The sequence below is a fragment of the Arenicella chitinivorans genome (assembly GCF_014651515.1).
GTDB classification, from domain to species: Bacteria; Pseudomonadota; Gammaproteobacteria; order Arenicellales; family Arenicellaceae; genus Arenicella; species Arenicella chitinivorans.
On record NZ_BMXA01000004.1, the window covers coordinates 171,405 to 229,075 of the forward strand.

General features: G+C 47.6%; 57 protein-coding genes (1 of these 57 only partly in view). 16 read left to right on the forward strand and 41 right to left on the reverse strand.

Annotation, left to right across the window (positions count from 1 at the left end):
- From IE055_RS12515 to IE055_RS12525, 3 genes are all read right to left on the reverse strand, one after another.
- On the reverse strand, positions 1 to 852 hold the 5' portion of the coding sequence (locus tag IE055_RS12515; protein ID WP_189401674.1) for a DUF262 domain-containing protein. Its footprint begins 750 nt before the window's first position; only the first 852 of its 1,602 coding nucleotides appear in the window; the start codon lies at positions 850 to 852; its stop codon lies beyond the left edge, outside the window.
- 434 nt (positions 853 to 1,286) lie between these two features.
- Positions 1,287 to 1,859: a hypothetical protein gene (locus tag IE055_RS12520; RefSeq protein ID WP_189401677.1), complete on the reverse strand. Its 573-nt coding sequence runs from the start codon at positions 1,857 to 1,859 to the stop codon at positions 1,287 to 1,289.
- A gap of 72 nt (positions 1,860 to 1,931) precedes the next feature.
- The gene (locus IE055_RS12525) at positions 1,932 to 2,756 is read right to left on the reverse strand and encodes an abortive infection family protein (RefSeq protein WP_189401680.1); all 825 of its coding nucleotides are present in this window, start codon (positions 2,754 to 2,756) and stop codon (positions 1,932 to 1,934) included.
- A 457-nt stretch (positions 2,757 to 3,213) separates the two neighbouring features.
- On the opposite strand from IE055_RS12525, the gene IE055_RS12530 reads away from it, so the two are divergent.
- The gene (locus IE055_RS12530) at positions 3,214 to 3,558 is read left to right on the forward strand and encodes a phage tail sheath C-terminal domain-containing protein (protein WP_189401683.1); all 345 of its coding nucleotides are present in this window, start codon (positions 3,214 to 3,216) and stop codon (positions 3,556 to 3,558) included.
- A 178-nt stretch (positions 3,559 to 3,736) separates the two neighbouring features.
- Positions 3,737 to 4,606 (forward strand): hypothetical protein, encoded by an 870-nt coding sequence (locus IE055_RS12535; RefSeq protein ID WP_189401686.1) that lies wholly within the window; start codon positions 3,737 to 3,739, stop codon positions 4,604 to 4,606.
- Between the two features lie 98 nt (positions 4,607 to 4,704).
- Here IE055_RS12535 and ppa read toward each other — a convergent pair whose 3' ends face one another.
- Positions 4,705 to 5,241, reverse strand: coding sequence for an inorganic diphosphatase (gene ppa, locus IE055_RS12540; RefSeq protein WP_189401689.1), 537 nt, complete (start codon positions 5,239 to 5,241; stop codon positions 4,705 to 4,707).
- Positions 5,242 to 5,641: 400 nt separating this feature from the next.
- On the opposite strand from ppa, the gene IE055_RS12545 reads away from it, so the two are divergent.
- Positions 5,642 to 7,654: a sodium-translocating pyrophosphatase gene (locus IE055_RS12545; protein ID WP_189401692.1), complete on the forward strand. Its 2,013-nt coding sequence runs from the start codon at positions 5,642 to 5,644 to the stop codon at positions 7,652 to 7,654.
- Positions 7,655 to 7,711: 57 nt separating this feature from the next.
- Here the strand turns inward: IE055_RS12545 and IE055_RS12550 are convergent, their stop codons facing one another.
- From IE055_RS12550 to IE055_RS12605, 12 genes are all read right to left on the reverse strand, one after another.
- The gene (locus IE055_RS12550) at positions 7,712 to 8,239 is read right to left on the reverse strand and encodes a chorismate--pyruvate lyase family protein (protein WP_189401695.1); all 528 of its coding nucleotides are present in this window, start codon (positions 8,237 to 8,239) and stop codon (positions 7,712 to 7,714) included.
- 42 nt (positions 8,240 to 8,281) lie between these two features.
- Positions 8,282 to 10,261 carry a M48 family metallopeptidase gene (locus tag IE055_RS12555; protein WP_189401698.1) on the reverse strand — a complete coding sequence of 660 codons (1,980 nt, stop codon included), beginning with the start codon at positions 10,259 to 10,261 and terminating at the stop codon, positions 8,282 to 8,284.
- 79 nt (positions 10,262 to 10,340) lie between these two features.
- Positions 10,341 to 10,928: a LemA family protein gene (locus IE055_RS12560; protein ID WP_189401701.1), complete on the reverse strand. Its 588-nt coding sequence runs from the start codon at positions 10,926 to 10,928 to the stop codon at positions 10,341 to 10,343.
- 169 nt (positions 10,929 to 11,097) lie between these two features.
- Positions 11,098 to 11,517 carry a F0F1 ATP synthase subunit epsilon gene (locus IE055_RS12565; RefSeq protein WP_189401704.1) on the reverse strand — a complete coding sequence of 140 codons (420 nt, stop codon included), beginning with the start codon at positions 11,515 to 11,517 and terminating at the stop codon, positions 11,098 to 11,100.
- 141 nt (positions 11,518 to 11,658) lie between these two features.
- A complete protein-coding gene (gene atpD / locus IE055_RS12570; protein ID WP_189401706.1) occupies positions 11,659 to 13,038 on the reverse strand; it encodes a F0F1 ATP synthase subunit beta in 1,380 nt (459 codons plus the stop codon).
- 47 nt (positions 13,039 to 13,085) lie between these two features.
- Entirely contained in the window at positions 13,086 to 13,952 is an 867-nt protein-coding gene (gene atpG, locus IE055_RS12575) for a F0F1 ATP synthase subunit gamma (RefSeq protein WP_189401708.1), read from the reverse strand.
- A gap of 114 nt (positions 13,953 to 14,066) precedes the next feature.
- Positions 14,067 to 15,608, reverse strand: a complete 1,542-nt coding sequence (gene atpA, locus IE055_RS12580; protein ID WP_189401710.1) for a F0F1 ATP synthase subunit alpha — start codon at positions 15,606 to 15,608, stop codon at positions 14,067 to 14,069.
- 92 nt (positions 15,609 to 15,700) lie between these two features.
- Positions 15,701 to 16,237 carry a F0F1 ATP synthase subunit delta gene (locus IE055_RS12585; protein WP_189401712.1) on the reverse strand — a complete coding sequence of 179 codons (537 nt, stop codon included), beginning with the start codon at positions 16,235 to 16,237 and terminating at the stop codon, positions 15,701 to 15,703.
- 45 nt (positions 16,238 to 16,282) lie between these two features.
- Positions 16,283 to 16,762, reverse strand: a complete 480-nt coding sequence (locus IE055_RS12590; protein WP_189401713.1) for a F0F1 ATP synthase subunit B — start codon at positions 16,760 to 16,762, stop codon at positions 16,283 to 16,285.
- A gap of 44 nt (positions 16,763 to 16,806) precedes the next feature.
- Positions 16,807 to 17,082 carry a F0F1 ATP synthase subunit C gene (gene atpE / locus IE055_RS12595; RefSeq protein ID WP_189401715.1) on the reverse strand — a complete coding sequence of 92 codons (276 nt, stop codon included), beginning with the start codon at positions 17,080 to 17,082 and terminating at the stop codon, positions 16,807 to 16,809.
- A gap of 66 nt (positions 17,083 to 17,148) precedes the next feature.
- Positions 17,149 to 18,036, reverse strand: a complete 888-nt coding sequence (atpB, locus tag IE055_RS12600; protein WP_189401717.1) for a F0F1 ATP synthase subunit A — start codon at positions 18,034 to 18,036, stop codon at positions 17,149 to 17,151.
- Between the two features lie 21 nt (positions 18,037 to 18,057).
- On the reverse strand, positions 18,058 to 18,441 hold the full coding sequence (locus IE055_RS12605) for an ATP synthase subunit I (protein WP_189401718.1): 384 nt from the start codon (positions 18,439 to 18,441) through the stop codon (positions 18,058 to 18,060).
- Between the two features lie 246 nt (positions 18,442 to 18,687).
- Between IE055_RS12605 and IE055_RS12610 the strand changes: the two genes are divergently transcribed.
- A complete protein-coding gene (locus IE055_RS12610) occupies positions 18,688 to 20,415 on the forward strand; it encodes an ATP-binding response regulator (protein ID WP_189401720.1) in 1,728 nt (575 codons plus the stop codon).
- Here IE055_RS12610 and IE055_RS12615 read toward each other — a convergent pair.
- Positions 20,412 to 21,056, reverse strand: coding sequence for a response regulator transcription factor (locus tag IE055_RS12615; protein ID WP_189401722.1), 645 nt, complete (start codon positions 21,054 to 21,056; stop codon positions 20,412 to 20,414). The genes IE055_RS12610 and IE055_RS12615 overlap by 4 nt on opposite strands.
- A gap of 190 nt (positions 21,057 to 21,246) precedes the next feature.
- Here IE055_RS12615 and IE055_RS12620 point away from each other — a divergent pair, with 190 nt between their 5' ends.
- The gene (locus tag IE055_RS12620; RefSeq protein ID WP_189401724.1) at positions 21,247 to 22,269 is read left to right on the forward strand and encodes a right-handed parallel beta-helix repeat-containing protein; all 1,023 of its coding nucleotides are present in this window, start codon (positions 21,247 to 21,249) and stop codon (positions 22,267 to 22,269) included.
- Between the two features lie 67 nt (positions 22,270 to 22,336).
- Here IE055_RS12620 and IE055_RS12625 read toward each other — a convergent pair whose 3' ends face one another.
- The gene (locus tag IE055_RS12625) at positions 22,337 to 22,750 is read right to left on the reverse strand and encodes a helix-turn-helix domain-containing protein (protein WP_189401726.1); all 414 of its coding nucleotides are present in this window, start codon (positions 22,748 to 22,750) and stop codon (positions 22,337 to 22,339) included.
- A gap of 76 nt (positions 22,751 to 22,826) precedes the next feature.
- Here IE055_RS12625 and IE055_RS12630 point away from each other — a divergent pair, with 76 nt between their 5' ends.
- Positions 22,827 to 23,336 carry a DUF2938 domain-containing protein gene (locus tag IE055_RS12630; protein ID WP_229794279.1) on the forward strand — a complete coding sequence of 170 codons (510 nt, stop codon included), beginning with the start codon at positions 22,827 to 22,829 and terminating at the stop codon, positions 23,334 to 23,336.
- Positions 23,337 to 23,542: 206 nt separating this feature from the next.
- Positions 23,543 to 24,250 carry a M50 family metallopeptidase gene (locus IE055_RS12635; protein ID WP_189401728.1) on the forward strand — a complete coding sequence of 236 codons (708 nt, stop codon included), beginning with the start codon at positions 23,543 to 23,545 and terminating at the stop codon, positions 24,248 to 24,250.
- Here IE055_RS12635 and IE055_RS12640 read toward each other — a convergent pair.
- The 5 genes from IE055_RS12640 to mnmG form a co-directional block, all read right to left on the reverse strand.
- Positions 24,222 to 24,665, reverse strand: coding sequence for a hypothetical protein (locus IE055_RS12640; protein ID WP_189401730.1), 444 nt, complete (start codon positions 24,663 to 24,665; stop codon positions 24,222 to 24,224). The genes IE055_RS12635 and IE055_RS12640 overlap by 29 nt on opposite strands.
- Before the next feature lie 13 nt (positions 24,666 to 24,678).
- A complete protein-coding gene (locus tag IE055_RS12645) occupies positions 24,679 to 25,545 on the reverse strand; it encodes a ParB/RepB/Spo0J family partition protein (protein WP_189401732.1) in 867 nt (288 codons plus the stop codon).
- A gap of 2 nt (positions 25,546 to 25,547) precedes the next feature.
- Positions 25,548 to 26,336 carry a ParA family protein gene (locus tag IE055_RS12650; RefSeq protein WP_189401734.1) on the reverse strand — a complete coding sequence of 263 codons (789 nt, stop codon included), beginning with the start codon at positions 26,334 to 26,336 and terminating at the stop codon, positions 25,548 to 25,550.
- A 6-nt stretch (positions 26,337 to 26,342) separates the two neighbouring features.
- A complete protein-coding gene (rsmG, locus tag IE055_RS12655) occupies positions 26,343 to 27,002 on the reverse strand; it encodes a 16S rRNA (guanine(527)-N(7))-methyltransferase RsmG (RefSeq protein WP_189401736.1) in 660 nt (219 codons plus the stop codon).
- Positions 27,003 to 27,155: 153 nt separating this feature from the next.
- On the reverse strand, positions 27,156 to 29,036 hold the full coding sequence (gene mnmG / locus IE055_RS12660; RefSeq protein WP_189401738.1) for a tRNA uridine-5-carboxymethylaminomethyl(34) synthesis enzyme MnmG: 1,881 nt from the start codon (positions 29,034 to 29,036) through the stop codon (positions 27,156 to 27,158).
- Between the two features lie 125 nt (positions 29,037 to 29,161).
- On the opposite strand from mnmG, the gene IE055_RS12665 reads away from it, so the two are divergent.
- Positions 29,162 to 29,986 (forward strand): polysaccharide deacetylase family protein, encoded by an 825-nt coding sequence (locus tag IE055_RS12665; protein WP_189401740.1) that lies wholly within the window; start codon positions 29,162 to 29,164, stop codon positions 29,984 to 29,986.
- On the opposite strand, the gene IE055_RS12670 is transcribed toward IE055_RS12665, so the two are convergent.
- The 11 genes from IE055_RS12670 to rpmH form a co-directional block, all read right to left on the reverse strand.
- Positions 29,983 to 30,942, reverse strand: a complete 960-nt coding sequence (locus IE055_RS12670; protein WP_189401742.1) for a lipase secretion chaperone — start codon at positions 30,940 to 30,942, stop codon at positions 29,983 to 29,985. The genes IE055_RS12665 and IE055_RS12670 overlap by 4 nt on opposite strands.
- Before the next feature lie 149 nt (positions 30,943 to 31,091).
- Positions 31,092 to 32,006: an esterase/lipase family protein gene (locus IE055_RS12675; RefSeq protein WP_189401744.1), complete on the reverse strand. Its 915-nt coding sequence runs from the start codon at positions 32,004 to 32,006 to the stop codon at positions 31,092 to 31,094.
- A gap of 29 nt (positions 32,007 to 32,035) precedes the next feature.
- Positions 32,036 to 32,380 (reverse strand): cupin domain-containing protein, encoded by a 345-nt coding sequence (locus tag IE055_RS12680; protein WP_189401746.1) that lies wholly within the window; start codon positions 32,378 to 32,380, stop codon positions 32,036 to 32,038.
- Positions 32,381 to 32,429: 49 nt separating this feature from the next.
- Positions 32,430 to 33,464 carry a hypothetical protein gene (locus IE055_RS12685; protein WP_189401749.1) on the reverse strand — a complete coding sequence of 345 codons (1,035 nt, stop codon included), beginning with the start codon at positions 33,462 to 33,464 and terminating at the stop codon, positions 32,430 to 32,432.
- Between the two features lie 138 nt (positions 33,465 to 33,602).
- A complete protein-coding gene (locus IE055_RS12690) occupies positions 33,603 to 34,748 on the reverse strand; it encodes a hypothetical protein (protein ID WP_189401752.1) in 1,146 nt (381 codons plus the stop codon).
- Between the two features lie 215 nt (positions 34,749 to 34,963).
- Positions 34,964 to 35,632, reverse strand: a complete 669-nt coding sequence (locus tag IE055_RS12695; protein ID WP_189401754.1) for a hypothetical protein — start codon at positions 35,630 to 35,632, stop codon at positions 34,964 to 34,966.
- 84 nt (positions 35,633 to 35,716) lie between these two features.
- Positions 35,717 to 37,042, reverse strand: coding sequence for a tRNA uridine-5-carboxymethylaminomethyl(34) synthesis GTPase MnmE (gene mnmE, locus IE055_RS12700; protein ID WP_189401757.1), 1,326 nt, complete (start codon positions 37,040 to 37,042; stop codon positions 35,717 to 35,719).
- A gap of 16 nt (positions 37,043 to 37,058) precedes the next feature.
- Positions 37,059 to 38,765, reverse strand: coding sequence for a membrane protein insertase YidC (yidC, locus tag IE055_RS12705; protein WP_189401760.1), 1,707 nt, complete (start codon positions 38,763 to 38,765; stop codon positions 37,059 to 37,061).
- A gap of 99 nt (positions 38,766 to 38,864) precedes the next feature.
- The gene (gene yidD, locus IE055_RS12710; RefSeq protein WP_189401763.1) at positions 38,865 to 39,113 is read right to left on the reverse strand and encodes a membrane protein insertion efficiency factor YidD; all 249 of its coding nucleotides are present in this window, start codon (positions 39,111 to 39,113) and stop codon (positions 38,865 to 38,867) included.
- Positions 39,114 to 39,120: 7 nt separating this feature from the next.
- Positions 39,121 to 39,510, reverse strand: coding sequence for a ribonuclease P protein component (rnpA, locus tag IE055_RS12715; protein WP_373299214.1), 390 nt, complete (start codon positions 39,508 to 39,510; stop codon positions 39,121 to 39,123).
- 211 nt (positions 39,511 to 39,721) lie between these two features.
- A complete protein-coding gene (rpmH, locus tag IE055_RS12720) occupies positions 39,722 to 39,856 on the reverse strand; it encodes a 50S ribosomal protein L34 (protein WP_189401769.1) in 135 nt (44 codons plus the stop codon).
- Positions 39,857 to 40,243: 387 nt separating this feature from the next.
- On the opposite strand from rpmH, the gene dnaA reads away from it, so the two are divergent.
- From dnaA to gyrB, 3 genes are all read left to right on the forward strand, one after another.
- Positions 40,244 to 41,581: a chromosomal replication initiator protein DnaA gene (gene dnaA, locus IE055_RS12725; RefSeq protein ID WP_189401772.1), complete on the forward strand. Its 1,338-nt coding sequence runs from the start codon at positions 40,244 to 40,246 to the stop codon at positions 41,579 to 41,581.
- Positions 41,582 to 41,813: 232 nt separating this feature from the next.
- Positions 41,814 to 42,920 (forward strand): DNA polymerase III subunit beta, encoded by a 1,107-nt coding sequence (gene dnaN / locus IE055_RS12730; RefSeq protein WP_189401775.1) that lies wholly within the window; start codon positions 41,814 to 41,816, stop codon positions 42,918 to 42,920.
- Between the two features lie 396 nt (positions 42,921 to 43,316).
- Complete coding sequence (gyrB, locus tag IE055_RS12735; RefSeq protein ID WP_189401778.1) at positions 43,317 to 45,695, forward strand: DNA topoisomerase (ATP-hydrolyzing) subunit B; 2,379 nt, start codon at positions 43,317 to 43,319, stop codon at positions 45,693 to 45,695.
- Positions 45,696 to 45,869: 174 nt separating this feature from the next.
- Here the strand turns inward: gyrB and apaG are convergent, their stop codons facing one another.
- From apaG to IE055_RS12760, 5 genes are all read right to left on the reverse strand, one after another.
- A complete protein-coding gene (gene apaG, locus IE055_RS12740) occupies positions 45,870 to 46,313 on the reverse strand; it encodes a Co2+/Mg2+ efflux facilitator ApaG/CorD (RefSeq protein WP_189401782.1) in 444 nt (147 codons plus the stop codon).
- A gap of 6 nt (positions 46,314 to 46,319) precedes the next feature.
- Positions 46,320 to 47,147: a symmetrical bis(5'-nucleosyl)-tetraphosphatase gene (locus IE055_RS12745; RefSeq protein ID WP_189401785.1), complete on the reverse strand. Its 828-nt coding sequence runs from the start codon at positions 47,145 to 47,147 to the stop codon at positions 46,320 to 46,322.
- A gap of 18 nt (positions 47,148 to 47,165) precedes the next feature.
- The gene (locus tag IE055_RS12750; RefSeq protein ID WP_189401788.1) at positions 47,166 to 47,924 is read right to left on the reverse strand and encodes an MlaA family lipoprotein; all 759 of its coding nucleotides are present in this window, start codon (positions 47,922 to 47,924) and stop codon (positions 47,166 to 47,168) included.
- Between the two features lie 97 nt (positions 47,925 to 48,021).
- A complete protein-coding gene (secB, locus tag IE055_RS12755; RefSeq protein WP_189401791.1) occupies positions 48,022 to 48,525 on the reverse strand; it encodes a protein-export chaperone SecB in 504 nt (167 codons plus the stop codon).
- Positions 48,526 to 48,560: 35 nt separating this feature from the next.
- Positions 48,561 to 48,986: a rhodanese-like domain-containing protein gene (locus IE055_RS12760; protein WP_189401794.1), complete on the reverse strand. Its 426-nt coding sequence runs from the start codon at positions 48,984 to 48,986 to the stop codon at positions 48,561 to 48,563.
- Positions 48,987 to 49,111: 125 nt separating this feature from the next.
- Between IE055_RS12760 and IE055_RS12765 the strand changes: the two genes are divergently transcribed.
- Positions 49,112 to 50,329, forward strand: a complete 1,218-nt coding sequence (locus IE055_RS12765) for a murein hydrolase activator EnvC family protein (protein WP_189401797.1) — start codon at positions 49,112 to 49,114, stop codon at positions 50,327 to 50,329.
- A 41-nt stretch (positions 50,330 to 50,370) separates the two neighbouring features.
- Entirely contained in the window at positions 50,371 to 51,702 is a 1,332-nt protein-coding gene (locus IE055_RS12770) for a S41 family peptidase (RefSeq protein ID WP_189401799.1), read from the forward strand.
- A gap of 53 nt (positions 51,703 to 51,755) precedes the next feature.
- Here IE055_RS12770 and IE055_RS12775 read toward each other — a convergent pair whose 3' ends face one another.
- Both IE055_RS12775 and IE055_RS12780 read right to left on the reverse strand, forming a co-directional pair.
- Positions 51,756 to 53,090, reverse strand: coding sequence for an amidohydrolase (locus IE055_RS12775; protein WP_189401802.1), 1,335 nt, complete (start codon positions 53,088 to 53,090; stop codon positions 51,756 to 51,758).
- A gap of 36 nt (positions 53,091 to 53,126) precedes the next feature.
- Positions 53,127 to 53,339, reverse strand: coding sequence for a YdcH family protein (locus IE055_RS12780; RefSeq protein ID WP_189401804.1), 213 nt, complete (start codon positions 53,337 to 53,339; stop codon positions 53,127 to 53,129).
- A 135-nt stretch (positions 53,340 to 53,474) separates the two neighbouring features.
- Between IE055_RS12780 and thpR the strand changes: the two genes are divergently transcribed.
- From thpR to pepN, 3 genes are read left to right on the forward strand one after another with little or no spacing between them, the layout of a single operon-like run.
- Complete coding sequence (gene thpR / locus IE055_RS12785) at positions 53,475 to 54,053, forward strand: RNA 2',3'-cyclic phosphodiesterase (protein WP_189401807.1); 579 nt, start codon at positions 53,475 to 53,477, stop codon at positions 54,051 to 54,053.
- 17 nt (positions 54,054 to 54,070) lie between these two features.
- Positions 54,071 to 54,898 carry a PHP domain-containing protein gene (locus tag IE055_RS12790; RefSeq protein WP_189401810.1) on the forward strand — a complete coding sequence of 276 codons (828 nt, stop codon included), beginning with the start codon at positions 54,071 to 54,073 and terminating at the stop codon, positions 54,896 to 54,898.
- A gap of 19 nt (positions 54,899 to 54,917) precedes the next feature.
- The gene (gene pepN, locus IE055_RS12795) at positions 54,918 to 57,524 is read left to right on the forward strand and encodes an aminopeptidase N (protein ID WP_189401813.1); all 2,607 of its coding nucleotides are present in this window, start codon (positions 54,918 to 54,920) and stop codon (positions 57,522 to 57,524) included.
- Positions 57,525 to 57,671: the final 147 nt, after the last annotated feature.

Here is a 57,671-nt window from a genome sequence, read left to right on the forward strand (position 1 = left end):
GGCAATTTCAACCAGGGCATCCATTTCTTCTTTCGACAGATTTCGAAGAGACAATACCTGTTCTTTCTTTATTCCTTTGTGCTTTATTGCAGATAGACACTTCAGAACTGTATTACCATCAATATCATCGAAACCTTTTGGCTTCAAAGAAATCGCTATCTTTTGTGCTTCATCATTTAGGTCAAAATTTTCAGTCCAAGTTGCAGCAACCATTAAGTCATATGTTGAAAGCCTAGTTCCTGAACTGTTGATCCTCTCGAATATTGGACACACTTCTTCAACAGTTAAGTCTTTAAGTGTAACAACTGGTATTCGGTAGTTTGTAATTACGTCTATTAGACCATCTAATTTCCGTTGGAGCTCATCAGCATTCGGATAACTCACCAGACCTGATCTAAAGTTAAGCAATTTAGTGGTGTTGTAAATTATTCTTAGTGGAAACTGTGTCTGGCTAAATTCTTCAGGGGCTTCCGTAAAGCATTCATCAACAAGATCATAAACTGCATCAAATCCATCCTGCCCCTCTAACGCACCTAAAGCTGAGTAAATTACCGTTAGTCGTTGCTGGCCATCCAGCACATAGTCCGTGGGAGACATATCATCAGTTTCTGGAAGCTTAAATGCTCCTATATTTCTTTCAACTGCCAATGAGTTTTTTGTTCGCCAAAGCAACAAACTTCCAACAGGATAATTGCTCGCTATGGAATCAAGAAGTTTCAGAGCTTGTTCTTCTTTCCAGACGAACTGCCGCTGAAATTGAGGAACCTTAATCTGACCAGAATTAATATCTGCAATCAGATCCTTTAGAAATGGTGTCCCAGTTTCAAGTCTACTTGCTATATTTGCTGACATATAATTCCTAAATTAAATATTCCACTGAAGCCCGGTTGGCATATAACGCCAGTAACACGGGCGCGGGCGTAGCGCGCGTCCGAGCGCTGTAAGCGCTGTGTGTTTGTTCTTGTTATGTTTCATATGCCATTACACCAACCGAATAGCAAGAACTACAATTGCCAACAATATTAAAAAGCCGATAAGCCTTAAAAGAAAGATTTCACCTTTGTGTGGCGGAACTTGTACCTTCTGTTTTAGGACATCGACATACAGGTACTTGCCAATGCTGTGCGACAAAAAGCCAGTCAATAAATCTAGCCCGCCAAACAGTATTAGGATTAAAAGTAAAATTTCCATACTAGCTCAGGTAAACATAACGCCATTGCAAGGGGCGGCGCGGAGCGACGACCCGCGCAGTGAGTGAAACGAACGAAGTGAACTTGGCGAACTTGTTATAAGGGTTTTTCAATACTACCAACCAGCGTTGCAGCTGAACGAGTAAAATAATACATTGGATCACCGCTTGAATTATAATCTTTAAGGAGAAGTCCTAGCTCTAGTAAGAGTGCTAGATCATCTTTAAAAAATCGAGTTTCTTTACACGTATAATTTGGACCCGGACATAATATTAAGTTTTGATCATTTGTACCGACTTCGTTAGAAAGAAGGAAATATTCGGTTTCATTTTGATCCATAAGCACCAGCAATTCTATAGCCTGTTGGGACATCGAATCTCTGGAATAACTTAAAGCTAAATCATCTAACCCTGAAGAATGTATAGATAGAATTGCGAGTTGATCCGAAATTTTGTCTAGTTTTTCGTTAACGCTTTCAAGCCCTTTATTGAGTATGATTTTTATACTCAATGTTGTTTCTTGATTTCGTCTGATTTTTTCACACAACTCGATATGATTATGTTCCGTTAGCCAGTTCAAAAATTCACCAACATCTGCAATTTCATTCGCCTTTCGACCAGAGGCGAATGCCGACAGTAACCCGACAACTTGAGCGAACTCGGCGATCATTACTCCTCCTTATAACGCCGCAATAATTTGGCGCAAGGAGCGCAGCGTATTGGGGTCAAATTGATTGTTTTGTTAGCTGCTATCATTTAACCGGTTAAGTAAAAAATTCGCGACAATGCCAACGGACTCAATAATGCTATGAGACTCTTCAGTACTCAAGGCTGAAATGCATAACTTTCCGTGACCTGTACCTTCTCTATTACGGACTCTATTTATACTAGTGGCCATTTGAAAAAGCGCTCTTTCGTAGTTTTTTATTGCTGGTTCATTAGGGGCAATAGGTGTTTCTGGAGTGGCCATATTTAGAGCAGCATAGGCTTGACCAAACAAAGTAGGAAAATTGGCATTCGCGGGATGGTTACCAAACCTTGTTTGAATAATATGCTTTGCTGTTGCCTCCAAAAGATCCTTTCCAGTACCTGACAATAACGCGGCATCCTCTGAGCCTCGCTTGGCTCTTTGTGCGTATGCTTGCAGCGCTTCAGTTAGGTGCTTGCCTCTGAGGGTATCTAAAACCTTTGGGCGAATATCTCCGTTTTCTGATAGGGAAAAGCTCTCCGAATCAAATGCACTAATAGCATTAAGGATTTGCTCTTTACCTACAAAGTTTGGCGATGAATCTCTAAAACCACCCACGGCTCTAACCTGAGAAAGAAGAAGCCCTATAAGTTGGCCGCCTAATGATGGTTCATTTTCAAGCGCCCAATTCAGAGTAGCTCGAACTCTTTTGGCTTTTCCGACAGATTGACCCTGAAATTTTGGATCAGCTTTAGTTAAGCCCGCTTTTTTAATTTGAACTTCAAGATCGTAATGTGTCGGCTCTCTAGATTCAACTTGTGCGTCATCAACGAGCTTAGATACTGCAACAATTATTAAATCTGATATTGGTAATTCCATTTTATCTCAAAATACTCCGATGTGGTTTTGGCAGCTAACAGCTTATTATTGAGCGCGCTCGATTTCGCCCAAATTGATATTTCGAAAAACTTTTGTAACCCTCTGTTTTAACTCTACTTTTCCTCATTCCCTCGTTTATCCTTGGTGTCAAAGTGTGCGTGCGCAATATCAATCCTAGCAGTGCGCAATAACATTCTCAACGATAAGCATAAGTCTGTGATTTTGCTAATTATGTTTAATTTCAAAAGTGACAAAGTGTGCGCGAGCTGGAGCGTAAAGTGACCAGTTCTGGCTAAATCAACCAGATATACTGCTTATAATTACAGTATATTTAGAATATTGATCTGTTTTAAGAATACATAGAATATGCCGCGTTTAACATTGGTGTTTAGTATGTTGGGGGCCTGGTCGAAACATGTGGTTTAATAGGCCCAACGTTGTATTAGGAGGTCACTGTATGGAAGAAACCACAAATTGGAAAGATGTTGAATCGGAACGACTACTGGCCTATATCGAAAAATCGATTAAAATCGTTCTTGAAAGCGATGCTTTAATGCCTAATAACGTGGACACTTGGGCCTCTGTCAAAAGCACGATCGTTAGCTTTTTGACAGAGATATGGTTGAACGGTGGTTTACAGGGCGCAACTGCCGACGTTGCCTTCAATGTTTGGGTTGGCCCTAGCTTGTCCACGGCAAGCGGAGCGGAGCCGAATAACTATTTGGCCGTTGATGTAAAAGTGGCTATAGAACGTCCTGCTGAATACACGGTAATTACCTTCGTTCAAGAGCAGGCTGGCTGAGACTGCTGTAGTTTTCAGATACTAGAAATTCGCAACAGGTTTCACTTTGCTATTTCTCACAGCCAGCTGGTCACTACTCTAGATGTGAAGCTGGATTCTCAAACGTAAACAAGGAGTGAATGCGGCAAAGTAAGCACCTGTTAGATTGTTGGGCCTAATAATCCAACCGACACGCACTATGTTTGCTCCGCTTCGATTTATTAAAACACTGGTTGTTGGTGTATTTGTGCTCGCGTTGTCCGCGTGCGCGACCACGTTCCCTACGCCTCAGAATGCGCCACCTAGCACCGATTCATCACTCTCTGGCGCCATGCTGTTTGGTCAAACGTTTGATGCGCATGGTGGTGAACACCTCAGTGAATTAGATAATGTGAGCGTTGGGATAACTGGCAAATGGAAGCAGTTGATTCGGCGCATACAACCCTTGGTGACTGACTATGCGTATCGAGTTGAGTCGCAGGAGCGCTTGTTCCCTAAGGAGCGTGTGTATGCCGCGCACTATACTGGCCCGGCTGGGAACAAGTCGGTGTATCGTAGCCCGGACACGATTACAGTGCACTATAACGGGGTTGAGTCGACGGACTCGGCAGTATTAAGCAGCACCGCGCTCACGGCAGATGCGTTTCATTTATTTTTGCTTGGCCCGTTGGCTCTTGAACCATGGCAGGCTCAGTTTGAACGACTTGCCGATGCGCCACTGAACGGTGAGTTGCATCATCGGATTCATTTGAATCTCGCACCTGGGTTTGGCTATGGTCAACAAGACCAAGTCGTATTGTGGATTGATTCTAAAACCAAGTTGACGCGTATGATTCAAATCACCTTGACCGGTCACGACTCAACCAAAGCAGCGCATGTTGAGGTGGAGTACCTTGATTACCTAGTTAAAGGGGAATACACCTTTCCAGCAAAATTTTTTGAACGCGTAAACGCACCGATTGCGATTGATGCGCATGCCTGGGAATTGACCGAGCTTCAAATCAATTCAGACTATTCAGTTGATGATGTACGTAAGCCCGGTTTAGGTAATGCAAAATTGGTTAATTAGTCACGCATAAAAAAAGCGGTAACCGACGCTACCGCTTTTTTTCTCAGGCTGCCGATGTGTTCCACTACTTTACAGTGGTTCAATCGGTAGGGGCTGCATTATTTTAGGGTGGCTTGGTAGCGCTCTGCGGCCGCCAAAATCTCTTTGCGCGCTTCTTCTTTACCGACCCAACCTTTAACTTTTACCCATTTGCCTTGCTCGAGGTCTTTGTAGTGCTCGAAGAAGTGTGCGATTTTATCCAGCATCTCTTGCTGAACGTCGCGGTAGGTTGAAACTTTGTTATAGAACTTAGTCAGCTTTTCGATCGGCACAGCCAAGATCTTGGCGTCGCCACCAGCTTCGTCGTCCATCTCGAGCATGCCGATTGGGCGGCAGCGGACCACGGAACCGGTTACCAAAGGGAAGGGCGCTAAAACCAGCACGTCTGCTGGATCACCATCGTCAGACAGTGTTTGTGGAATGTAGCCGTAGTTGCAAGGGTAGTGCATCGCGGTTGACATGAAACGGTCAACAAACATGGCGCCGGTTTCTTTGTCCACTTCGTATTTGATTGGATCACCGTAACGTGGAATTTCCACGATCACATTTACATCATCCGGTAGAGACTTGCCTGGGCCTACATTATTGAGAGACATCTTGATTGCTCCGAAAAGTTGGTCTTGAAAAATTGGCTGTATTATACTGATTTGACGGTTTTAAACAGCCGCACTTGTTCAAAAAGCAGTCAAAATATAAACCAAAACAAGGGAACCAGGGATTTGAGCGATTTTCAACGCATTCGGTTTTACCTACGTTATGCCAAAGGCGGTGTCGTCGTCTCCTTTCAGTCGGTTCCTCACACTAAAAGTCACTCCCAAGAAGTGGATTCGAGGCCAAGCCAAGCAGAAGTTTGTTAGTTTATTGATCAATCTAATTTGCAACACTTGAGGCCTGGCTGCTGGAGTTACGGCAGGGAGTTACTCAGGGTTGCAGACGCCGTACCGATTGTCTTGGTTAGAGTGTTGCCGCTTACGGGAAACAACCGGAGGACACTCTATGTCTGTACAAGCTGTACCTGCCTTATTCGGCATTATTGGTTTACTGTTTGCTTTCATCATCTACATGATGATCTCAAAACAAAAAGTGTTAGAAGGAAAGGTCGCCAGCATTGGCGAACAAATTCATATTGGCGCGATGGCATTTATGCGCCGTGAATATACGATTCTTTTCGCCTTTGTTGCCGTTCTCGCCGTGCTTATCGCTGTTTCTGATCTCGGCTTACACACCATGTATGCATTCCTACTCGGGGCATTTTGTTCTGCTTTTGCTGGGTATATTGGCATGTTCACCGCCACCAAAGCCAACACACGCACGACCACGGCCGCGCATGAAAAAGGCGCCTCGGCTGCGTTGGTGACGGCATTTAATGGTGGCTCGGTTATGGGTTTAACTGTTGCGTCTATGGGCTTATTTGGTCTTGGTATTTTGTATTACGTTTACGGAGCCAATGCCGAGAGTGCGCATACGATTCACGGCTTTGGTATGGGCGCTTCTGTCGTAGCGCTGTTCTCTCGTGTTGGCGGCGGTATTTTTACTAAGAGCGCCGACGTTGGTGCGGACTTGGTTGGTAAAGTAGAAGCGGGCATACCTGAAGATGATCCACGAAACCCAGCTGTCATCGCCGACAATGTTGGGGATAATGTTGGTGACGTTGCAGGCATGGGTTCCGATATCTTTGAGTCCTATTGCGGATCGATGATCGCTACCATTGCTATTGCGTCGACGCTTAGTGCTGGTGTCATTGTCAGCCTCGGTGGTAAGCAAGAAGCGCTGATGGGCCTGCCCTTGGCGTTGTCGTCCGTCGGTTTGATTTGTTCCGTGCTAGGCATTCTATTAGTTGCGTTAATGAGTAACAGCGCGGCAGAGAAAGCCTTGCGTGCAGGCACCATTGGTTCCTCGGTATTGTTTATTGCCGCGTCGTACTTTTTGATCAATAAATTTGGCATTGCTAACAGCGTTTGGTACTCCGTTGTGATTGGTTCAGTCGGTGGCATCATTATTGGTTTGGTCACTGAGTATTACACGGCGGGCAAACCAATTCGCACAATCGCGGCGTCGGGCGAGACCGGCCCAGCGACGGTGATTATTTCTGGTCTAGCGATCGGGATGCAATCTGTGATTGTGCCAATCCTAACCTTATGCGGAATCATCTACTTTTCAAGTCATTTTGCCGGTTTGTACGGCGTGGCCATTGCCGCCGTTGGTATGTTGGCAACTGTTGGCATTACCATGGCCATCGATGCGTATGGCCCGGTTGCGGATAACGCGGGCGGTATTGCCGAAATGGCCGGTTTAGGTGCTGATACACGCAAGATCACCGACTCGCTGGATGAAGTCGGCAATACCACAGCGGCAATCGGTAAAGGCTTTGCAATAGGTGCAGCAGCCTTAGCTGCGCTGGCAATCATCTCTGCGTATATCGAAACGGTGTCGTTGCGGGTTGCCGAATTTAGTCTGCAAATCAACAACCCCGAAGTTCTGGTCGGTATGTTTATTGGCGGTATTTTTCCATTCTGGGTTAGTAGCCTCACAATGACCGCCGTTGGCGATGCCGCCTTCGATATGATTAAAGAGGTACGGCGTCAATTTAAAGAGATCCCTGGCTTGCTCGAGGGCACTAGCCCACCCGATACAGCGACCTGTGTCGATATTGCAACCACCGCTGCGTTGAAACGTATGATCTTACCAGGTGTGTTGGCGGTGGCAGCGCCGGTCGTGGTTGGGTTTGGGATCGGTGCGGAGGCACTCGGCGGCATGTTAGGTGGCGCCTTGCTTGGCTGTGTTCTTTTGGCTATTACGATGGCAAATGCAGGTGGCGCTTGGGATAACGCGAAAAAATACGTAGAACGTGGTAACCACGGAGGTAAGGGCTCCGATACGCATGCCGCCGTAGTTGTCGGCGACACGGTTGGTGACCCCTTTAAAGACACAAGCGGTCCATCCATGAACATTTTGATTAATGTAATGGCGATTGTAAGCTTGGTGATTGCGCCTTTGTTAAGTCATTAACCAAAGCGATCCCACTAGCATCTGATGCAGCAACGGCACCTTCAGGTGCCGTTGTTGCTAAAGGTAACTAAGGATTTTTGGTAGGAAAAACTCACTAACCAAGATCTGAGTTTGCTGATAATCGTAAGGCGTTCGCCGTGCATGATACTGGTGGTTGGCGATATCAATTTCAGCAAACTGACGTTTCGACACTCGAATACGCCCATTTTTAAACAATAAGTGGCCAAGTGGTGTTTGACCAAGCTTGCCTAGACCACCTTGACCATTTTTAGCCACGGCCAAGGGCATGATGCTGCGCGCAAATACCACCGGTTCACCAAATATATGTAACTCGACTTCGCGCACACCAGCAATTAACGCTAACGGTCGCCGCATTTTTATCTGTTCGTGAACGTAAGGCGTCGCCAAAAATTGACGCAATACATGGACCTCAAATGTACCAGAACTGATTGCCACCAACGCTGCGGTCAACGACCCCCTGTCTACCAGCAGTGATTTAAGCGCTGCTGGTGCACTCGGTTGCGTGATCGCTGTATCTTGCCGCCAGCGCGTGTGACGCGCCAACGTTTGGTAGAGAGGGTCCATAAGCCTAGGAATGATCTAGAGATGAGTGGTTACTGACGTTGGCTATCCCTTGGATTCCGCTTCGTTCAAAATGGGCAGCGGAACATGAATTAAGGAGCAGATAACCCGTAACATCTCATGTTCCTCGGTCACGATTTTTCGATCGTCCAGTACAGTTCGAGCCAAGGCTGCAATGACCTTCGATTTTTCACTGGCACTCAGTTCATCAAGCTTGTCTATGGCCTTGTCTAAATCGTGCTGCCAATCGTCAGTAAAACTAAGATTTGTATGGTTAATATCAACCACGCCCATACCCGCCCGAAACGCTTTTTGTGCCGCCTGCAGGCCAGCTGCTGTTTTACTGTTTTGACCGTGCGCTGCCACCACACTTACTACTTTGGTGAGCTCATCGACTGAGTCTTTTAATTTACCTGATCCATGCAATTTGGTGCGGTTGGGCGAGTGAGCTTCAAACATGTACTGTTTAACAAGACGAGAAAGCAGGTATTCGAAAGAGTCAATGCGTTTATCGGCAGCGGCCAACAGATCGATCGTTTCCAAAATATTTTCGATGTCACTCATCGGGCGACGCTTGAGGTTAGGAAAACAAATCTCCAGCAACGGCAGTCGCTGGTCAGCTTGGACTGTACCGTGTGCGGTTAACAGGTGACGCAGTTTTTGTTCCGAAATATCGCCCATCTGTTTCACAACCACCAACAATTGCTGCTCGCGTAGCTCAGGATCATTATCCAGTAAGCAGTAAAAAAGCACTTCAGGTGCCCACTCCAAACTGCGTGCGGCGCTGGATATACCTTCCGACAACGACGCAGTGATCATCGCTGCAGCCGCGATTCGCTCCATATCCGGATTCCCGATATTGCTGATCATATTCTCAAAATCAAACAACCCCCCGGACTTCTTACGCTCAGCTTTGCTAGCCTGTTCTTCTTGCGCGATGATCGCTTCGGCATGCTCTCGGTGCTCTTGCTTGCGAAGCTTGGCGGCTAAATCTTGGATTTCGCCGGGATCAAAGCGCTTTTCGATGCGCTCGATACGTTTTTCCAATGGTGGATGGGTCGCGAACATTAATTGTCGATACCCGCTACCAAACAACATGTGGCTTACTTCTTCAGCATCACCTTTCAGGTATGAAGAGTGGTCGTAGGCAGCAATTTTTTTCAACGCGCCTGCGATGCCTGACGGGTCCCGCGTGAATTGCACCGCCGACGCATCCGCCAAATACTCTCGCTGCCTTGACAACGCAGACTTCATCCAACGAGCAAAAAACAGACCGATGTAACCGATGGCCATCAGACCAATGCCAACCGCCACAATTGCACCAGCATTATTGTCTCGTGAAGAACGTCGGTAACTAGTAGCATGCAGGAATTTTCGGCCCAAAATAGCGATCACCATAATGCCGAAGATCACGCCCATCATGCGGATATTGATGCGCATATCGCCGTTGAAAATATGACTGAATTCGTGTGCCACCACACCTTGCAACTCCGCGCGACTGAGTTTTTCCAAGGTACCTTGAGTTACGGCAATCGCCGCATCGGCTGGTGTGTATCCCGCGGCAAAGGCATTGATACCAGGTTCATTTTCCATGACATAAACTTCTGGCACAGGCGCGCCCGACGCTAATGAAATTTCTTCGACCACATTGTACAAACGACGCCGTAATGGATCACGCGTATCCGGGGTCACAATAGTGGCCCCCATATCTCGTGCGACTTTTCCGCCGCCGCTTCGAAGCGCGGCTATCTTGCCTAGGCTCGACAAACCAATGATTGAAGCGGTGATACCGCTACTGGTTAGTAGTAAGCCGGTGTTATTCGCCCAAAGATCCCGATTTGCAATCCCAGACAACGCACCTTGAGACACGTAGTTCGCGCCATCCATTACTGGGCCGTGTGCGGCGAGAAATACCAGTACGATCAAATCCACTGCCAAAACGATTAGCAGCGTTACGGCAATAAAAGCAAAGATAATCCAACGGGATTGCGAACGTGCCTTCGCCTGGTGTTCAAAGAAGTTCATGTCCTGCTATTGTCTCCGGATAAGCTGTAGGGAAGGGTGCCGCTTACCTCCCGTAAACGGCACGTGAGAGCAATACGGTTTAGAAAGTAACCTTGGGGACCTCGCGCATTTTTTCGTCCTCCAGCTCCAACAATTCCGCTGGTTTGAATGTGAACCAGCCAGCAATAAAATTGCTCGGGAATTGTTCACGCAAATTGTTGTACATCATCACGGAATCGTTGTACGCCTGACGTGCAAATGAAACTTTATTTTCGGTGGTTGTCAGCTCTTCCGACAACTGCATCATGTTCTCATTAGCCTTGAGGTCTGGATAAGACTCTGACAATGCAAATAATCGACCTAGTGCACCCGTTAAACCTTGTTCGGCCTGACCCAGTTGTTTCATTGCATTCGGGTCAGTCGGATCGGCTTTGGCCGCACTTAACCCAGACACCGCCGCGTTACGCGCCTGAATCACAGCCTCTAATGTTTCCTTTTCATGAGACATATACCCCTTTGCAGTTTCCACCAAATTCGGAATCAAGTCGTGCCGACGAGTCAGTTGCACGTCAATTTGCGCAAATGCATTCTTGTACCCGTTACGCGCTGCAACCAAACGGTTGTATAGACTAATACCGTAGAAAATAAAGCCTACGAATATCAGAAGAAGAATAGTGCCGGTTCCCATATCAATTGTCCTCTAAATGTGTGGTTGCTACTTTATATCAGATAAGGGCGCGGTAAGGGAAATTCACTCAAGTTTCATTAAATACCATGAACTTGCCATTTTTGTTTCAAGCACAAAAAAGCCCGTCATTCTGTTGAATAACGGGCCTTTTTTAAAGTGCTTAAAAACCTTATGTACGCCGTTTAAACCGCTTCTTTAGTGCTTGGAGCTGTGCGGCAGCTTGAGCCATTTCAGCCTTTGCGCGTGCGTAATCAATGTCGGCTTTACTGTCTTTCAACGCTTGTTCTGCCTTACGCTGTGCTTCCAGTGCGGCTGCTTCATCCAAATCGTCGGCACGAATAGCCGTATCGGATAAAACCGTGACTTTTCTCGGCGTGACCTCCAAAATTCCACCGGAAACGTAGATCACTTGCTCTTCACCATCCGCGGTTTGAACACGCACATCGCCAGGCTTGAGGTTGGTCAATAGTGGTGTGTGTTGTGGATAAATACCCAACTCACCGGCAGCGGCCGTGGCGATCAACATGGTGGCTTCGCCCGAGAATATCTCGTTTTCGGCGCTGACCACTTCAACTTGCATAGTACTCATATCTTAGCTCTCGATTGGGTTTTCCAACTAGGCTGACAACGTCATCGTCATCAGAAGGAGGCTGAAGCGGCTCGTTCTCGATACACAGTATGCTGTGGTTTGCGAACGGTTGCTTCAAACCTCACTTCAACGACTTAAACCTTAGCTCATGCCCTTGGCTTTCTCGATGACTTCTTCAATACCGCCAACCATGTAGAAAGCTTGCTCTGGGTATTGATCCATCTCGCCACTCAGAATCGCCTTAAAGCCAGCGATTGTTTCTTTCAGCGACACGTATTTACCAGGTGAACCAGTAAATACTTCTGCTACGAAGAATGGTTGTGACAAGTAACGTTGAATCTTACGAGCACGGGCAACGATTTGCTTGTCTTCTTCAGACAACTCGTCCATGCCCAGAATCGCAATAATGTCACGCAGTTCTTTGTAGCGTTGCAGCGTGTTTTGTACGCCACGTGCTACTTGGTAATGATCATCACCGATAACCAGCGGATCAAGCTGACGAGATGAAGAATCCAGTGGATCTACCGCTGGGTAGATACCCAGTTCCGCGATTTGACGTGACAGTACCAGTGTTGCGTCCAAGTGCGCAAACGTGGTTGCTGGCGATGGATCCGTCAAGTCATCCGCCGGCACGTATACCGCTTGGAACGAGGTGATCGAACCAGACTTAGTAGAGGTAATACGCTCTTGCAACGCACCCATCTCACCAGCCAGTGTTGGTTGGTAACCTACCGCTGAAGGCATACGACCCAGTAGGGCCGATACTTCGGTTCCCGCCAGGGTGTAACGGTAGATGTTGTCAATAAACATCAGAACGTCACGGCCTTCGTCACGGAAGTATTCCGCCATGGTCAAACCAGACAGTGCAACACGCAGACGGTTACCCGGAGGCTCATTCATCTGACCGTATACCATCGCAACTTTGTCCAGTACGCCGGCTTCTTTCATTTCATAGTAGAAGTCGTTGCCTTCACGAGTTCGCTCACCAACACCAGCGAATACAGACAGACCTTCCTGTGCTACCGCGATGTTGTTAATCAATTCCATGAGGGTAACGGTCTTACCAACACCAGCACCACCGAACAAACCAACCTTACCACCTTTGGCGATTGGCATGATCAAGTCGATTACTTTAATACCCGTTTCAAGGATAGAGACATCCGCAGCTTGATCAGCGTACGCAGGTGGATCACGGTGAATTGGATCACGGCGCTCAGATTGAACTTCGCCGGCGTTATCCACAGGGTTGCCCAAAACGTCCATAATTCGACCCAGTGTTCCAGGACCAACTGGGACTGAAATTGGGGCACCCGTATTTTTCACAGACAGTCCGCGCTTCAAACCATCAGTTGCACCCATGGCGATAGTACGCACGATGCCATCACCCAACTGTGCCTGTACTTCAAGCGTCAATCCAGCTGCGTCGACGGTTAACGCGTCATAGACATTTGGCACTTTGTCGGACGCAAATTCTACGTCGACGACTGCGCCAATGATTTCTACAATATTTCCGGAACTCATTTTAGTTTCCTCTATACCTTAAATTTAAATTCTTTCTAACGAACCACTTAAACAGCCGCTGCGCCACTCACGATTTCGGAGATCTCTTGCGTAATAGCTGCTTGACGCGCTTTGTTGTACACCAGTTCCAATTCACCAATAAGATCGCCGGCGTTATCACTCGCTGCTTTCATTGCGACCATTCGAGCCGATTGCTCACACGCGATGTTCTCAACCACAGCTTGATAGATCTGCGATTCAATGTAACGCTTCAATACAGTGTCTAGAATCGGCTTGGCTTCAGGTTCGTAAATGTAGTCGAACAATGCCGGCACATCCGCTGCTGCGTCGGCATCCGCCTTGACTGGCAATAATTGCACGCTCTCAGGTGACTGCGTCATGGTGTTCACGAACTCGTTCGAGACGACATACAAACGATCAATACGCCCATCTTCGTACGCACTCAGCATGGTCGTGATCGCACCAAGCAAGTCGTTCAAAGCAGGTTGGTCACCGTAGTGTGACGCCTCGGAGACCACATTGCCGCCAGCACGACGAAAGTAGGCTAGGGCCTTTGAACCGATTGTCGCGATGTCAATCTGCACACCTTTTTCGTGCCAGTCTGCCATTTCACCTACAGTTTTACGAAACACATTCATGTTCAAACCACCGCACAGCCCCCGATCCGAAGACACTACGATGTAGCCAACGCGTTTTACGTCGCGCTCAATCGTAAATGGGTGCTTGTACTCAAGATTTGCTTTCGCGATGTGTGCCACCACGGAACGAATCTTCTGTGCGTAGGGTCGGGCTGCCAGCATACGGTCCTGCGCTTTACGCATTTTACTCGCCGCAACCATTTCCATAGCCTTGGTGATTTTCTGCGTACTTTTAACGCTGGAGATCTGATCGCGAATTTCTTTTCCGACTGCCATCTATCTTTCTCGTATCAAGTTTAGTTTCAACTTCCGGGCTCTTGAGTGGTTTACACCAAGAGCCCTCAGCGCGCGCCGGCTTGCCGGCTGTTTGCCATCGGCAAACGTCGCGAATTAGAAGCTACCGTTGGCTTTGAAGTCTTTCAATGCTTTGTGCAAACCTTCGGTCACTTCGTCCGTTAGTTTAGGATTCGCATTGATACCGTTCATCAACTCAGAGAAGTTCGCTTTCAAGTGTGCCTGCATGGCTGTTTCACAAGCCACCACGCGCTCTTTCTCAACATCGTCGAAGTAGCCTTCGTTCGCTGCGAACAATGACGCTGCAATCTGAGCAGTAGACATGGGTGCATACTGTGCTTGCTTCATCAACTCAGTCACACGCTCACCGCGTGCCAATTGAGCACGGGTAGCTTCGTCGAGGTCGGAAGCGAACTGAGAGAACGCGGCCAATTCACGGTACTGAGCCAGTGCTAAGCGAACACCGCCGCCGAGCTTTTTAATAATGTTGGTTTGCGCTGCACCACCAACTCGAGATACTGACAAACCTGGGTCTACCGCAGGGCGGATACCCGAGTTGAATAAGTCAGTTTCCATAAAGATCTGACCGTCAGTAATCGAAATTACGTTGGTTGGTACGAATGCGGATACGTCACCAGCTTGCGTTTCGATAATTGGCAGAGCGGTCAATGAACCAGTTTTGCCTTTCACACCTGAACGACGCTCTACTTCATCGGCATTGATACGCGAGGCGCGTTCCAACAAACGAGAGTGCAAATAGAATACGTCACCCGGATACGCTTCACGGCCTGGTGGGCGACGCAGCAGCAACGACACTTCACGGTATGCTACCGCTTGTTTTGACAGGTCATCATATACGATCAGCGCGTCTTCGCCGCGGTCACGGAAGTATTCGCCCATGGTGCAACCAGAGTACGGTGCAATGTATTGCAATGCCGCTGAGTCAGATGCATTTGCCGCCACAATAATGGTGTAATCCATTGCGCCGTGCTCTTCCAACTTGCGTACAACCGCCGCTACGGAAGATGCTTTCTGGCCGATCGCCACATAGATACACTTAACATCATTGCCTTTCTGGTTGATGATCGCGTCAATCGCAACCGCCGTTTTACCAGTTTGACGGTCTCCGATGATCAACTCACGCTGACCACGACCAATTGGCACCATCGCGTCGATGGATTTAAAACCGGTTTCCAACGGCTGATCAACACCTTGACGCTCAATAACGCCCGGTGCGATTTTCTCAATGGCGGACGATTCTTTGGTTTCAACCGCGCCTTTACCATCAATGGGGCGACCCAATGAGTCAACCACGCGACCCAACAGTTCTGGACCAACCGGCACTTCCAAAATACGTCCAGTACATTTTACCGTGTCGCCTTCAGAGATGTGTTTGTAATCACCCAAGATTACCGCACCAACTGAATCTTGCTCCAGGTTCAGCGCCAGGCCGTAGACATCGCCTGGGAAACTTAACATCTCACCTTGCATGGCTTCGGTAAGACCGTGGATTCGTGCAATACCATCCGTTAGGCTCACGACCGTACCTTCGGTGCGAGACTCCGCGGATGCTTCGAAGTTCTTAATCCGATCTTTAATCAGATTACTGATTTCAGATGGGTTCAATTGCGTTGTCATGACTTCAAGTCCTCAACGTTACTATTTAAATTATGTCCTTTCTGCAGCGTGGCTATGTGCAAACACGTGATCGCTCGACGTGGTTGTCAGCATTAGCGCATTAGCGCTGATGAAAGTTTCTCGATTCGTCCTTTCGCCGAACCATCAATCACCAGGTCACCGGCTTTGATGATGGCGCCACCAATAAGACTGCTGTCGACTGTTTCACTTAACTCAACTTGCATGCCAAGTTTTGCCTGTAATGCAGCAGCAAGCGCCGAGCGCTGGTCATTAGTGAGTGCTTTCGCGGTAACGACATCCGCGTTGACCGTGGCACGTGCTTTAGCGACATGTGCCTCAAACTGTTGATGAATATCAGGCAGTGCTAATAGACGATCATTTTGTACCAACATGTGGATAAAGTTAGCACCGCCTTGCGGCAGATTGTCTTGTGCAATTCCTGTCAAAAGTTCGATGACTTGTGAATCGTCTACACGCGGATCAGCAATCAGCGTGCGAAAGCTATCATCTTGGCTAATCAGGGCAAGTTGTTCCAACGCAGAACCCCACGCATCAAATGCGTTAGTTTCCTGCGCCAGATCAAACACCGCTTTGGCATAAGGTCGAGCAATGGATGCGTTATCTGCCATTCTTCTTACCTGTCTGTGCTGCTAAGTTTCAAGAATCACCCTGACTTAGCTTGCTTTCAGTTGCTGAACCAGATCTTCAATCAAAGTGGCATGTACACTTTCATCGATCTCTTTTTCAACAATTTTGGAGGCCGCTGCAACTGCGATTGAAGAAACCTGGCCGCGTAACTCTTCACGAGCTGCGAAAGCTTGTTGCTCGACTTCAGATTTCGCTGAATCGAGGATACGCGCTTTTTCGCTAGTTGCGGCTTCTTGAGCTTCTTCGACCACGGTGTTACCGCGTTTTTCAGCACTTGCAATGATTTCAGCAGCCTGGCTCTTCGCTTGCGCGACCAACTCGGCGGCTTCTTTCTCTGCAACTTCTTGAGCCTTCTGACCTTGTTCTGCTGCGGCAAGTCCATCAGCAATTTCTTTCTGACGCGCTGCCATGGCATCCATCATCGGAGGCCAAACGTATTTTTTGCAGAACCACACAAACAAGAAGAACGTAATAGACTGCCCGATTAGGGTGAGATTAATGTTCATTAATACATTCCTCTAGGTTGTTTATTCAGGGACACCGGAGAGTCTTACTGACCCATTAACGTTTTTACGTTTTCGATGTCGATCAAACCTGAAGCAAACAAGAAGTAAAGCGCGATCGCTACTGCGATAATTGGCAGAGCGTCGATCAAACCAGCAAGAAGGAACATCTTAGTTTGCAGTGAATTAGCCATTTCAGGCTGACGAGCTACGCCTTCCAAGAAGCGGCCACCCATCAAAGCAATACCCAGAGCGGCGCCAACAGCGGCCAAACCCAGCATGATTGCAATACTAAGAACGGTCATACCTACGATAGTTTCCATTTGGAACTCCTGTTTTTAAAATAAATAAATAATTAAAATTGAAAATCGGTTGATTAGAGCACTGTTTTAGTGGTGCTCATGCGCTTGGCTTAGATACACGATGGTCAACATCATGAAAATATAAGCTTGAAGCGGAATTACTAAAATATGGAAGATGGCCCAGCCCATTTGAGCGAATCCACCCAACAAACCGATCCCGATGCCAGCACTGAAGGTCATGGCAATCAAGATAAAGATAAGTTCGGCCGCGTAAAGGTTTCCGAACAGTCGCAGACCCAAAGAGAGCGGCTTAGCCAGCAGAGCAACAGTCTCCAGCAACAGGTTGAATGGCAACAACTTAGGGCCGAAAGGCTGGAACGCGAGCTCTTTTAGAAAACCACCAGCACCTTTCACTTTAATGCTGTAGTACACGATCATGACAAACACACTCAATGCCATGCCCAGTGTGATATTGGGGTCAGTCGTAGGCACCACCTTCATATAGGTATGTGCACCAGTCGAAGAAATTTGTGACCACGACTCGCCGTTGAACACGGCTGCCAACGTCGGTAACCAGTCAATCGGCACAATATCCATGATATTCATGAGCAGCACCCACACGAAAACGGTCAACGCAATTGGCGCGATATAATCGTTTTTAGCGTGCGGTGTGAATGAACTGTTCTTACTGTCTTGCGCAAATTGAAAGATGGATTCAACCGCAACCTGTGCTTTACCAGGGTTTTCCTTTTTGAAGCTCTTAGCAAAGCTACGAAAGACCAACAAGAAAAGCAGGCCCAGTGCGATCGACCACAACATGCTGTCCACATGGATCGCCATAAAGCCCATTTCTTTTGCTTCCGCTGCTGAATGCGCAAAGCCCCAAGTACCGTCAGGGTGCTGACCAAAAGTTAGGTTGGTTAAGTGGTGCTTAATATAACCAGCGCCAGTTAGTTCGCCGTTTCCAGATGCCATATTGATATCTCAAACAAAATTTTAAATTTTTTCGTGGTGTGTTTTGCGGTCTTCCCGAACGACGACATCATTTGTGGGAACCAGCAAAAACAGTAGATTGACCGCCACTGCTACCAGCAGGTAGGAGATTATAAACGGCGCAATCGACACTTTGATGACGATGATTGAAATAATCATCATGCTCAAAGTGAATATAACTTTTAATACGACACTGGTATAAAAACGAGCCAGCATCTCGGAGGCGGGCTGCTTGCGCTTGCCACTCCACATTCTGAGGGCCATATACAAATTCGCAGCAGCAGCGATTATTCCCCCCGCAAAAGCGGATATCGCATTCAGCAGGTCAGTGCTGAAATACAGGACGACCCCCAAAAAAACCGTCACTAGCAACTGTGTAACCGCCAATTTCGCGATTAAATCCGGCCTAGATCGTGACTCAACCTGTTTCGTGAACGGGGAGCCGTGTGAGGTCGCCGGTTTATTCATAATTCGCTCATTTTGACTGCTCGCGGAGTATAAAGGCTTGACACCTGTTTCGCAATGCTAGAAAGGCTTTTTGTTACCGCCATTTGATCTCAGGTACACTGTCGACTTTATGCTTGAACCGAGACGCTAAAAATAGCGCTATGCGTTGTTTACTTATAACACTTTATGTCGGAAAAATTTAAGCTATACGTCGCCGAAGAACGCGCCAAATCCACTGCCGAGCACGCCCTAGTTTCGATACTATCTGAGCTTGGTCACTCGACGCTGACTGTTGCATTGTTGTGGTCGATGTTTCCGGCCAGCGAGCTATTAGCCTGGTTTGCCTGCGCCGCAACGGTATCACTTATCGTGTATATTTTACACAACCAGGTGCTGCCGGATAAGCCGCTTTACACACCACGTCGTTGGTTTTTTTCGGTTACATGTAGCTCCTTTTCGGTAGGGTTCGTTTGGGGCCTGGTTCCCGTGCTGTTTTTTAGTCCAGATAACATTGTGTATTTGGCGTTTATTATCGCCTTGTATACCGGCTATGTGTCTGGCGGCTTGTCGGTCACCTTCACGCACCAACCCAGTTTCGTGGCGTTCTCAACCGGTATTACATTGCCTTTTGCGGCACGTATGTTTTTTCAGGATGAGCAGGTATACAACACGATCGGCGCTCTGGCGATTTTTTACGTGGCCATGCTGATTTATGTGTCGAAGAATATGAATACGCTATTCTTGGAGACCGCCAAAATACAGTTTGCTAATCTTCAGTTGGTCGAAGATCTCGCACGAGAAAAAGAGGCTGTGGAGCAGGCGGTTTCCGCTAAAGATCGTTTTCTCGCTGCCGCCAGTCATGACTTACGGCAACCGCTCAACGCGATCAGCCTATTTGTGGACGCGCTGAGACCATTACAAACTAAGGCAGCAGGCAATCAGATAATCGAAAAAATCAGATTGTCACTTAAGGGGTTGAACAGCATGCTGCACAGCCTGTTGGATATCTCTCGACTCGACGCCGGTGCTGTCGACAGTACGCCTAAACACACATCATTAACCACGTTAACCGCGCAACTCGTCGAGGAATACCAAACTAAGGCAGCGCATTTACGCTTAGTCAACGAACTGGACGATGAATACACCGTATTTGCGAATCCGACTCTGGTGTATCGCGTGGTACGGAACTTGGTCGACAACGCGGTAAAGTACACTAATGAAGGGCTCGTCACTTTGCGTGCTCGACAAGATGACGACACGGTTTATCTGGAAATAGAAGATACCGGAATTGGCATTCCACAGGAAAAGCTCACAACCGTGTTCGATGAGTTTGAGCAACTTAATAACCCCGAACGCAATCGCGAAAAAGGCCTTGGTTTAGGCTTAGCCATCGTCAAACGTTTATGCGATCTCGGCAAGATCGAAATACAGCTAAAGTCTAAACTCGGATTTGGCACACTGGTTTCCTTACGTTTGCGACGTGGTGTTATTACCGAACCTGGCGACCACGCGGAACCCAATAGCGACTCTCTACACGGTAAGCTCATAGCGGTGATTGATGACGAACAATCAATTTTGGATGGGATGCAGCATTTGGTCAGTAGTTGGGGCTGCGACACCATCGTCGGCGAATCACAGGACAAAATCATGGCCGCACTAACACAACAATCACGGGTTCCAGACCTGATTATTTCTGACTTGCGACTACGCGAAGGTAGTCGGGGCATTGATGTGATCGATGTGATTTGCGAAGAATACAACACCGACATTCCAGCGATACTCGTCACCGGCGATACCGCACCCGAACACATAAATGAGGCGCAGCAAAGTGGTTTATCGGTGATTTATAAACCGGTGGACGTTCAACTTCTACAAGCTGAAGTGATCCAGCTGATTCAGCAACATCACCCTTAGATTATGTGTGCTTCACGCGCTGCCTGTACGCAAGCAGTTCGATTATTGACGTTGAGGTTTTTAAATAATAGCTCGATGTGACCCTTCACCGAAGACACACTGACACCCAGCACCACCGCTATCTGCTTGTTTTGCATACCATCGCGCATCAGCTCAAGCACTTGCATCTGGCGTTCAGTTAAGTTGGTTTGCGCGCTTTTCGATTCGCGTTCGACCGGCGACCAATCAATCTCTCCAGCCCAATGCAAGGGCAGATAACGCTGCCCTGATAACATTGAGCTAACCGCGCTCAACAGTTCATCACTCGGGCTGTCTTTAGGGATAAAGCCCTGGGCGCCCAGTGTTAGTGCCCGCTCAATATCCGATTTTTTCTCGGTACCCGAAATAACAGCGACCGTCACAGGAATAGATTGCGTCTGCACCGCAGTAAGAAATGCAAAACCACTGAACCTCGGCATATGCAGATCAATTAACACGAGATCATATTGAGACAAGGTTTCACGATTACTGAGTACTGCGAAGGCATCGGTTGAGATTGTGACACTGTCCAAGCCATCCAAATTCTCCAATATTAGCTTCAGACCATCCGCAAAAAGGGCATGATCATCAACCAATAAAATCTGTTTGTTGGTTTTAGACATGGGCATTACTGTGCTTGTAAATAGAGTCAGATTTAGGATAACAATTTCTGCTCTGGTTTTCCAAGTGGTCAAATGGCCAGTTGCCTTACCGTACTCGATCACGGTCTACTGAGCACGCATACCCGAACCGGTGCGAGGTTTATCGCTCCGTGTGCACCATCTAGATACTACCGACCATGAAGGCACAAACATGAATACCAAGCATATTTTCTATATCCTGGCGCTACTGGCCATCGCCGTCACATCGACGAGTAACGCAGCACCATTGGTAAATTGTGGAGACTACATCACCACCAATGTCACCCTGGACTCAGACTTACACTGCACCAGCGGGTACACCGCACTGGAAGTTGGCGCCAACAATATCACCATCGACTTGAATGGCCATGTCTTGTCGGGTACTAGTGACCTAATGGGTGTGTTAATTCATGCACGTAATAATGTCACGATTAAGAATGGTTGGATTAGAGGCTTTTGGGGCGGCATTAACACAGCACGTTCTGACAAACTACGTATCGACAACGTCAGTTTTTACGGTATGAACCAGGGCCTTATTATGGCCGGGACCGATGATGGCAGCGTTACCAACAGTGATTTTATCAATCTCAACGGCACAGGCGTGCGAATTTATACGCACTCTGCATTTGCCTCCGCAGATCGCAACACAATCCAAAATAATGAATTTTACCAGGTTCGTGTAGGGGTTGGTATTTGCGGAACTAGCGCCGAGAACAATGTAATTGCAGACAATTTGATGTGGAAAACGGTGGATAATGCTATTGCCCTGAATCACGCCAACCGCAACAAAATAAGCGGCAATCGTATCTTGGACCAAGGAGACGGTGCCGCGATACGCATTAACAGTTCGTTTTACAATGACGTGTTTAACAACACACTGCAAACAGGCCAACACTCCGCACTTTCCATTCTTGCGAATGCAGCTTCCCCATGCTTAGAACCCGCTGAACAGCGCAGCGGCAAAAACCGCTTTTACAATAATCGGGTAGACGGATTCGATACCGCGATCAACCTCGGTCTTGGGACCGACAGTGGGCGATATATCGAAGGCAATGGCATCCTAAGTAACCAGATTCACAATAGCAACATTGGCATCATGTTTCGGTCAGACGCATACAGCAACTATGCTCGGGATAACAATTTTACTGGCACCACCACACCGATTTACGACCTCGGTATCAACAATAATTACTAAGCCGCTACTGGCTGTTCATTGCACCGCACGAAGGCGGCACACGTGCGGTCACGATGCAACCGCCTGGTCAGGATTGACGAGTGCGATCCCGCTGTTGCAATCGGGTCGCATGAGCGAGTAAGCGTTGAAACTTATCACATGCTTGATGGCTTGGTGCTGGACACTCAGCGGCATGGCGCAGGCCATCACGCACCGCTTCCAACCGTTTGATCATCCCATCGATCTCGTTCGCTTTGGTTTGCAAAAGCCGACGATCGACAGAATAGTTTCCATCGCGTGTGTACATGGCTTTGATTTCATCTAATGAAAACCCCGCGGCTTTACCCAAAGCAATAAATTGCAATTGTTGCAGCACCGATTGCGCATAGAGCCGCCGCAAGCCATTGCGTCCTATTGAACGAATCAATCCCTTTTCTTCATAGTAACGCAACGCAGACGGCGGTAAGCCGCTCGCTTTTACTACGTCAGCAATATCTATCATGTAAGTTCAGTGCTTGACCTAAAGTTAACTTGAAGACATAGCATAACGCCAATTCAATTTTCTAAGGAACATATCTATGTCTGACCACCAACCAACATTTATGCTTTTCTGCAGCCAATCGATCTTTATCGGCATCGGCGCCACTCTAATGATCGATTCATGGGCGCAAGTGCTACGCCGCGCTTGGCGCATCAAGACCCTGGACTATGCGCTAGTTGGTCGCTGGCTTGGACATTTAACGCGTTTCACCATCAAACACGACACCATCACGCGCAGCCCCAAAGTAGCCGGCGAAGTTCCACTGGGATGGCTAGCGCACTACCTAATCGGTATTATTTTTGCGGCATGTTTTCTTGCCATTATCGACCCCCAGTGGATGTTGGAACCTAAAGTCATTCCAGCGACAGTGTTTGGCTTAGTGACGGTTAGCTTTCCGTTTTTCGTACTGCAACCAAGTTTTGGCGTTGGTGTTGCATCAGCTAAGAGTCCAAATCCACTTCGCGCTCGATTAGTGTCACTGTCGACGCACCTCGCCTTTGGGTTCGGGCTGTTTGTTAGCGCCGAGGTCTACCACGCGCTGATATGAGTTCGTCAGCCAGTGAGATGTATTCTGTAACCGTAAATACGTTGGCAGTGCACGTGATTAATACTTGCCCACGCATTTCGTGTTAGTTCGCTTAACCAAGAGCCAAAATATAGCGCAGAAGATGTCCAAAGTTGGCTGAATGCTGAAACACGACTAAGGGTGTGTCATGCTTAGTCAATACGCAGACGTGGCGAGTTACATTCAATATGGCAATTTCACTTTCACATCGGCAGAAAGCTATTGCAGTGCTACTTTTGGCTGGCCTAGTCTTTTACTTGCTCTCTTGGTCGAGTTTTGGACGCTTGGCTCAATGGCCTTTCATCATTTTAACCACGTTCATACATGAACTGGGGCATGGCTTAACCGCCATCGTCGTTGGTGGAGAGTTTGTTAGCATGCATTTATACGCCGATGCTTCTGGTCTGGCTAAGTTAAGACTTCCCAATAATGGCCTGTCACGCGCATTGGCTGCCGCCGGTGGTTTATTGGCACCCTCACTTTTTGGCGGAGTATTGATTTGGGCCGGCCGATCAACCAAACGGTCTTCGCGCGTGTTTCTTGCGCTTAGCATCGTAATGCTATTCAGTTGTATCTTGTGGATTCGCAGCCTATTCGGCTTGACGGTTATTGGTGGTCTTGGAGTTGGGTTTCTGGCATTAGCGCGACTTCGTCGGCCGGGTTTGCATCAGTTTCTGATCCAGTTTATTGGTGTGCATATGCTGGTGGATACCCTGACTCGAACCCTAGGATACCTAATGTCTTCCAGTGCCAAGGTGGACGGTTCGATCCGCCACTCAGACACCGCTGCCATTGCCGACGCGTTAGTGGGCCCACCGCTGTTGTACGGAATACTGATAGCGATCTCAGCGTTGAGTATCTTTTGGTTTAGTTTGCGCGCGACTTATTTTCGCTAAGCTTAATTGCTAGCCGGTTGTCGATGACGCGGGACGCCAATAACAAACCGGTAGCGGCCAACAGCATGACACAGCCCAGCCAGGTGAAAGGTCGATCCTGAGACACCGAAGCTGGTTCAACGATAAACGCGACCGAAAAAATGATCGGCGCCGACAAAAACATGACCGAACTCATTAGCTGTGTTGTGCGACCCCAACGCGATCGATACGACTGCCAGTAACACCCTATCACAGTATTTGCGATACCAACCAGCAACAAATATATATGAGACGCACGGTACATCATCCGTTGTGCGTCAAAGGGTTGGTCTGATAACTGTAACTGATGGCGCATGTACTGGCCAGTCAGCATAAATAGACCAATCAAAACCAGACCGGTTGCAAGGTGAGTGCGTGGTAACAGTTTGCTCTTCACGCCACTCACTGGCTTACTTTATGTGAGCCAGAATACCGTCCAATACATCGAGGTTCTTATACTCGATGACGAGTTTACCTTTGCCGTTTTTGTCTTCCAGTGACACCCTAGTACCGAGCTTTTCCGCCAGCTCTTCTTCCAGACTCAGTATATCGGCGTTTTTATTACTTTTAGGCTTTTTCTTTTTCGGGTTGGCGTAAGATCGAACCAAGGCTTCGGTTTGACGTACCGACAAACGTTTGGAATAGACTTCCGCCGCAGCGAAGTCTTGATGCTCGACCGGTAAACCCAACAGTGCACGTGCGTGACCCATCTCTATTTTTCCGTGCTCGAGAAGTTGCTTGGCACCGTGACTCAACGTCAACAAACGTAATAGGTTAGTAACCGCTGCTCGAGAACGACCGACGCTCCGTGCCATCTCCTCATGAGTCAGCTCGAATTCATCCATCAAGCGTTTTAAACCCAACGCCTCTTCGACTGGGTTCAAGTTCTCGCGCTGAATATTCTCAATCAAAGCCACCGCCAGTGTGGCCTCATCTGGAATATTACGCACCAATACCGGCACGTCCTCGAGTTGCGCCAGTTGCGCAGCGCGCCAGCGTCGTTCACCCGCTATTATTTCGTATTTTCTGTCGCCAACGGGTCGGACCAAAATAGGTTGAATAATGCCTTGCGACTTAATCGACGATGCCAGCTCTTGCAACGACTCTTGGTCCATGCGTGTACGTGGCTGATACTGGCCGGGCTGTAGTTGCTCGATTGGCAACGTACTGGGTTGTTTAATTTCGCCGTTGGGGCTGGATTCATTGCTGGATTCAGGATCGGTGCTGCCTAACAGCGCGTCCAGACCTCGACCTAAACGTTTTTTCTTAGTTGTCATTTTTAAGCAGTGGCTGTCTGTGCTGTTTTAGCCGACGCAATTTTTAACATTTCGTCGGCCAGAAGAATGTATGCACGCGCTCCCTTTGAATGCGGTGCGTAACTGATTGCAGGCTCTCCATAACTGGGTGCCTCGGCCAGACGAACATTTCGTGGCACCACAGTGTCGTAGACTTTATTCCCGAAATGCGTTTCCAGCTGTCGGCTGACCTCACCGGACAGGCTGTTGCGTTTGTCGTACATCGTGCGCAGCAGCCCCTCAATCTTGAGATTGGAGTTTAAGGTTTCTCGAATTGCACGGATGGTAGAGATTAACGCACTCAAACCTTCTAGGGCAAAATACTCACATTGCATCGGAATCATAACTGAATGCGAAGCAACCAGGGCATTGATGGTCAGCACGTTCAAGGCTGGCGGGCAATCGATAAAAATATAATCGTAAGCTTGAGTGATCGGCTCAAGTGCCTTTTTGAGGCGAAGTTCACGCCCAATTTCGTTCAACAGTTCTACTTGAGCTCCAGCCAGATCCCCATTAGCGGTCATAACATCGACCCCACTCTCGGTTTCGACAATCGCCTGTTCAGCTGTGGCTTCGCCCAGCAGTACGTCATAGATCGTATGCTCTAGCTCGTCAGTATTGACCCCAAGGCCAACGCTAGCATTCCCTTGCGGGTCCATATCCAGCAACAGAATGCGTTTACCGCGTTTCACTAACGCTGCAGACAGATTGATACTGGTGGTGGTTTTGCCTACGCCACCTTTTTGATTGGTGACTGAGATTACTTTTGCCATGTTTGCCTATTTCGGCGCGCTGATGACGATTAAATTTCGCTGCGCGTCCAGTTCCGGTACTTTAAGTGCAAAGGTATCAAATTTTAGATTCAGCTTCTTTAAAACTTTTAACTCTTCTTTTGGAACCACGCCTTTCATGGCCAACCAACAACCGTTCGGGGCGATGGCTTGACGCGACCCAGTTACAAAATTCTCGATACTTGAAAATGCGCGGCAAGTGATGACACCGAACTTTTCCTTCGGTTTAAAGTCTTCTATTCGCACATTTTCGACTTTGAAGTTTTCCAGTTGTAACTGATTGGCGGCGTACATCTGAAACTGTGCTTTCTTATTCCGGGTTTCCACCGATGTGACCGACAGGGCAGGTGACAGAATCGCCAGAATCATCCCCGGCAGACCCGCACCGCTACCGACATCCAGTAAGGAAGCGCCCTTGATATAAGGTCGAATGCTTGCGCAGTCAAAAATATGCACACTGAGCATTTCCTCCAAATCATCCACTGCGGTGAGGTTATGCGTCTTGTTCCACTCGGCCAGCAGTGACATAAAGGTAATCAATTTCTCGATCGCCTCGTCGCCGTAGGAGATGTCCAAGGTATCCAAACCCGCTTTAAGGCGGGTTATCAAGTGCTCTCGGAGCTCAGTATTGGTGTTCAAATCATTCATGTCGGTTTGTCTACCCAGCGAGTAACTCGCCCCAAATAACGAAACATGGCCGCTGATTATAGGCGAACCGGGAATGGTTCCAAAACCGAAAAACGATAACAGGCTCAAACCCCATATTTTCACCACTAGTTGTGGTACGTAAAGAATGCGGACTTAGGCTGCCCGACCGTGCTTTTTCAGATAGACCAATAATAATGAAATTGCCGCTGGCGTAATGCCAGAGATTCGCGATGCCTGACCAATCGTAGCCGGTTTGTGCGCATTTAGCTTCTGCGCGACTTCGTTCGATAAGCCTTTAACATTGGTGTAGTCCATATCTGGACTTAACGCAGTCGACTCGTTGCCTCGGTGTTTTTCGATTTCTGCCTGCTGCCGTTCGATATAACCGTGGTATTTGGCCTGGATCTCCAGTTGTTCTGCCACTAACGGGTCGGTAACCGGTTCGCCGGCACCAGGCAGTGTCATCAATGTTGCGTAGCTCACTTCTGGTCGGCGCAGCAATTCCATTAAATTCGCTTCTTTTTTGAGTACATTACCAACCACTTGTTGCGCCAACTCATCGGATACCGATCCGGGTCGCAGCCAAGTTGACTTTAAGCGCTGTTGCTCTAATTCGATCGATTCACGCTTACGACTAAACGCCGCCCAGCGCGCATCCGTCACCAGACCTAGCTCGCGCGCAACCTCGGTCAGTCGAAGATCGGCATTGTCTTCGCGTAACAGTAACCGGTATTCTGCGCGCGAGGTAAACATTCGATACGGCTCTTTAGTACCCATAGTAATTAGGTCATCAACTAAAACACCAATATAGGCTTGGTCACGAGTCGGATACCAGCCTTCTTGGTCTCGCGATTGGCGTGCCGCATTCAGCCCAGCCAACAAGCCTTGACCAGCGGCTTCTTCATAGCCCGTGGTTCCATTTATCTGACCGGCAAAATACAAGCCCTCAATGTATTTGGTCTCCAACGTTGGTTTGAGGCCACGTGGATCAAAAAAGTCGTACTCAATCGCATAACCTGGACGCACGATTTGCGCGTTTTCAAAACCTTTGATCGAACGAATAAAATCAAATTGCACGTCGTAGGGCAGGGACGTTGAGATACCGTTTGGGTACACTTCATGCGTCTTGAGCCCCTCAGGCTCAACAAAGATTTGATGCGAGTCTTTGTCGGCGAACCGCATAATTTTGTCTTCAATAGAGGGACAATAACGCGGCCCCACGCCCTCGATCACGCCACTGTACATGGGCGAACGGTCCAATCCACCACGAATAATGTCGTGCGTATTGGCATTGGTATAGGTGATATAACAATTAACTTGTTTTGGGTGCTGATCAGTATTACCCAAGAACGAAAACACCGGTGTTGGCGTATCGCCTGGCTGTGCTTCCATTACCGAGAAATCGATGGTGCGCGCGTCTAGACGCGCGGGCGTACCGGTTTTAAGTCGGTCCACGGTAAACGGCATCTCGCGCAAGCGCCTCGATAGGGCGTTGGATGGTGGATCGCCTGCACGGCCGCCTTGATAGTTCTGCAAACCAATATGAATAATACCGCCTAAAAAGGTTCCAGTGGTAAGCACCACGGTTTTGGCGCGGAACTTTAATCCCATCTGTGTCACCACACCAGTGACGCGGTCATTCTCTACAATCAGATCATCACAAGACTGTTGAAATAACGATAAGTTTGGCTGATTTTCAACCACTTCTCGCACCGCGGCTTTGTACAGAACACGGTCTGCCTGCGCACGCGTGGCCCGAACGGCGGGGCCTTTCCGTGCATTGAGTGTGCGAAACTGGATACCACCCTTATCAGCCGCTTCGGCCATGACGCCACCCATCGCATCCACTTCTTTGACGATATGACCTTTGCCAATCCCACCAATCGCAGGATTACACGACATTTGGCCAATGGTCTCGATATTGTGCGTAAGCAGGAGTGTGCGTGCACCAGTCCGCGCAGCCGCGAGTGCCGCTTCGGTGCCCGCATGACCACCACCAACGACGATGACGTCAAAAGATTCTGAGTGAAACATGTACTGCGCTCAAACAACTTTTCGTTGCCGAGAAACCTCCGATTAAATATTAAGCAGATTCTATCCTTTTGCTGCCAGGTTGTCATTGCAGTAAACTCATCTAGTTAAGCTCACGGAGTCACGCCATGCAACGTTTTTTGATTCAACTCAGCCTAGCTCTACTTGGTTACTTGAGCAGTCAGTCGGCACTCGCTCAAGTCAAGTCGCTGGTTTGGCCAGATAACAAAAAGGCGGCGCTCGCTCTCACCTATGACGACGCTTTGAAGACGCATTTAGACCATGTGCTACCGGCATTGGACGCAGCCGGTTTGCGTGGTACCTTTTATCTGACGATTGAATCTCCGTTCTTTATGCGCCATATACCGCGCTGGAAAACCGCTGCCGATGTCGGTCATGAACTTGGTAACCACTCGTTGGTTCACCCTTGTCTAGGGCCAAGCGTGTTTCCAGAACGGGATTGGGTTTCACAATCAAGCGATCTAACGCAATACAGCGTTGAACGTGTCATTCGTGAGCTACGCCTGAGCAATGAAATTCTCCACAGCGTGGATGGTTTGGAACAACGGACGTTTGCTTTTCCTTGCGGCGATACGAAAACCAGAGACGGTGATTTCGCCGATGCCATACAACCATTATTCATAGCGGCTCGGCTTGGTGGGACAGGGTTCACCGATCTCGAGGCCCGCCGATACCGCTTGCCATCGCTGCCAGCTGAAACGTTAACCGGTGAACAATTAATTGCGTATGTTCAGCAGGTTGTGTCAGTCGGAGGTTTTGGCAGTATCACTTTTCATGGGGTTGGCGGGGACTATTTATCGGTCAGCAACGATGCACATCAACAGTTACTCGATTACTTGAAAGACAATGAAGCAGTTATCTGGGTCGATACCTTGCGCGCGATTGCTAACCACCTTTATTCCGGCACCAAGCCGGTGCGCAATCGAAACTAGTTTGGTCGCGCCTGACCAAGGTCGCGTAATGCCGCTTGGGTAGCTTCCTCGGGTGTTACAAAGCTACGCTGGCGAAGACCAGCCACTTCTGCCCCATAGTTTGCAGCATTCTGATCAAGTAACGATCTGGCTTGCTGGTATTGTTGGTATCGACGATTAAATTCCTGCTGTTGCTGACGACTGCGAATAACGTGGTCGGCCTGCGATTGAGTATACCCCTGTTCGACCAATTGCTGATGCAATTGACTATCGTCGATGTCGGAGTTGATGTGTTGACGGCGGACTCGTTCTAATTGTGCTTGTGCACGTTCTTGGCGGACCTCGTTGGCGAGTTCGGGCGGTAAACTCGCGATCAGGGATTCGACCCGCTGAGTTTTTTCGACGTCAGTCAGATCCGGTATTGCACCCAGTTCCAAGCTACTAAGCGTAAATTCTGCGTATGTGTCCTCGAGCCCAAAGAGGGCTTGATTTGCGGCGGATGAAAACCGCTGCGCGCGCGCCTGCCTCAACTGCTGATAACTTTCGCGCAATAGCGACAAGGTCGCTTTATCGGTCAGGGATTCCCCATTGATCGGCACTTGCTGTATCGCGTACTCAAAACGTTTGTATTCTAGGTAGTCGCGCAAGAGATCTAATGCCTGTTGATTCGCTGGGGCAGGGAGATAACCGCTGGCGTAGCGAATTATTTCGTCCACGGCGGCTTCGATGCCAACCTCGTCGGCCGTACTTAGAAAGTAGTCGAAAAAGTCCCGCACACCTATCGACAAGATCAATTCACCGTTTTTGTCCGCTTGCAGCGCGCCATCAATGTTCGTTCCGCGTAATGATTCGGATATCGGTACCTGATCGTGTTCATTCGGGGTTGAAAAATGCACCTCAGAGTAAACCGGGTTGCGTAGCGGATTTTCAACGATTTGCCGGATTGGCATCGAGGTCTGAATCAAAGGTGCTCGCACGGTCTGTTGTAAATCCGTATTTACCGTGACGGGTGGCTTGAGGTTTGAATAAAATAATAGCAACAACGCACAAACTAGCGCTGTTGCTGTTATAAATCGAGTTTGCTTGTTAATCACTGCTCATTCTTCAGCTTTTTATTAAGGAGGGTTTAAACGCCTTTATTACGAAGACGATTTGCATGCGCGCGATACAGTGACACGGGGTTTGTCCAACCACGAATACCAAAAAGATGGTTTATCGCATCTAAATGATTCAAGCTGTAACTGGTGCTAATCACCGAGCCGAGGCGGGCTGAACAGACACTGACTAAGCCGTCATTTTTCTCCCAGCCGAACGCCAAACCTGTGGTCGCCAAGAATGGGTCACTGAGATCAAAGATATTGGTGTAAGCTCCGTCACCACTCCAAGAAAACATCTTTATATTGTGACCATTGATATTCACATTTTCATTCATCGACTGGCAGTTTGGGTCGATGCCTTTTTCATCTAACACCTGGTTCAGCGCCAATGAACCGTTGGTGCTCAATGTCATGGCACTAGCAATCGAGTCCTGTTCGTTATTCGCGCCTGAGACCAGATTGATCACACCGCCGAACGCATCCAAAATACTGCCGACGACCGAACGTGACACACCTTCAGGGACAATTCCAAGTAGTACGTCCGCGACTTTAGAACCTCGGTTTACCCCATTAACAGAGGTTACTGACGCTACGCGATGGGGTACCAACGCAGCGGCTACACGCGACGTCGGCGCGCCCTGACTGTGACCGACCAAATTAAATTTACCTTCAGGTAAACTGTTCAGATAGTTCGCCAGTTGCTGACCTCGTTCTTCCGACGAGTTAAATGCGGATACCGATGGCACATACACCTTGGCGCCAGAACGACGCAAGTTGTAAGGAACCGTGTGGAAATAGCCAATTAGACCACCAACACTATCAAAGCCTGATAGACCGTGCACCAGCACGATTGGGTATTTGGTCTGTGTGTATCCTGCGGCGAACGCATTACTGGCAATGCAACACAGCGCCACCAGTAAGCAGTTTCTTATTATTTTTTTCATGAGTTACTCCAAAACTTGTTTTTCAGAATTCATTCATCCTGTAAGTCCTGATAGTTGTGTACGTCGAATCGTGGCGTGCAGATCGCCAAAAAAAGCAGGTCAGTGTTCTCTAGATTTTTTATGCGTTGCGGCGTTCCATTTGGGATCACCACGACATCTCCTTCCGCAACACGCCAAGTTCTCGGCCCCACTGTGACGTCAGCGACACCCTGCAAGAGCACATAGCGCTCTTCGGTATCACACAAACTGTGGAGTCGTGTGCTTTGATGTGGCTCAACACGCACTCGTGCCACGGACATAGCAGCATCGTTTGGTGAGTTGTGCCACTCTTCGATATAACAGCCTTCTTTAAAATAGTATTCGCTGGGACGCATACAAACTACGCAGGATGGCGCCCTGAGAGACTCAAGGCGCCATTGTGGTTTAGTTGTTCAGTGTGTCGTAGACATTGGCTGACATACTCTTATTGCTACCGTTTTTTACCACGCGCACGTTGTACCACCAGCTCCACCACGTTTTGCCAGTTTTAGTCGCGAAATCTATGTTTAGACCTTTGGTGGTGTTGTTTGTCACCGTCGTAAAGTCACCACTTCGCGCGTTAGTGATTGCTTCGCTGTGGGCGGTACTCTCGCCCATCAATACCGCGTAATGGTTATAAAACAGTGAGCTGGGGCCATTCGCTGAACGCACTTGACCATTCACCCGGACTGAACGACTGCAAGAATCATAAGACGAATTGCTACTCGCCCCACACGCACTGTGCATTGGCACGACACTGTCATCGCTGCCTTTAATAAATGCTTTGGTGGCACCTAGGTATTCCGTTCCTTCCCCAACAAAGCGTAAACGCGGCACGGCATTGTTGCTGCGCGCGATATTGCGGGCCGCCGCCGGTCTTAGGTCATGCAATACACCGATCGTAGACGGCGTTGGCGTGAAACCCATAAACAGTTCAACTGCGGCTTTCTGCACCGCATTAATAATGCCACTGCCGTTCGCGACATTCACCGCCACGTCGGCCAACTCAGTTCCTCCACCTGCACCAGCAAAGTCCAATACCGCGATCACTTTGAAATCAGCCGGGTTAACGCCCCATTGCCCCAATCGGGTGAGCGCATCACGCAGTACCAAGTCTCCGGTGGAGTGCGTAACAAACACGCAGCCGGCGGCACAAGTACGACTGGCTTCCAAGCTTTTGATTTGCGTTCGAACTGTGTCTTTTATTTGTCCCGAAATTCGACCAGTTGATGGCCAATATAGCGTCTTTTCCGCACGTGAACGCCAATAATCCTGCCAGTAATTACTGCCATTAATTTGCTGCTGATTGGCATCCGGCCGGTCGGCTAAATCCGCTGGTTGGAAGCCGTGTACTAACACGACATTCTTACCATTAAGTTTGGCTTGTGCTCCGACACTGAAACACAGCGCCGCGAGTAGGATAAGCACTCTGGTTTTCATGATTTTTCCTCTGGTGATCGTACTGCTTTGTTGATTTTGATACGTCACGCTCTAGGGCGTTTTGACGAGCTTCATTCTTATTTTGGAACCAACATCACAACTGTTCCGGTACTACCTCATTTACATAACCTCCGCTTGTTAATCTTCATTTTCTTCTCGACCAACGCCAAGATTACGTAAAAATTCCAGACGCTCAGCAGCCAGTTCATCTTGATACGCTACATCGTCATATTCACTGAAAGGGAAACCTTGAATTTGAAACTGAGGTTGCACCTGGTTAGCAGGGACATCGAACTGTTCTCCGCTCTCTGCCCCTCGATACGTTTTGATACTGCGCACCACATATGGTCCCTCTGAGCCCATCGCCTTCAAGGCATGAGAATGTGCTTTAAGTATCAATATGCCATTGCCTTGTGGCATACGACCTTCACCTTGGAGTTGTATCAATGGTTGACCTGTTTGGGCATCCTCTAAAATAGCTGATACAAAGTAATAGCCTGGACTGAAGACAGCGTATTGCAAGGCAATCAATAGGTTTTCTGCTTCAGGCCGCACGTAAGCGATGCCAACCATGGTTGCCGACGCTTCGGCGTAGCGCAACGGTACGGTAGTAAATAGTTTATCGCCGCCGATTTCGACTTCTATTTGGACCATCAGCTCCGTGGTTAACACGCCGGGTGGGATCACATTTGTTTCAAACGCCGCTACAAAGCTGTTAAGACGCTCATCGGTTGGCGCCATTTTGGTAGTAAATGGCGTTGGACTCTGTTGATTAGCCAGCGTGGCGGTTGCTTCAATATAGGTGTCACTCGGCGCGCCCGATACCATTAGTCGAACATTGATCGTGTCTCCCTTGAAATATTGATAACGTTCAACTGCGGCAGCTAGGCGGATCGGTTCTGCCAAGCCGTCTAACGGATACGGGAGATCCACTTCAGTCTCTTTAAATGGTGCGGGCTGCTGCACCGACTCGGGGTTCCTTATGGGTTGCGAATAGTGTGGATATTGACTCGCCTCTTCATACAGATCCGCCACTTGCAGCATCTGTGCCTTAATCGCTTCATCCTGATATGGATCTTGCAAAATCGCACTGTCATCAACGGGTTGCTTTGGCTGCTTAGCCATAACGTGAAAAGCAGGTTGTATCGGTTTAGGCGGCGCAGGCTTGGTCTCGGCCTGCTGGTCAAGAGTTACCGTATCTTGGTTAAAAAAATACGACCACAGTAAGACGCCAACGATACTGACTAACCCCAGCGCGATAAGCCCCCAACGCCATTTAGACATGGCGTTGATCCACTACAGGTTGTAATACAGAAAGTTGTAGGAGCACTCTCTTCATCTACCTTCGTTGGTAATAGTTAGCAAAAACAACAAGCGAGTAGGGCACAACGACATTCCCCTTAGAACGACGCTATTATTACCAAATGGATAGGTTAAAACCAGACCAAATGTCCAGTAGAAAGGAATATCTAGTATTATTTTTAGTTATATCACCAATTTTACTGCATCGATGGATTACGCGGCTTATTTAGACGCAAGTCAAACGTCTGCTTAGGTTCACACGATTTATGTAGAATTGAAACGTCCTGGTTATCGCCTAACCCTCCCGACGACAGCATTGGGATAATTTTAGCGCCGCATCGCCGTTGACCGTCAATAGTGGCCATAAAAACTCCCGTATCATTTGGTAACATATCGCGGGTTAGTTGTTTCGGGGAATCATCTTTTTCGAATTCCGTCTCGAATGTATTTGAAAAACGGGCCACGGCGTTTGGGTTCTGATCTCCGTGTAGGTGTGAATCCGTTTCAATAAATTGTCTTACGGCACTGAGCGATACCCTTGATTCTTGGTTTTCCGTCGCTTTGGCAGTAATCACATCGGCCGGGGACACACGCGCATCGGCTGACTGTTCCGGTACTGGAGTCGGGCTTACTTGTTCGGGCATAACCTCCTGAGAGAGAGGTTCAGGCTTAACAACTTCTTCTACTATCTGAGGTTTGGGCTCTTGATATAGGGTGACCGACAATGGCGTTTTTGGGCTCGCTCGCCCACTGCTCTGTATCTCCAGCGAGAAAAAGATCAAACCATGACACGCTAGCGCTGCCAGCACGCACCACGCAAGGTTAGGTGATCGAGTGAAAAACAGACTGGTGGCTTGTTGCTGCATTGTCGCAGTTTACTCAAGCCTTTGGTTTACCAGCGGATCGTGTTGAATTGGTAATCCAGACTCAATGGGCATCGGTCATGGCGCTTACTTACCAATACAAAATCCAGCGAAAATCTCACCGAGCAGATCATCTGCAGTAAATTCTCCGGTGATACTGTTTAATGCGTTCTGTGCTTGCAGTAACTCATCAGCAAGTAGTTCACCTGCGCGGTAAACGCGCAGTTGTTCCAACCCGCGATCCACAGCAGCTTGCGCTTGTTCAAGGGCGGTAATATGACGACGACGCGCTGTGTACAGCGTTTCTCCACCCTGACTAAAACCAGCCAGCTCTTTAATGTGTGCTTTTAGTTCATCAATACCCGCACCAGTTTTAGCGGAAACATAGACACTATCCACACCATTTTTTATCGACAGTGGATCGGGTAACAAATCGATTTTGTTTATCACCGTCGACTGACTCGCGTGTGATATCGCCACTATATTATTTGAGACATCCTGGGCATCTACCACCAATAGTACGTGATCGGCCTCATCGATTGCCTGATGTGCTCGTTGTACACCAATTTGTTCAACTTGGTCTTCGCTCTCGCGCAACCCGGCCGTATCAATAATATGCACCGGCAAGCCATCAATACTAATGGTCTCTCGAATCACATCTCGTGTGGTGCCTGGGATATCCGTAACAATCGCCGCATCGTGACCTGATAACGCATTCAATAGGCTCGATTTACCAGCATTCGGTTTGCCGGCTATCACTAGACGTAAGCCATTACGAAGTACTGCGCCTTGCCCAGCTTGATACAAAGTTGTGCGCAAATCAGTTTGCAATGCTTCAATCGCTGATTGGACCTTTGCATCCGCCAAAAAATCAATTTCTTCATCAGGGAAGTCAATGGCCGCTTCCACATACATTCTTAGATGAACTAGACGTTCTAATAACGCGTGGACTTTGGCAGAAAACTCGCCTTGCAATGACCGCATCGCACCCTTGGCCGCTTCAGCAGTGCTGCTATCAATCAGGTCAGCGATGGCCTCGGCTTGCGCTAGATCGAGTTTGTCATTATGGAAAGCGCGCTCCGAGAATTCTCCTGGTTTCGCTTGACGAGCACCGAGTCGAATAATCGTGGCCAGCAATAAATCCTGTACAACCGGGCCACCATGTCCTTGAATTTCAACAACGTTTTCGCCAGTAAACGATTTGGGCCCGGCAAAAAAGAGCGCTATGCCGCTGTCGAGTGTTGCTTGAGTTTCATCTTTGAACTCCGCGTAAATAGCTTTGCGCGCGATGAGCTTTTTGTCGCAAAGCCGTTCACCAATCTCGAGTGCGTCTGGGCCGGAGATCCGTATCACGCCCACGCCACCGCGGCCAGGTGGCGTGGCGATTGCTGCTATCGTATCAGTGGTAGCCAAGCAAACACTCGCTGAACTAGTCGTTCTCTTGTTGTTTGTAGTTATACCATTGCTGCGCCATGGTCAGTAGGTTGTTCACCACCCAATACAACACCAATCCTTGCGGGAACGTCATGAACAAGAACGTCAACGCGAAAGGCATTATCATAAACACCTTCTTCTGGATGTCGTCCATCGGCGCTGGGTTTAGCTTTTGCATAAAGAACATCGACAAACCCATCAACACAGGCAGAACATAATATGGGTCCTTAGCCGAGAGATCTTGCCACCAAAGTGCGAACGGTGCATGACGCATTTCGACGCTCTCTAGTAATACCCAATACAAGGCGATAAAGACGGGTATCTGGATCAACATCGGCAAACAACCGCCAGCGGGGTTCACCTTTTCTTTCTTGTACAACGCCATCATTTCCATTTGAAACTTTTGGCGGTCGTCTTTGTAGCGTTCTTTAAGCGTTTGAAGGCGTGGTTGTAATTTACGCATTTTCCCCATCGACCGATAGCTCGCCGCTGACAATGGATAAAACAATGCTTTAATCACAATGGTGAGCAAGATAATCGCCCAACCCCAGTTGCCGACCAGTTTGTGTAACCAGCTTAACGCGATGAACAATGGGTTTGCGATAGGGGTCAACATGCCGTAATCCACGCTCAAGGCCAAGCCGTCGACACCGTCTTGTTCCAGTTGTTTAAGACGTGCCTGCTCCTTGCTACCGAGATACACCTGAGTACTGAGTCGACCAGTTTCACCTGGTAACACGCTGGTGGCTACCGTATCCATAAAGCCCACACGATACTGGATAGGCGCTGTCACGCCCTTAGAACTGTAGAATTTCTTTACACCACTATTTGGTATCCATGCACCAACAAAATAATGTTGTAACATACCAACCCAGCCATTATCGGTTTCCACCTGCAGCCCCGTCTTACCGTCGACCGGTTTTTGCTGCAAGTCATCGAGCTCGTCAAAATCGATTTTTTCGTATTTTTCTGCTTCAGTATAAATTGCCGCTCCCGTGTAACTCGGTAGTTGACCGAATCCACCGCCAGTGTCTTCCGGAATTGAACGGCTGAACTGAGCGTATTGATAGCCTTGCCATTCCGTATTGGACTTGTTTTGTACGTCATAGCTGATATCCACCACGTAGCTGTCACGCTTAAAACGAAACGTTTTAACAAACTCGATACCCGCTTCGTTTGTATAACTCAGCGGCACGCTCACTTCGTCTTGCTCTGCTAACACGTAAGTAGCTTGATAAGACTGGTATTGCGTTTGATGGCTCGGCGCACCTTGATTAGAGATCAAGCCGTCCTGTGTAACAAACACCTCGGCCGCCGTTTTTTTCAATAAAGGATACCCTTGCTCAGGTTTATCCAACGCCACCGGTTCTTCGCGCAACTCCAATCGTTCGATCACGCCGCCCAAAGGGTTAATGTAGGCGACGACCATGTCGGTCTCGACTTTAACCAAGCTTGGGTTATCGACCGCATTCTTTAACTCAGGTACCGCAGGGGTTTGATTTGTCTCAGTCACGGTCGGTACGGCACCGGGATCTGTCTGGGTCGTAGCCGTGACAGCCGGTACCGCAGGTAGGCTCGTATCGGAGACAACCGCCTCATTCAATGGTTGTTGGTTCTCGGCAGAGAATTCAATCCATTTAAAATACAAAATGGCGCTGATAACTATCAGGCCAATCGTTAAAAAGTGTCGTTGGTTTTCCATTTATGTATCGCTTCGCGGTTGCGCTGGTACTTTTATATGGGGGCGTATTCTACCCTTAATAGCGTTCAGTTTAACTATTGAAGGTACGCAAATTTTGGCTTATTGCTTGTCTTTAAGGTCTTGTTCTAACGCAGAACCTGGAACTGGGTCTAATCCGTGGCCGCCCCAGGGATGGCAACGACTGATACGCTTGATCGCTAACCAGAGTCCTTTAAATGGGCCATGCAATGCTAAAGCCTGTTGCGCGTATTCTGAACAAGAGGGTACATAGCGGCATCGCGTACCTAGCAAGGGACTAATTGTCCAGTAATAGAGTTTGAAAATTGCCTGGAAAAAACGCGTCAACATCCGTAATTTACTGAATTTGTCGTCGATGCCAACGCTGCCAACCAAGAAGTTTACCCCAGAGTGCTTGTAAATCACTCCACCGCTCAAGTTGGCTCGCGTTAGCACAGGGTGGTTTGGCTGTAATCACCAGATCTACCGCCATCAAATCATGTTGGTTAATGCGGTAAAACTCCTTAATAAGTCGCTTAATCTGGTTTCTGCTTACCGCAGATTTTGATACTTTTTTAGACACGGTCACGCCGAGACGAGCCGTCGCTACGGAGGCTGGTCTGGCCACGACATTAAATGAGAACAAACGACTGTTACCCCATTGCTTGTTCTGATATACGTGGTGAAACTCAGCTGGTTTTTTCAACCGCTGAGTCGTTCCAAAGGAGAGGCTGGGTGTCGGACACATAACAGAATGCGCTATCAAGAACGTCGCTGTACTGAGCCTAATATTCGGCCTTTATACATATGACGGCCGGGGTAAAACTGACAATCAAAGGACAATCAAAGATAGTCGGCTTTTTTGATTACGGCAGGATAGTATTGAATTTGGCAGACTAAACTTACCTGACGCAGATCAAACACGACAGGTCAGGTAAGTTTTTCAGCACTTAACTGTATTAAACAGTTAAGGCTGCACGGCCTTTAGCGCGACGTGCATTGATAATGGCACGACCGCTTTTAGTCGCCATGCGGGCACGAAAGCCGTGAGTACGCTTACGCTTGATTTGGCTTGGTTGAAAAGTACGTTTCATTTTGAATAACCTTATATATAAAGAACCAGGTATTAATCTGGTGTTTTTAGCTAGCTTGCATTCGATTTAGCTGAATTGGATGCAGTTAATTAGGCTGCGTTCAGGCCACACCGAATGACGGGCAGCAAAGGTACTCACTTTATGTAGTTGAGTCAATACGATAAGACGATTCTCTCAACTATTTTATCGCGGCTTCCGGTGAATTATTATTGTGCTGTACCCAAGCACGGCGGTATATTTACCCGTTCCCCTTTTAAGCTGACAATGCTTAGCCGGTGACCATAATTGGTCAACCGCCAGAAAGGTCTCTACGGCACAAGGCGTGTTTTTTATCCAGGCATGCCTGCTTACGCTCTGAAACACCATCACAGATTTCGGTTAGTCACTATGCAAAATACGGTACTTTGGGAAAAGTGTCTAAAAAAACTCGAAGATGAAGTCGATCAACACGATTTTCATACCTGGGTTCGCCCACTGAATACTCGCGACACAGACAGTAGCTTTAAACTGTACGCTCCCAATCGTTTTATAAAAGATTGGCTAACCGATAATTTGCTGGATCAATTACAAGCGACTGCCAATCACGTCGGCGGCATGGATGTGCAGCTATCTGTTGTCCTGGATGACCATCGTGCCTCCATGGCACCGCCACCGACCGCGCCTGAAAACAACGGGGACGAACCGCTCGAAAGCAACCCTTTTGGCACCAATGTATTGAACAGCGCATTTACCTTTGAAAACCACATCGAAGGTAAATCAAATCAAATCGCTCGTGCCGCAACCAAGCAAGTCAGTGAAAATCCAGGTGTTGCATACAACCCTTTATTTATTTATGGCGGAGTAGGGCTGGGTAAAACACACTTGATGCACGCAGCTGGTAACCTGATTAAGCAAAAACGCCAGAATGCTCAGGTAGCGTATGTTCACTCTGAACGATTCGTAAGCGACATGGTAAAGTCAATTGAGACCAACACCATGAACAAGTTCAAAAGCTATTATCGCTCTTTGGACGCATTGTTAATCGATGATATCCAATTTTTTGCCGACAAAGATAAATCTCAAGAAGAATTTTTTCACACCTTTAACACACTGTTAGAAACCGGCGCGCAGATTATTTTAACGTCAGACAAGTTTCCAAAAGAGATTAATAATCTTCAAGAACGGTTAACCTCACGCTTTGAAAGTGGGTTGACGGTGCGTATTGATCCGCCTGAACTAGAAACCCGTGTCGCTATTTTGAAGAACAAAGCGCGTAAGAACAATATCGACCTGAACGACGACGTAGCATTCATGGTGGCAAAGAAGATTCGCTCTAACGTGCGTGAACTCGAAGGCGCCTTACACCGATTGGTTGCTAGCTCTCGATTTACTGGCCGCGAAATAGATCTCGATTTAGCAAAAGACACCTTGCAAGACCTTACGCTGTTTCAGGAACGCAAAATCTCGATCGAGAACATACAAAAGACTGTGGCTGAATTTTTCGGCATTCGCGTTTCTGACTTAAAATCAAAACGACGAAACCGACAAATTGCTCGTCCCCGCCAGGTTGCCATGGCACTGGCTAAAGAATTGACTAATATGAGCTTGCCCGACATTGGAGACGCGTTTGGCGGACGAGACCATACGACCGTCATTCATGCGTGTAAAAAGGTAGATGAATTGGTTAAAACTGATTCCAAGATCAATGAAGACTACAACAGTCTACAGAAGATTCTCTCGGTTTAGGTTAAAACAGCCACTATGCATCGATTAACAGCCTGTGGATAACTTCTGTATAAATACGGTATGATTCTTTGGTAACTTTTATCCACAATTCATTAACAACTTATCCCGTGGAATTTAGAATAATTATCAACAGCCAATTTCGATCTTAAGTTATTGAATTTAAAAGATAAAAACGATTTATTCTAGTTATAAACGGCACTAGTAATAACAGTAAATAATAAGATAAACACACATGAATATTAATATACAAAAGGAAACCTTGGAGGCTCCGCTCTCTCAGGTAATCGGTGTCGTGGAAAAACGCCAAACACTGCCTATCCTTGGCAACGTTTATCTGCAACTAAATGAAGGCGAACTTACTTTAGTTGGCTCTGACCTTGAAACAGAGATCACTACTCGTGTTAACGGTGTGAGTGGTGAGAACGGTAAAACAACAGTGTCGGCGCGAAAACTCTACGATATTTGTCGATCGTTACCAAAAGAGTCTCAACTGTCATTAGCGATTGAGTCTGATAACAAGATGGTAGTGAAAGCCGGCAAGAGTCGGTTTACGCTGCAAACATTGTCTGCTGAAGACTATCCTAGGTTAGAAGAAACACAATGGCGTCATGAGTTCTCTATTTCTCAAGCAAAGTTAAGTAATTTGTTAACGCGTACGTCGTTTTCTATGGCTCAGCAAGACGTACGTTATTTCCTGAATGGTTTATTGTTAGAGATTCACGATGACCATATTGTGTCTGTTGCCACCGATGGGCACCGATTAGCCAAAACACAAGTACAGGTCGATCCGCTCGGAATTGACATGGTACAAAGCATCGTACCGAGAAAGGCCGTACTCGAAATCGGTAAATTTCTGGACGCAGACAGTGATGAACCGGTCGCCGTAAAATTAAACGCAAGCCACATTTCTATTGCGTCAGGTAACTTTTTGTTTATTTCCAAACTTATTGATGGTCGATTTCCCGACTATGAAAAAGTTATTCCAGCTAATCTTGATAAGCACGTCATTATCTTAAGAGCAAACTTGATTGAAATACTGAGTCGCGCAGCGATCTTAAGTAACGAGAAATTTCGTGGCGTATCGTTAAAGGTTGAAAACAATATACTTGAAGTTCGTTCTCACAACCCTGATCAAGAACATGCAAAGGACGAGATGGAAGTTGAATACAGTGGACCGTCCATCGAAATTGGATTCAATGTTAACTACTTATTAGAAGCATTAAAGGCCTGTGAATCAGAAGGTATCGATTTGGGGTTGCTTGACCCTAATACCAGTTGCACATTTCATGCCGCTGACTCCGACGATACTTTGTACTTAATTATGCCGATGCGGCTTTAAGCGCTAGGTTCAATTATAGAAAACCGGCTTAGGCCGGTTTTTTTTGGTCTTCATTTCAACCCGCGTCCGTCCACAGGATGTTTCTTAATACTGGCTACGTTATTCACCTTTAGTGATCTAACCAGCGTGGTTGTTTATTCTGACTGTTCCATTCATTTACCTTGTTCATTCATTTATCACGCATTCATTTTGCCATTGTTCCACGTGGAACAATGGCAAGTGTTGGCCGCTGTTTATACGAAAACTGTGTGACAAACCTGTAGGTATAATTTTGGATGTTCCACGTGAAACATAACCCAATTTAGTTTCTAAGGTAGTTGTGGTAATTAATGCTTAAAACTAGCGTTTTTGGTATGATTAGGTGTTCGAAATTTGCCCTCAGATTAGATAAAAATAATGAGTTACGATTCCAGTAGTATTAAGGTTTTAAAAGGCTTAGACGCAGTTAGAAAGCGTCCTGGCATGTACATCGGTGACACAGACGATGGTACCGGTTTGCATCATATGGTCTTTGAGGTTGTTGATAACTCGATCGACGAAGCGTTGGCAGGTCACTGTACTGGCGTTAATGTCGTCATTAACCAAGATAACTCGATATCTGTTTGGGATGATGGCCGCGGTATTCCGGTTGGTATCATTGAGGAAGAGGGCAAGTCTGCAGCCGAAATCATCATGACTGTGTTGCATGCAGGTGGTAAGTTTGACTCCAATTCTTACAAGGTATCTGGTGGTCTACACGGTGTTGGTGTGTCCGTTGTTAATGCATTGTCAGACTGGCTGAAATTGGAGATAAACCGAGATGGCAAAAGCTATTTTCAGGAGTACCACCTCGGTGTGCCACAGGCGGATTTGGTCGAGGTTGGCGACAGCGAAAAAACCGGCACCAAGGTTACGTTTAAACCCAGTGCGACCATCTTTTCTATCACCGAGTACAGTTACGATATTCTGGCAAAACGTTTACGTGAGTTATCGTTTTTGAACTCTGGTGTACGTATTGAGCTATCTGACGAGCGTACGAAAAAGCACGAGGTGTTTCAGTATGAAGGCGGTATAGCAGCGTTTGTCGCTCATCTTAACAAAATGAAGTCACCATTAAACGAAGATATTATTCACGTTATTGGTGATCGAGATGGCGTCACGGTTGAAGTCGCATTACAGTGGAATGACTCGTATAAAGAAAATATATTTTGTTATACCAACAATATCCCGCAACGCGATGGCGGGACACACTTATCTGGTTTTAAGGGCGCCTTAACTCGGACATTGAATCAATACATCGACGATTCCGGTTTGGCAAAGAAAGAGAAGGTAACCGTTAGCGGCGATGATTCGCGCGAGGGTTTGACCGCAGTGCTGTCTGTTAAAGTTCCTGACCCAAAATTTTCATCACAAACCAAGGATAAACTCGTTTCATCCGAAGTTAAGGGTGTTGTTGAGTCAGTGATGAACGAGAAATTAGCGGAATTCTTGTTAGAAAACCCCGTTGACGCTAAACGTATCGCCGAAAAAATCGTGGATGCCGCTCGAGCTCGCGATGCCGCGCGTAAAGCGAGAGAGATGACTCGCCGAAAAGGTGCATTAGATTTAGGCGGTTTGCCTGGAAAACTGGCAGACTGCCAGGAAAAGGATCCGTCTCTTTCCGAAATTTATCTGGTGGAGGGCGACTCAGCGGGTGGTTCAGCTAAACAAGCACGTGACCGTTCTTTTCAGGCTATTTTACCTTTGAAAGGAAAGATCTTAAACGTAGAAAAAGCGCGCTTTGACAAGATGTTGACCTCTGATGAAATCACCATTTTGATCACTGCTTTGGGCACCGGTATAGGTGCTGAAGACTTTAGTATAGACAAGCTTCGTTATCACCGCATCATTATCATGACGGATGCTGACGTGGATGGATCACACATCCGAACACTGCTTTTGACATTTTTCTACCGTCAAATGTCTGAACTGATCGAGAAAGGGTACGTCTACATTGCTCAACCACCGTTGTACAAAATTGGTAAAGGCAAGTCACAACGATACGTTAAAGACGATAATGAGATGGAGCAGTATCTATTGGAACTTGCATTGAATAACGCAGAGATTATTAATAAAGACAACAGTAACTCTATCTCGGGTGAAGAGTTGGCTAAATTGTGCCGCGAATACCTAGATGTCGAAAAAACGATCGAACGTCTTAGCCGAGATTACGATCCGGTAGTGCTCAAAGCGCTTATCGACCAGTCTTTGGATGAAACAAGCTTGACCGAAGAGGCTGTAGCGACCATCCAGGAAAACCTGAATAAGGAAGGTTACGAGTCACCACATTACGAATTGTCCGTAATACGTAATGGCACAACCACATTAAGGATTAGTCGACGTTTGCATGGAATGACAACTGAACGAGAATTTAACGCAGCATTTTGGCAATCACCAGAATACACGTCGATCAAAGCCTTGGCTGACAAACTAGATGACAAGTTAGGTGATCACTTAGTGGTACGCCGTAAGGAATCAGAAATGGAATGCGCCGAATTTTCTGAAGCATTGGACTGGTTAATGAGTGTAGCGAAGAAGGGTCTAGATGTTCAGCGTTATAAAGGTCTTGGTGAGATGAATCCGGATCAACTTTGGGAAACAACAATGGATCCGAAGGTGCGACGCTTATTAAAGGTAGTGATCGAGGATGACGTTTCATCCGACGATACATTTACGATATTGATGGGTGATCAAGTGGAACCAAGGCGCGATTTCATCGAAAAAAACGCCTTCACAGTTAATAATTTGGATATTTAGATTTGTTATTTATATTCAATAACTTACGTCTAAAAAAAGCGCAATATATTAAAAATTTTGCGCTGTGTGGTGAATATAATTAAATTGTACGGGTTATGGGTCTACTTATGACCCAAAACTGGGATATTTTTTTAGGTCAAATCGTCAAAGTTTCCAGTGTGTAAACATGGAAACTCAGTGTAGCACTCGGGGAATTGAGAGCGTGAATCTCGGTATAGGAACGTGAAACTCGGCTGGTGAGTTTTTGCTCTCAACTTGGGTTGAGTGATCGTTTGATAGTGACTCGACTTCAATTAAAAAATATCGGCCTTCCATGGTGCCTATCTCCGTTTCCATCACGGCACTACTACTGTATTCGAAATAATCGCCTGGTAGGATGATCGGTTGTTTACCAACGACACCTTCTCCCAGTACTTCTTCTACTTTGCGATTAGAATCCGTAATGAGCCAGTGTCGACGAATTAGCTGGCAGGCGACAGAGCTATCATTCGTAATTTTAACGGTATACGAAAAGACAAAGCGTTTTAGCTGAGGATCTGATTGTGCCTCAATATAGCGGCTTGTCACCAACACAAAAATTTGTTTATTTGGATTACTAGTTTTTTGTGTACTGGTCATTATTATCTACAGATTAGCCGGTTGTTCGTATAGTTTGATGTTTTTATCGGGATTTTTCGGTAGTTTTGCCATGGTCAGTGAGCGACCCCATACGCAACCGGTGTCCAGCGCCAAATGATGTCGGGTGTTGACCAGACCAAGCGCCGACCAATGACCGAATATAACTCTATAAGAATCCAGGCTGGGGTTGTCAAATTCAAACCAAGCGACGCGGTTTTTACGACTTTTGCCGACATAGCCACTCTCGGTAAAATTTAGGTGGCCTTTGGGACTACAAAATCGCATTCGCGTGAGTGTATTGACCGTAAACCGGCGACGCTGTACCTTGCTTAGGTCGGGGTTCCAACGAGTAGGTTGGTTACTATACAGTCGCTTAAGTAATTTAACGCATTTATTGGGGTCACGGAAAACCTTCTCTACGTCGCGAGCGTGAGTCTGGGCTTGTTCGAGTGTCCACCATGGGTAAATACCAGCGTGACATAAGACAAATTTACGTTCGGGATTAACCACCAGTAAGGGACGAGTACGCAACCAATCACCTATTTCGTGTGCATCCGGTGCCGCTAATATTTTATGGAGTGTGTCTGTCGGGCGTGGAGAACGAACCCCGTACAACATCGAAAGCAAGTGTATATCATGGTTTCCGAGTACTGTAACACATTGATTTTCAAGACTTTTTAATAAACGAATTGTCTTAAGAGATTTATCACCACGGTTCACCATATCACCTACACAGAGCAGTGTGTCCTTACTGGTATCGAAGTTAACCTGTTCTAAGAGCCGAGCCAATGGGTCGTAACACCCTTGGATATCTCCAACTGCGTAATAGGCCATTAAGTTGGTCCGTGAACCCTAAAAGTCGAATTCTTCTTCGTCTGACGGTTGAGGTGGGTTACCGTCATAAATCGCATTAATACGCGTCGATTCGTAAGCGGACTTAAGGAACAAATACGGGTCCAGTTGGCGATTAAGTACGTCGTCAGTGCCAAGAAACCGAGCTCGTGTGTCGACAATATCGAGCGCGGCAAGACCCAAGCGAACAGACGTATCGTCCGATAATTCGTTGATGGGGTAGTAACCGAACGTGCCCACTGCGCGAGCAGTGCCGTCGCGAAGATTGCTTGGGCCAAGAAAAGGTATCACAATGTACGGGCCTGGTTTTACGCCCCAGGCGGCTAATGTTTGGCCCAAATCTTCACGACGTGCTTCAACTTCATAACTTGATGCCACGTCAAATAAGCCGAACACGCCAACGGTGCTGTTTACGACAAAGCGATAAGTAGAGTGCAAGGCACCGTCAAATTTGCCTTGCAGAAGATTGTTGATCAGATTTACTGGCTCACGCAGATTCCCGAAAAAATGACTTACGCCTTGCTGAGCTGGCTCTGGTACCACAGTATCGTATACCTTTGCAGTCGGGCGCAATATTGCTCTATCAGCTAAATCATTGAATGCATGGGCTTTGCGATTAAACCCTTCTAAAGGATCAGCACTGACGTGTTTATAAGGGTCATCATTGACCGAAAGTGTAGAGCAGGCGGTTAGGGCAACAAGTGTACCCATCACGACTGGAATCCGTAAGAATGACAAAGATCGTGTATTTAAACGCATGTGATATTCCTTCGCTCGACCAAATTACGAGTATAGCCGCCAAATGTGAAAATCTAGCACGAAAGGCGGCCATCCGTTCGAATTTCTAATGTGAGAGTCAGTGTTTTGCGTCGGACTCAGTTGTTTCGTTGGTTTGCGCTTCTGCTTGCTGGTTGGCCATTGCAGCCTGTTGTTGCTGTTTGGCGTTGTACAGTGCTTCGAAGTTGATAGGCGATAGCAGTAGTTGAGGGAAACCGCCTTTGCCAACCAAATCTGAAACGGCTTCCCGCGCGAACGGTAAAAGGACGTTAGGGCACGCAATTTCGAGTGCAAGCGGCAAATCGGCTTCCGCCAGACCAACGATTTGAAAAATACCGGCTTGGTGTACTTCAACTAGAAACGCTGTTTCACCGCCAATTTTGGAAGTGACCGTTAAGCCGAGCACAACTTCATAAAAATCGTTCTGTTCCAGTGGGTTGGCTTTGATAGTTGCCTCAATTTCCACCTCAGGTTGGGAGGGATCCTTTAAAAATACACCGGGAGAGTTGGGAGATTCCAGTGAGCAATCTTTTAAGTAGATTTTGCGGATATCGAAGGCATTTGCTTTTTGTTCTTCGGCCATGATTGTGTTACTCGCTTATTCGTGATGTATGTATTTTATTTTTTGATACTGGCGATTGGCATGTTTTCTTTGGTCCAAGAAATAATACCGCCCCGCAGTATATGTAGGTTAGTAAAGCCCATTGCAACCAGTTTTTTGGCTGCGGCGGTACTTCGTGACCCCGTTTGACACACTAAAATAGTGGTTTTGTCTTTGTGTTTCATTAACGCTGAATCATCTGCAGATAACGCTTCTAACGGAAAATTAACCGATTTAGGAATATGACCTGCGGCATAATGCTCAGCTTTATTCACATCGATAATGACCGATTTTCCTTTCCGTTGCAGGCTGGGCATTTCGAGCACTGAGATAAAGTTCGCACCTTTAACACCTGCGAGGGTGTAGGAAAAGATCAGTAGGGAGGTGATGGTAAAAAACGCGGCAAACAACCAGATATTTTGATCTACAAATTCGGCAAACATAATGCGTGAGCGCGTACAGAGCGCAAGCTATAATCGAAACAGCAGCGAATTATACAGCACCTGCCTTTTAAAAGAATGCCAGTGATTGGCAAAAACGTATTAATAATCCGGTAACCACTTCTCTTATGTTGTACGTAGCAAGACGTCTAACATTTATACTGGTCTCTTTCGGTTTTGCGCTAACCGCACAGGCGAATGATGAACAGACATACCGCAAGTCAATTGATCGTATTGGCGGGGAAATCAAGCAGATTAGTCGAAACCTGAACGCCAATAAGAAGTTATTAAAGACAGAGCGAGATGAGTTATTGGCCGTCGAGCAAAAGTTGGTAAAGCTGAAAACCCAAATTAACGAGGTAGCGAAAGAGATCACGCGTCGACAGGCTGAAATAGAGAGTCTGGATGAGAAAATAGCCGCAGCACGAGAAGATCAGCAAAATCATCGCGATGTGCTCGCCAAACTCCTACTGTCGCGTTATAAGCAAGGCCGTCGTGACTACGTACAAAAAGTACTAAATCAGGAAAACCCCTATGCGGTTGGTCGGTTAGCCAATTATCACTATTATTTCACTGAAGCGATTCAACAACGTTACTCTGAATTAGAAACATTGATTGGCCAATCGCAAGCGCTGCATACAGAGCACCAAAAAGCACTGTCAGACCTAGTCAGCAAGCGTGAGGAGCAATCACAATTGCAATCGCAATGGCAAACGTCACAACGAGAGAGAGCCGCCACCGTCGAAAAGTTGAATAGAAAAGTAGGTGACTCGACTGAAAAGCTAGTTCAGCTTAAAAAAGATCGTGCCCGTCTAAACAGCTTGTTGACACAAATCGCCAAGCAGGCAGCAGAAATGCGGCGTTTGGACGCAGAGCGGCAAAAACAGGCGGCCGAGCAAGCGCGTCAGCAGGGCAAGCAGGTGACGCGCGTAGAGCGCCCAGCGGTGGATGGCGGATTTTTAAAACAGAGGGGGCGATTAACTTTTCCAGTAAGTGGTGCAGTAAAAACCCGTTTTGGATCACGCTTGCCGGAGTCAGGTATGCGTTCAGATGGTATGTTTTTTAACACACCGGAGCCAAAGCAGGTGCGCTCGATTTTTCGTGGTCGAGTATTGTTTGCTGATTTTCTGAAAGGTTATGGTTTGTTGATGATTGTTGATCATGGTGATCAACATATTAGCCTGTATGGTCATAATGAAGTATTGTACAAACGTGTAGGTGATATGGTGGATACCAACGAAGTTATTGGTAAAACTGGCGTCACGGGTGGCTTGAAGTCACCAGGGTTATACTTTGAAATTCGTAAAAACGCAGACCCGGTTGATCCCGCGGTCTGGTGCCAATAACGTGGTTGATTGGTTACATAAAAATAGCAGAGACGCAGTCTATGAATACTAAAAAAGTCAGTTTGCTCGGTGTGGTTTGTTTGTCTATTTGCAGTACTGTGTTTGCACAACAAACACAGTCCCCAGAGACGGAAAATGCAGCGCAAGTGACCCTCACCTCGCCAGACAATATCGAGACACCGCTGCCGCTTGATCAAATTCGTTCGTTTGCCGACATCTTTACCCGCATTAAGCTTAATTATGTTGAGCCTGTCAGTGACGAGACTCTGCTGCGATACGCTGTCGAAGGCATGTTGAGTGGGTTAGACCCGCACTCAACTTACCTTAAAGATGAAGGATTTGAAGAGCATAATGAGGGAACTCGCGGTGCTTTTAACGGACTGGGTATGGAAGTCATTATGGAGGATGGCTTTGTGAAGGTCGTGGCACCTATCGACGATACGCCGGCCGCGGTGGCTGGAATTAAGACTGGCGACCTTATTATCCGTATCGATGATAAATCTGTTTCAGGTCTTAGCTTGCAGGAAGCAACAGATCGAATGCGCGGTGAGCCGGGCACGAAAATCAAATTAACCGTCGTTCGTGAAGACCAAGTTGAGCCCTTTGATGTCATTCTAGAACGTGCCGTCGTGCGCTTAAGCTCTGTTAAACGTCGTCGCCTCAGTAATGACATCGGCTACCTTCGAGTAACACAGTTTCAAATAGCCACGGCAGAGAATTTTCGGCGCGAACTAAAAATGTTGCGTGATGAGTCGGGATTTAAGGGCTTGATCTTGGACTTACGTAATAACCCGGGTGGTTTACTAACAAGTGCGGTATCGATAGCGGACACAATGTTATCGGGCGGTACCATCGTGACGACTAAATCACGCAGAACTGAGAGTGATCAGGCGTACTCGGCTACACAAACGGATTTACTTGATGGTAAACCAGTGGTGGTGTTGATTAATGCGGGTACCGCCAGTGCGGCTGAAATTGTGGCTGGTGCGCTGCAGGACCATAAGCGTGCGTTAATTGTTGGAACGCGTTCCTTCGGTAAAGGTTCGGTGCAAACAGTGATTAATATCGGTGAAGACGAAGCGATCAAATTGACAACCGCGCGCTATTACACGCCCAACGGTACCTCAATCCAAGCGGAAGGAATCGTGCCAGATGTGGCAGTAGAGTATCGCCAATTCAAAGATGTGAAAGTTGGTGTTAAACGCATTTCTGAAGATGACCTTCCGGGACACCTAGAAAATGATAACCACCGTAAAACGACCACCAGCGCGCTACCAGAATCGGACGAAATTACTGAGATGCTGCAAGCCGATTATCAGCTCAACGAAGCATTTAACTTGATGCAAGGTTTGATCCTTTTTACCAGCCGTTAATCCGCATCAAAGCCCGGTTATAAATTACGTTAACCGGGCATTTAGTGTTTGTGTTAAGGCTGTTTAGGCAATAAGTCTAATAAAGCGGTGACGGTAGCCTCGACACCGCGAGTTACCGCCGGTTTCGGGGTAATCTTGAATAGTGGGCTGTGGTGACTTGGTACTGGAGCCCCGCCAGATTCCACGTCACCAAATTGCGACTCTGGTGTACCACCGACCGTAAAATAGACACTAGGGATATAGGGGTCGGTGGTGAAAAACGGGTAATCTTCTGCACCCATACCCTTATTCGGGCGGTTACTAAGGATGTTCGCTCCCATTTTATCTAACCAAACTTTTCGTAGTCGTTGGGCAAGCTGCGTGTCATTTATGGTTGGCGGGACACTTTCATTTGAAATAATAACTTCTGGCAATTTGTCGTCGGGTAAGCCGGCAACTCGGCCCATATTTTCGGCAATCCGCTGGATGCCATCGAGGAGGGTTTTGCGTGTCTCGAGATTGGTGTTGCGTACCGTTAATTGCAACACTGCTTTGTCGGAAATAATGTTGTGTTTTGTACCAGCATGAAACGACCCGACTGTGACAACACCGGGATCGCGCGGCGGGAGTTCGCGCGACACCAGGGTTTGCAGCGCCAATACGATTTGCGCCCCCAGCACAATGGGGTCTTTACCCGAATGTGGGCTAGCACCATGGGCACCAACGCCATGGATTACTATGTCGACTGTGTCAGCACCGGCATATGGGCTGTCATCGGTAACACCAATTTTACCGGCTTCAACCTGACTAGAAACATGGAATGCCAAACCGAAATCGGGCGTACCAAAGCGTTCATAAAGGTTGTCATCCATCATTGCTTTGGCACCAAGTACGCGTTCTTCAGCGGGCTGTACAATGAGCATCAACGTGCCGGACCAGGTATCTTTTAGCGCTACCATGCGCCGCGCTGTGCCAACCAGACTGGTAATGTGTACATCGTGACCACAGGCGTGCATCACGGGAACAATATTGCCGGTGATCGGATCCTCTTGAGTGGCCTTGGAAGCGTACTCAAGGCCCGACTTCTCCTCCACTGGAAGGCCGTCCATGTCAGCGCGAACGCTGATCAGTGGCCCTTCTCCGTTGCGCAAGACAGCGACGACGCCGGTGCCCCCAACGCCGGACGTTACCTCAAACCCAGCTGCCGCCAACTCGCTTGCCATCCGTGCCGCAGTCTTGTGTTCAACCAGACTGAGTTCAGGATTGGCATGAAAATACCTAAACAGCTTGCCCAAGTGGCGATCGTAATCCAGATCAATAGCATCAGACAGAGGTGATGCGATTGCACAAGTGGTACCCAGTGCACAGGTTAGGGACACGAGGAAGGAAGCGGGTTTGGCGATTGGCATCAGGGGGGTCTCCTTAGCAACTCTGACAGATAATAATTAAGCGTGGAGGTCTGGGATTAAACGACTTTCGACTCGAGCAATGGCATCTTTCAAACGTAGCTTTTGCTTTTTAAGCCGGCCAATTTCCAACTGGTTGGCATGCAGCGTGTCTGCCATGTCCGAAATGGCGAGGTCGAGATCGCGGTGCTGCTGCTTTAGTTCGGCAAGCGCTGTGATTAGAGCTTGTTTTTCGGCTTTATCTAATTGCATTGGAATTGGCAAATGAACAGTCCACACGTGTGTTCAACCATTCTAGCTTATAAACGAATGACAAGAACTCAATTTTGCTGTGCAATCGACGAGCAGATGGTATTCTAGTTATTCAAGCCTTGGGTGATCCGGATCATGACAACTAGAAGCTTTATAGCCTTACCCATCCCGAAACAAACAGCCAATCAGTTAGGCGATGTGGCCGCAAAAATGTCATACCAAGATAAAAGCGGTGCGGTGCGTTGGGTGGATCAGGAAAATTACCATGTCACTTTGGCGTTTCTCGGCGAGCAGGAAGACGCACACCTAGAAGATCTGGCTGAGGCATTGGATAACTCCGTCGAAGAATCCGGATTCATGGGTGTTTTGAGCCACTTGAGCCCATTCCCCGACGCCAGACCGAAAATTGTTGCTGCGATGCTTGAGAAATCTGATCCCGTGAGACGTGTTTATCAACAGGTTATCTCAGCGATTAAGTCGGTCGATATGGAATTTGATAAACGCAAATTTATCCCGCATGTCACATTGGGTCGTTATCGTCATACTAAAAACAGTTATGCTGGTGCTATACCACTGAATGTCTCATTTGAAACCCATTTTGACGAAGTGGTGTTGTATGAGAGTGTTTTGACCAACAGTGGTGCGGAATATGAACCGATCTACCGTTTTCCTCTTGATGAGTTTGAGTTTGCAAGCGGCGAGTTAACGTCTTAATACGGAACTAATCGCTGATGAAATATGATTTGCACTGCCATTCGTATTTTTCGGATGGTGCCCATAGTCCGCTTGAACTGATGCAGATGGCGGGCGAGGCAGAAATAACACACCTTGCTTTGACCGATCACGACACACTCGACGGTCTTGCCGATGCACGTCGAGCAGCGCTCGCGCACGGCGGTATTACGTTGATTAATGGCGTGGAACTCTCTTGCACCTGGGAGAATCAGCTTCTGCACATTGTTGGATTGAATGTTGATCCAGCCAATGCGGTACTGCGCAAGGGAGTTCAGTTGAACCGTCAACGTCGGCTCGAACGCGCTGATGCAATGTACGAAGACTTTAGTCAGCACGATATCGACATAAGGCCGGTAGTAACACGGTTGATCCCAGAACGTTCTGTCCCAACCCGACCACATTTTGCAGACGCGTTGGTGGAAATGGGGCTGGCTAAAAATAAAAAGCAGGCGTTTAAGCGTTATTTGGTGCGTGGTAAGCCAGGCTATATCCCAGTTCAATGGGCCAGTTTGAGTGACATTGGTGAATGGATCACGGCATCAGGTGGTATTGCCGTATTGGCCCACCCAAATCGATACAAATTTACCCGCACAAAGTTATCACGGTTAATCAGTGAAATGCGCGAGTGCGGAATTAACGGCATGGAAGTATCCACCGGTACCACAGATCGACAACAAGCGGCAATGTTGGGTGAATTGGCGAACAAGTTTGGTTTGCTCGCCTCCGTTGGGTCTGATTTTCATGCCATGGATCAACCTTGGGCAAGACTTGGTTGTGCCGAACCGCTATCTAAACAACTGACTCCCGTGTGGACTCAATTCTAATTTTGTAACCAGTAACACCATGTTAGAGAATGACGTATCAGCGCCCGCTATGAACACGACGATCTACCTTAAAGAGTATCAGGTACCTGATTTTCTGATCAGTCAGGTCGATTTGGAGTTTGTATTATCGCCGGATAACACCCGAGTGAAGTCTCGTCTAAAAGTGACACGAAATGGCGCGCACGATCGGGCATTAACGTTGTGCGGTGAGAAATTAACGCTAATTTCTGTTGCCATCAATGACGAGTCAGTGGCTGCGGATGCGTACGAACAAACTGACATGAGCCTGAAGTTACCCGCAGTTCCGAATGAATTCGAACTGGTAATCGAGACCGAGATCGCTCCGCAGCAGAATACGGAGCTGTCCGGCTTGTATCGCTCCAGTGGCAATTATTGCACGCAATGCGAGGCAGAGGGTTTTCGCCGAATTACGTATTTTCTCGATAGACCGGACGTATTAGCAGAGTACCGTGTGCGTATCGTTGCACCGAAAGCGGCGTGCCCCGTTTTGTTATCCAACGGGAATCCGGTCGCTCAAGGCGATGGTCCTGACGGGCTGCATTGGGCACAGTGGCATGATCCACACCCTAAGCCGAGTTACCTTTTCGCTCTGGTAGCTGGTGATTTGCAGTTTATCGAAGATCAGTTCACTACCATGTCGGGTCGTGATGTAGCGCTAAAAATATACACTCAATCAGCCTATATCAATAAATGCGCGCATGCTATGGCGTCGTTAAAGCGTTCAATGGCTTGGGATGAGCGGGTTTATGGCCGCGAATACGATTTAGACATCTACAATATTGTCGCGGTCGACGACTTCAATATGGGTGCCATGGAGAATAAAGGTCTCAATGTGTTTAACACTAAATACGTGTTAGCTGACACTGATACCGCGACGGATGCGGACTATGAGGCTGTTGAAAGTGTCATTGCGCACGAGTATTTTCACAATTGGTCGGGTAATCGCGTCACTTGTCGGGATTGGTTTCAACTCAGTTTAAAAGAGGGTTTTACTGTTTTTCGTGATCAGGAATACAGTGCTGACCTAGGATCTCGAGCGGTTAAACGGATTCAGGACGTACAGGTTTTACGGGCGTTTCAATTTAAGGAAGATTCTGGCCCAATGGCTCACCCAATTCGCCCAGATTCCTATCAAGAGATTAATAACTTTTACACGGCCACGGTGTATCAGAAAGGCGCCGAAGTGATCCGAATGCTGCACCGACTGTTAGGAGCAGATGCGTTTCGACGAGGTACCGATCTGTATTTTGCAGACTTTGATGGTCAAGCGGTGACCACCGAAGATTTTGTGCATGCACTGGAGCGAGCGAGCGGCGTCGATTTAACTCAGTTTCGCCGGTGGTACAGCCAAGCAGGTACACCGATAATCAAGGTAGAACAGCATTTTGGCGACGGTGTGCTGACTTTGAGCCTGCAACAATCTTGTCCGGATACACCAGGACAAACGGATAAATTGCCGTTTCATATGCCGATAGAGGTGGCGCTCTTTTCTCCGGATGGCAAAAAGCTGGTCGCACAGACCTTGTCATTCAATCAAGCCGAACAACAGTTTCGTTTTGATAACTTAGCCTGTAAGCCGGTGGTCTCGGTTTTGCGGTACTTCAGTGCACCAGTCAAACTCGAGTACAAACAGTCGAACGCAGATCGCCTGCACCTAATAAAGTATGAAGACGATGGGTTCGTACGCTGGGAATCCATGCAGCAACTATGTCTGGCAATGATACAGCCAGCGTTAACGACAGGAGAGTTAGATCCGCGAGCCTATCAACGCGTGCGCGATGCATTTGAAGCGTTAATGACTGACCCCAATCCTAGCGACAAAGCGGTGTTGGCTGAAATGCTTACTTTGCCGCCAGCGGCGTATATAGCAGAATTGGCTTCTCGCGTAGACCCTGCTGCGATTTCAGCCGTGCGTGACAGATGTATAGAGCGCTTGGCAAAAGATTTGGAAAAATATTTTCATGCGCTCTACGCAGATAACAATACCGCGCTTGATACCGATGCGCAGAGTTTAGCCGCACGACGCATGCTTAAGAATCGTGCTTTATTCTACTTGGTTGAAACGGGTCAGACCGCGTACTACGCTTTAGCCAGTCACCAGTACCATGCCGCCAGCAACATGACCGATCGATTGGCGGCGTTCACCGCGTTGGTTCAGTCACACTACCCAGATCGCGATGCGTTGATCAGTGATTTCTATGAAACATGGCAGCATGAACCGTTGGTATTAGATAAATGGTTTGCGATACAAGCCATGCGGCCCAGCAGTGAGGCCCTTAGGGAAGTTGAAGACTTATTGCACCATAGTGACTTTACCTTGACCAACCCCAACCGCGTGCGTTCCGTACTGGGAGCCTTCAGTGGCAATCTGGCAGGTTTCCACCGACTCGACGGTAAAGGATATGCTTTGCTGGTCGATTACGTAATCAAACTAGACCAAATCAATCCGCAAATTGCCGCTCGCCTAGTGAGCTCGTTAAACTCATGGCGTCGCTTTACGGAGCCATATGCCAGTCGTATGCGTACCGAGTTAGCGCGGCTCAACATGGTGTCACAGTTGTCATCCGATGTGCGAGAAGTAGTGAGTAAGGCACTCTCAGTCTAATACTAATACGGTATGGATACCGGTAAAACCTAAGCTTAGACAGTGACGTAATTTGTCATGCGGTGTGTAATCGTTTCACAGCGTGGATAATCCATCGCTGCAAAAGTACAGAGAAAACCAGTGTTTATGGTGTTTCTCCAGGTGTTC

Excerpts from the sequence above, each read along its gene's own strand:
- ppa (WP_189401689.1), bottom strand. The coding sequence starts at position 5,241 with ATGTCTCTCAATAATGTAGGCCCAGGCAAGTCTCTACCGGATGATGTA.
- IE055_RS12780 (WP_189401804.1), bottom strand. The coding sequence starts at position 53,339 with ATGCAATTAGATAAAGCCGAAAAACAAGCTCTAATCACAGCGCTTGCC.
- dnaN (WP_189401775.1), top strand. The coding sequence starts at position 41,814 with ATGAATATTAATATACAAAAGGAAACCTTGGAGGCTCCGCTCTCTCAG.
- atpB (WP_189401717.1), bottom strand. The coding sequence starts at position 18,036 with ATGGCATCTGGAAACGGCGAACTAACTGGCGCTGGTTATATTAAGCAC.
- IE055_RS12765 (WP_189401797.1), top strand. The coding sequence starts at position 49,112 with ATGTTGTACGTAGCAAGACGTCTAACATTTATACTGGTCTCTTTCGGT.
- IE055_RS12625 (WP_189401726.1), bottom strand. The coding sequence starts at position 22,750 with ATGATAGATATTGCTGACGTAGTAAAAGCGAGCGGCTTACCGCCGTCT.
- IE055_RS12590 (WP_189401713.1), bottom strand. The coding sequence starts at position 16,762 with ATGAACATTAATCTCACCCTAATCGGGCAGTCTATTACGTTCTTCTTG.
- IE055_RS12610 (WP_189401720.1), top strand. The coding sequence starts at position 18,688 with ATGTCGGAAAAATTTAAGCTATACGTCGCCGAAGAACGCGCCAAATCC.
- mnmG (WP_189401738.1), bottom strand. The coding sequence starts at position 29,036 with ATGTTTCACTCAGAATCTTTTGACGTCATCGTCGTTGGTGGTGGTCAT.
- IE055_RS12750 (WP_189401788.1), bottom strand. The coding sequence starts at position 47,924 with ATGCGTTTAAATACACGATCTTTGTCATTCTTACGGATTCCAGTCGTG.
- IE055_RS12775 (WP_189401802.1), bottom strand. The coding sequence starts at position 53,090 with ATGCCAATCGCCAAACCCGCTTCCTTCCTCGTGTCCCTAACCTGTGCA.
- IE055_RS12525 (WP_189401680.1), bottom strand. The coding sequence starts at position 2,756 with ATGGAATTACCAATATCAGATTTAATAATTGTTGCAGTATCTAAGCTC.
- atpG (WP_189401708.1), bottom strand. The coding sequence starts at position 13,952 with ATGGCAGTCGGAAAAGAAATTCGCGATCAGATCTCCAGCGTTAAAAGT.
- rnpA (WP_373299214.1), bottom strand. The coding sequence starts at position 39,510 with ATGTGTCCGACACCCAGCCTCTCCTTTGGAACGACTCAGCGGTTGAAA.
- IE055_RS12790 (WP_189401810.1), top strand. The coding sequence starts at position 54,071 with ATGAAATATGATTTGCACTGCCATTCGTATTTTTCGGATGGTGCCCAT.
- IE055_RS12760 (WP_189401794.1), bottom strand. The coding sequence starts at position 48,986 with ATGTTTGCCGAATTTGTAGATCAAAATATCTGGTTGTTTGCCGCGTTT.
- IE055_RS12695 (WP_189401754.1), bottom strand. The coding sequence starts at position 35,632 with ATGCAGCAACAAGCCACCAGTCTGTTTTTCACTCGATCACCTAACCTT.
- IE055_RS12770 (WP_189401799.1), top strand. The coding sequence starts at position 50,371 with ATGAATACTAAAAAAGTCAGTTTGCTCGGTGTGGTTTGTTTGTCTATT.
- IE055_RS12520 (WP_189401677.1), bottom strand. The coding sequence starts at position 1,859 with ATGATCGCCGAGTTCGCTCAAGTTGTCGGGTTACTGTCGGCATTCGCC.
- atpD (WP_189401706.1), bottom strand. The coding sequence starts at position 13,038 with ATGAGTTCCGGAAATATTGTAGAAATCATTGGCGCAGTCGTCGACGTA.
- IE055_RS12555 (WP_189401698.1), bottom strand. The coding sequence starts at position 10,261 with ATGAACTTCTTTGAACACCAGGCGAAGGCACGTTCGCAATCCCGTTGG.
- IE055_RS12545 (WP_189401692.1), top strand. The coding sequence starts at position 5,642 with ATGTCTGTACAAGCTGTACCTGCCTTATTCGGCATTATTGGTTTACTG.
- rpmH (WP_189401769.1), bottom strand. The coding sequence starts at position 39,856 with ATGAAACGTACTTTTCAACCAAGCCAAATCAAGCGTAAGCGTACTCAC.
- apaG (WP_189401782.1), bottom strand. The coding sequence starts at position 46,313 with ATGACCAGTACACAAAAAACTAGTAATCCAAATAAACAAATTTTTGTG.
- IE055_RS12550 (WP_189401695.1), bottom strand. The coding sequence starts at position 8,239 with ATGGACCCTCTCTACCAAACGTTGGCGCGTCACACGCGCTGGCGGCAA.
- atpE (WP_189401715.1), bottom strand. The coding sequence starts at position 17,082 with ATGGAAACTATCGTAGGTATGACCGTTCTTAGTATTGCAATCATGCTG.
- IE055_RS12630 (WP_229794279.1), top strand. The coding sequence starts at position 22,827 with ATGTCTGACCACCAACCAACATTTATGCTTTTCTGCAGCCAATCGATC.
- IE055_RS12585 (WP_189401712.1), bottom strand. The coding sequence starts at position 16,237 with ATGGCAGATAACGCATCCATTGCTCGACCTTATGCCAAAGCGGTGTTT.
- IE055_RS12650 (WP_189401734.1), bottom strand. The coding sequence starts at position 26,336 with ATGGCAAAAGTAATCTCAGTCACCAATCAAAAAGGTGGCGTAGGCAAA.
- IE055_RS12620 (WP_189401724.1), top strand. The coding sequence starts at position 21,247 with ATGAATACCAAGCATATTTTCTATATCCTGGCGCTACTGGCCATCGCC.
- IE055_RS12645 (WP_189401732.1), bottom strand. The coding sequence starts at position 25,545 with ATGACAACTAAGAAAAAACGTTTAGGTCGAGGTCTGGACGCGCTGTTA.
- IE055_RS12530 (WP_189401683.1), top strand. The coding sequence starts at position 3,214 with ATGGAAGAAACCACAAATTGGAAAGATGTTGAATCGGAACGACTACTG.
- dnaA (WP_189401772.1), top strand. The coding sequence starts at position 40,244 with ATGCAAAATACGGTACTTTGGGAAAAGTGTCTAAAAAAACTCGAAGAT.
- IE055_RS12565 (WP_189401704.1), bottom strand. The coding sequence starts at position 11,517 with ATGAGTACTATGCAAGTTGAAGTGGTCAGCGCCGAAAACGAGATATTC.
- rsmG (WP_189401736.1), bottom strand. The coding sequence starts at position 27,002 with ATGAATGATTTGAACACCAATACTGAGCTCCGAGAGCACTTGATAACC.
- gyrB (WP_189401778.1), top strand. The coding sequence starts at position 43,317 with ATGAGTTACGATTCCAGTAGTATTAAGGTTTTAAAAGGCTTAGACGCA.
- IE055_RS12675 (WP_189401744.1), bottom strand. The coding sequence starts at position 32,006 with ATGAAAAAAATAATAAGAAACTGCTTACTGGTGGCGCTGTGTTGCATT.
- secB (WP_189401791.1), bottom strand. The coding sequence starts at position 48,525 with ATGGCCGAAGAACAAAAAGCAAATGCCTTCGATATCCGCAAAATCTAC.
- IE055_RS12535 (WP_189401686.1), top strand. The coding sequence starts at position 3,737 with ATGTTTGCTCCGCTTCGATTTATTAAAACACTGGTTGTTGGTGTATTT.
- yidD (WP_189401763.1), bottom strand. The coding sequence starts at position 39,113 with ATGTTGACGCGTTTTTTCCAGGCAATTTTCAAACTCTATTACTGGACA.
- IE055_RS12560 (WP_189401701.1), bottom strand. The coding sequence starts at position 10,928 with ATGGGAACCGGCACTATTCTTCTTCTGATATTCGTAGGCTTTATTTTC.
- IE055_RS12745 (WP_189401785.1), bottom strand. The coding sequence starts at position 47,147 with ATGGCCTATTACGCAGTTGGAGATATCCAAGGGTGTTACGACCCATTG.
- IE055_RS12665 (WP_189401740.1), top strand. The coding sequence starts at position 29,162 with ATGCAACGTTTTTTGATTCAACTCAGCCTAGCTCTACTTGGTTACTTG.
- IE055_RS12680 (WP_189401746.1), bottom strand. The coding sequence starts at position 32,380 with ATGCGTCCCAGCGAATACTATTTTAAAGAAGGCTGTTATATCGAAGAG.
- IE055_RS12685 (WP_189401749.1), bottom strand. The coding sequence starts at position 33,464 with ATGAAAACCAGAGTGCTTATCCTACTCGCGGCGCTGTGTTTCAGTGTC.
- yidC (WP_189401760.1), bottom strand. The coding sequence starts at position 38,765 with ATGGAAAACCAACGACACTTTTTAACGATTGGCCTGATAGTTATCAGC.
- IE055_RS12690 (WP_189401752.1), bottom strand. The coding sequence starts at position 34,748 with ATGTCTAAATGGCGTTGGGGGCTTATCGCGCTGGGGTTAGTCAGTATC.
- thpR (WP_189401807.1), top strand. The coding sequence starts at position 53,475 with ATGACAACTAGAAGCTTTATAGCCTTACCCATCCCGAAACAAACAGCC.
- IE055_RS12615 (WP_189401722.1), bottom strand. The coding sequence starts at position 21,056 with ATGTCTAAAACCAACAAACAGATTTTATTGGTTGATGATCATGCCCTT.
- IE055_RS12635 (WP_189401728.1), top strand. The coding sequence starts at position 23,543 with ATGGCAATTTCACTTTCACATCGGCAGAAAGCTATTGCAGTGCTACTT.
- atpA (WP_189401710.1), bottom strand. The coding sequence starts at position 15,608 with ATGACAACGCAATTGAACCCATCTGAAATCAGTAATCTGATTAAAGAT.
- pepN (WP_189401813.1), top strand. The coding sequence starts at position 54,918 with ATGTTAGAGAATGACGTATCAGCGCCCGCTATGAACACGACGATCTAC.